This window comes from Nocardia sp. (genome assembly GCF_025465275.1).
Classification (GTDB): Bacteria; Actinomycetota; Actinomycetes; order Mycobacteriales; family Mycobacteriaceae; genus Nocardia.
Window position 1 is genome coordinate 1 of sequence record NZ_JAODNK010000057.1, and the last position, 54121, is coordinate 54121.

The window sequence follows — 54121 nt, forward strand, 5'->3', positions numbered from 1 at the left end:
GGCGTGCCGCTCGGCGGGGTTCCGGGCGGATTGTCGAAGAGGGCGTCGTCCTCGAAGGTCACCGTCGAGGTGTGCTCGGTCTGCTGATACTGCTTTCCGGCCGCGACGAAGGTGTGGCCCATATCGGCGAGGATGTTGCGGTGCCGTTCGATCCGGTCTTTCAACTCGTTTACGAACTTGTTCCTGAACATCGTCCCCAGCCATATCCCCGAGAACACGGGGCTGGCAATGAGCGGGCACGCAACTCCGGTGTTGGCCCCGATCCAGTTCTGCACGCCGACAACGAGATTCAGCATGTCCTCGACGTGGCGGGCGCATTTCTCGGCGATCCCCGATTCGAGCATCAGCTGCCCGTTCCCGGCCGTGGCGGGCAGACTCGCCCAGGCCAGGTCGTCCGAGGTGTTCGGATCAGGTGCCATCTCACACTCCCACGTTCTTATCGATGAAAGTTTGTGCTGGTCAACGCAATTGGTCGAGCAGCTGCTCGATGCCGGCCAGCGCCGCATCCGGTCCCGGATAACGCGGCCGGTCGCCCAGGATCGGCGTGAACAGCGCGGTGACCATCCGCGCCACCTCCGCCACCGCCGCCCGGGCCGCCTCGGTCACCGCGTCGGCGATCTCGTCGTAGTCGAGATCGCCTATGCCGGAAGAGAATTTGAGGTCGATCAGGATGCCGTCCGCGTTCACCGCGACGAGAACGCGGCGGCCTTCGGCGGCGCCGGTGGCGAAGACCTTTGCCCGCTCGTCCTGCAGCCGCAGGATCTCGTCGGCATCGGCTACGCCCGGTGGCGAAAACACCGGCGCGGCGGCGAGTTCATCGTCCGTCCGCTCGCCGGGCGGGGTCAGCAGGGCCGGCGGCGGCGCCACCGGCTCGTCCTGGCGCGGCAGGTCACCGACCAGATCCGCGAGCTTGGGCAACCGCGCCTGCATTGCCCGCAGCGGTGCCAGCATCTCGTCGGCCTGGCGTTTGACCTCGAGCGCCGCCTGCTGGGCAGCCTGCACGGTGCCCCGGGCGATCCGGCCGTAGCCGAGCTCGTCGATGTCCTCGGCGTAGACGACTTCGGTCACCGCCCCGGAGGCATCGGCGACCACGGTGATCAGCCCCCGCTCGGCGGAGGCCGACGCCGTCAACGCCTGGTACCGGCGCCGCGCGTCGGTGAAGCCCGTGATGAGCCGGTGCACATCGTCGAGCACCTGTGCCACTTCGGTTTTCAGCCATTCGTTCGAGGCGCTACCGGCCATCGTCGTACACGCTCTCCCTGGCGATGCCGCGGCGGGACTCGTCCTCCCGCACCAGCAGCACCTCACCGCACTGCCGGTCGATCAGCTTGCACAGTCCCTCGGCATCGGTCGCGACGGCGGCCACCGGTGGTTCGAGGTCGATGACGTACCGCCCGTCACCGGGGTGGTCCTCCCAGAAGATCCCCTTGGTGACCTGTCCCCGCGGCCCGAAGCTGGAGTGGCCCTGGGTGATCAGGATGCTGCCGACGGTTCCCTTCGGCGCCGCCTGCCACTGCAGGCTCCGGGTGTCGACGTTCCGATCGTCGTCGTCATAGAGCGAGCTGCGACCGTGCCAGTGGTCGAACTCCTGCTCGCCGGGGCTCAATAGTTCCACTCGCGGCTGTGCGCCCGCCGCTACCGGCGGCAGCTTGTCCACGATCACGCGGGCCAGTGCGCCCGCATCGCACTCGGTGATCTCGAGCTGGTCGTGACTGTGCACCGACCGGCCGTGGAAGCCCTGGACAAGTACCGCACGGTCGCCGAAACGCTTGCCCGCCATCACTTTCCGTGCGACGAGGTCACCGGGAGCAGTGCGGTCGTCGGCATGGACGACAATCCGGACGTCGGCCCGCAGCGACTTCACCAGCGCGTCCGCCAGTTCCGGATCCCAGGTGGACTGCAGCTCGCCCCAGACCCGGGCCTTCTTGAACTGAAAGTCGTAATGCCCCCGAATATCGGAGAGAAAGGCGAACGGCCAGTTGTTCCTGCGGCCGACGAGCCGTTCCCGCATCACGAGGTATTCCAGGCCGCTGAGCTGCCAGGTGCGTTCCACTACTGCTCTCCCTCCACGGTGAGACCGGGGTTCCCGGTGGACGTTTCACCGACCGGCTCGGTACCGACCCTCGTGTTCGTGAAGTCCTCGAAGGTCTCCGACCGGCGAATTCCGGCCCGTATCTCGGGCAGCGGCTGCTCCGGCGTGCCGCCACCCGGGAAGAGCGCGAAGGACAACTCGACCGGTCCGGTGGCGCCCGGCGGCGCGAATTCGTCCTCGATCTCCTGCAGCTCCTCCGCGATGTGCTCGGCGGCATCGTCCATGGCCTGCTTCACCGTCTTGGAGCCGTCCTCGACGGCCTTCGCCAGCGCCTGCAACCCCGGGCCGAGCTGGGCGATGAGCTGATTGCCCAGCTGCACCAGCGTCGGGATGCCGGACGAAATCAGCTGCAGCACTTCGGAGAACAGGCTGAGCAGGTCCGATCCGGACAGTCCGCCGCTGGCGCCATTGCTGCCGGTACCGTTCGGCCCGGTGGGACCGCTGCCCTGGCCCGGGTGGCCCGTTCCGCCACTGGCGCCACCGTCGCCACTTCCGGAGCCGCCGTGCCCGCCACCGCTGCCGCCACCGCTGCCACCGCTGCCGGATCCGCTACCACTACCGTCGCCACCGCCGCCGCTGCCGCCGCCGGATTCGCCGCCACCGCTGCCCTTGCCACCGCCATCGCTGCTGCCACCGCCACCGGTGCTGCCGTCACCACCGCCGCCGCTGCCATTGCCGTCGTCGCCGTTTCCGCCGGTGCCGCCGCCCCCATTGCCACCGGTTCCGCCGCTACCGCTGCTACCGGTGATGTTGGGGTCGGTGAAGGCGGGAATCATCCCGGCCAGCAGTGCGATCCCGTCGACATAGCCCTTGGCGCCGCCGCTTTCATGACCGTCCCACCAGGTCCGGGCCGCGGCCAGATCCTTGTCCGCCGCAAAGTGATTGACGTCTTTGACGTTGTCGTTGCTGTCGAAGTGCATTTGGTCGTACCGGGGCAGATGCCCCCAGCAGTACAGGTTGAAGTCACCGGTATCGGCCAGGACCGTGGCCACCGCGAGCATCGCCTTCTGCAGGTCGGTTCCCGCGGTGATGTAGTTGTTGAGGAATTTGACCGCGCTCTCCGCGCCCGCGCCCTGCCAGTTCTCGTTCTTGAAAATCGCCTGGTTGTTTGTTCGGAACGTTTCGACGGCCTCACCCCAGGTCTGGCCGATTTGATGCCAGGTGCCGGCCAGATCCCAGATGTGCCCATCGGCCCGATCGAACATCGCGGAGATATTGGCGAAGTCCTTGAGCTGGAAGAAGCTGCCGCTTTCGATGGTCGGGCCGATGGCGTCCTTGGCTCTCGAATCGAACCCGACGCCCGAACCGCCTCCGCCGCTGAACGTTCCCTTCATCCACTCGCCCCCGGAGATCGGTCGGGACTGCGACATCGGACCGGTCGGGCCGCCCAGATCTTTCGCGCCGGGCGTGCTGAAGGTGACCGCGCTCTGGCCTTCGGCAGTGCTGTACTGCTTGTCCGCGTTGATGAACGTGTGGGCCATATCGGTGACGATCGTCTGATGTTTCTGCAAGACGCCCACGAGGTCGAGCGTGGAATTGTCACGAATCTTCTGAAACAGCATCCGCATGCTGCTCAGGTGGGTGGTCACGCCGTGGTTGTTGTACGTCCAGTAGCCGTCGCCGCCCGAGGATATGTACTGCGTCCACTCCAGGCCTTTGATGACGTTGATCAGACCCAGCACGATCGCCACCAGGTCCTCGCATTGTTTGTTGAGGTCCTGCAGGGCCTTGCTGTCGACATTGAGCAGTTTGAGGTTGCCGTGCTGGGCACTGTTCAACAGACCGGGCCACCCGGTTTGATTACTACCGGTCGCTCCCGAGGCCATCGTGCTCCTACCGTCAACTCCATTGCGCCGCCTCGCAGTTTCTAGCACCCCTCGCACCGAACAGGCGCCCGGCAGCGCAATGGCCGAACGGCCCGTACACCATCCGTTCACCGATGCCGGCGGTGAACGGTTAACCGCCGGTGACCAATCGACGGTCCGGACGAATCCGAAGTCGGAAAGCCGAACTCCGGCGTGCTTAGGTATCGGGCAGCGAGCGGAAGAGCGGTGGGTGAACGATGGGAGCGACCGGCAGCGACCGAACCGGCTGGCCTGGTCTACTGAACAGCGCCAAGCAGGGGAAGCTCGAGCTCCTCAATGTGGATAGCGGTGCGCTCCAGGCGCTCACCAGTCAATGCCAGGATCTGGTGGGAGTCGTTCTCGGCCTGATCGATGTCATCAACAAGGTCGACTGGACGCAGTACACATCGCCGGACGGATATTGGAAATACAACTGGCAGCGCGAGAGCCAGAACGTGACGACGACGTTGAGCAGCATGCGAATGCTGTTTCAGAAGATTCGTGACAACTCCACGCTCCAACTCGTCGACGTCCTGCGAAACCATCAGGCGGTCATCACCGATATGGCCAACACGTTCATCAACGCGGACAAGCAATACCGCGCGGCCGATGGTCAGAACGCCATCACCTTCAGCACGCCCGGCGCGAAAGATCTGGGCGGCCCGATGTCGCAGTCCCACTCCATCTCCGGCGGGAACTGGATGAAGGGCACCTTCGACGGCGGCGGCGGTTCGGGAGTCGGGTTCGACTCCCGAGCCAAGGATGCCATCGGCCCCACCATCGAAAGCGGCAGCTACTTCCAACTGCTGGACTTCGCGAATATCTCGGAAATGTTCGACAAGGCCGATGGGCACATCTGGGAGATGGCCGGCAGCTGGCATCAAATCGGCCAGACCTGGGGCGAGGCCGTCGAGACCTTCCGGACGAACAACCAGGCCATCTTCAAGAACGAGAACTGGCGGGGCGCCGGTGCCGGCAACGCGGTCACCTTCCTGAACAACTACATCACCTCGGCGACCGACCTGCAGAAGGCGATACTCGCGGTGTCCACGGTCCTGGCCGACACCGGTGACTTCAACCTGTACTGCTGGGGACACCTGCCCCGGCACAGCCAAATGCACTACAACGACGATGGATCCGTCAAAGACGTCAACAACTTTGCCGCGGACAAGGATCTGGCCGCCGCCCGGACCTGGTGGGACGGTCATGAAGGCGGCGGCGCCAAGGGCTACGTCGACGGAATCGCACTGCTCGCGGGCATGATCCCCGCCTTCACCGACCCGAACACCAGCGGTAGCAGCGGAAGTGGGGGCAGCGGCGGAGGAACTGGGGGCAACGACAGCGGCGGCGGAAACGGTGGGAGCGGCGGCGGAGATAGCGGCAGCGGCGGCGGTGCAACCGGCGGCGGTGGAAAGGGCAGCGGCGGCGGAGAAGGCAGCGGCGGTGGTGGAAAGGGCAGCGGGAAGACCAGCCCGTCCGGGGGCATGCCGAGCGCAAACCGCTCCTCGTGGAATCCCAGCGGCTCGCCCGGCCAAGTCGATCCCGCGGCCCTTTCCACCGGCCCGACCGGGCCCGCCAATCCGCTCAGCGGCGCGTCCGGAGCACTGTCGACACTGGCGAACATGTTGCAGCAGTTGGCTTCCGGAGCCACCGGCCCGCTCGGAGTCTCCGGCCCGTGGAATGCCTCCGGCCCCTGGGGCGCTACCGGTCCGGACGGCACCGGCCCGTTCGGATTCAACGTCGACCCGGCCGGACTGGGCGGCGGCGGTGCGGGCGGCGGCGGCCTCGCCGGGCTGAACCCATTGGAAGACAAGCTGTCTCCCCGCCCCAGCGCGCCCGGCACCAGCGCCCCGCCGCAGACCGACCCCTCCGTCACCCGGGCGGGCCCGGCCACCACATCCGCCATGCCGGCGGGCGGCATGCCCATGGGCGGTATGCCGATGGGCGGCGGCATGGGCGGCGCGCAGGCCGGTCAGCAGAAGGAGCGAAAACGCGCGGCCTACCTCGACGGCAAGGAGCATCTGGACGAAGCCGTCGGCGAGGATCCGCTGTCGGTCCGGCCCATCATCGACCGCTGAGGCAGCGCCGCACCGCCTTCCGATCCCCTTCGAGCCGAATGTGAGCCCTCCCATGCGTTTTCACATCGTCAACCTGCCGAATACGCAGACCACCAAGCACTATCAGCCGTGTGCCTACACCCAGAAGAACCGGCGCTTCGCCGACATGATGATGAACCTGGGCCACGAGGTGTTCCTGTACGGCGGCGAGGAGAACGATGCCGCCTGCACCGAATTCGTCACCATCGTGTCGAAGGCGGAGCAGGCCGAATGGTTCGGCGGCAACGACCTTTACAAGGAACTCAACAATCTCACCTGGAATCCCTACGATCCGCACTGGCTGACCACGAACGAGCGCGCCGTCACCGAGATCGCCAAGCGCAAGCAGGACCGTGACTTCATCGGGGTGCTCGGCGGCAGCTGTCAGAAACCGATCGCCGACACCTTCCCCGAGCTCATGACCGTCGAGTTCGGCATCGGCTACAGCGGGGTGTTCGCCAACTATCGCGTCTTCGAGAGCTACGCGTGGATGCACTCGGTCTACGGGGCGCGCACCACGGTGCCGGGCGTCATGAGTACGCGCGGCCAGTTCTTCGACGCCGTGATACCGAATTACTATGAGGTGGAGGACTTTCCGTTCTCCGCCGAGAAGGACGACTACTTTCTGTTCATCGGCCGCCTCGTCGAGGCGAAGGGCATCCAGGTCGCCATCGACACCTGTACCCGGCTCGGTGTGAAGCTGGTCGTCGCGGGCGCCGGGCAGGTGCCGGACTCCGACGTCGTCGAGTATGTCGGCGTGGTGGACCATGTCCGGCGCGGTGAGCTGATGAGCCGGGCCCGTGGGGTTTTCGTGCCCTCGCTGTATCTGGAGCCGTTCGGCGGTGTGCACGCCGAGGCGATGCTCTGCGGCACCCCGGTGATCACCACCGACTGGGGCGTATTCACCGAAACGGTGCAGCAGGGCGTGCAGGGCTTCCGCTGCCGCAACCTGCGCGAATTCTGTGACGCCGCAGACACCGTCGACAAGCTCGATTATCAGGGCATTCGCGATTACGCGATTTCCAAGTTCTCCACCGATGTCGTCGCCCCCCAATACGAGGCGTACTTCGAGCGCCTCCAAACCCTCTGGGGCGAAGGCTGGTACGCCGCGTAGGAAGGTTTGCCATGACGAAACGGAACCTGGTCGTCCTGCGCGCGGGCGACTCCTCGCTGCACGAGCAGTGGCTCGCCGGACCGCACCCGCGAAACTGGGATCTGGTCGTCAGCTACTTCGGTGACGATCCGCTGCGCTTTCGCGGCGACGATGTACCGCGGCTGGACCGGAAGGGCCCGAAATGGCCTGCGCTGCACCACGTCCTCACCGTCGACCTGGCCGAGGTGATCGACCGCTACGACTACGTCTGGCTCCCCGACGACGATCTGGCGACCGATACCGCGAGCATCAACGACCTGTTCGAATACAGTGCGCGCTACCGGCTTTCGCTCGCACAGCCCGCGCTCACCGAGGACAGCTATTTCTCCCATGAGATCACGCTGGTGGATCGCCGCTTCGAGTTGCGGTACACCGATTTCGTCGAGATCATGGCGCCCTGCTTCAGCCGGGAGTTCCTGACCCGCTACCTGCCGACCTTCGACAAGACCCAGACCGGTTGGGGCCTGGACCGGCACTGGCCGCGGTTCGCGCCCAACACCTCCGCGATCGCCATCGTCGACGCGGTCACGGTCCGGCACACCAGGCCGGTGGGCGGGCCGAATATGGCGGCGGCCCGGGCCACCGGGGTGAACCCCGACCTGGAGTATCGGAATTATCTTCTGACACACCAGATCTACGACCTCACAGCGCGGGTGCATCGGGGCATCGGCGCCACCGGTCACGTGCCGTCGAACGAACCGACGGCAGTCTGCGTCACCCTCGACGAACTGCGCCCGGACCTGTTCTCGTGGTTCCAATACCATTCGGCCCGAGCCGATCTGATCATCGCCTTCGCCGAGGATCCGGCCGTCCGAGCGGCGGTCGAGAAGCTCGCCACCGAGCACGCCATCCTACTGTGCGACAACGCCCCGATCGATACCGACGACACCGTCGATCAGGAGATCGCCAACATCGCCGCCGCCGTCGCGCACGCCCGCGCGGCCGAGATGGAATGGCTACTCCCCCTGGGTCCCGCCGAACTGTTCTACGACGACGGCAGGCGCCGCTGGCAGATCCCCGGAGCCGGTCAGGTGAGTTTCGTCGGCCACGAAGCCATCCCCGCGCCGCACCCGGTAACCGATCCGTTCGACACCTGCACCGTATTCCGAGTCAGCGGCCGTTCCCCGTTCCTGGACGCGCCGGCCACCCGCAGTGCCGTCCGCCTCACCCCCGCCGTCACCCCGCTGGACCGCCACACCTTCACCGGCTTCTCCGGTGCGTCCGGAATGGTCACCGCCCCCATGGTCCTGCACTACCCCTACCCGAGCTTCGAAAGTTGGCTGGCCCGAGCAGCACACGCCGCCGCATCCGGCGGCACCCTGGCCCGCCAATTCGCCCACTACTCCCGAGAACTCTTGCAGGTGGCGTTGGCCCACAGCCGCCTCGACGGCGCCCGCCACTGCTTCGACGCCGCAATCCCCTCGGACGGCATGGTCGACCGCATGGTCCGAGCGGGCGAACTGATGCGCGCGGATCCGATGCGAGCCCTGCCTGGCCCCGGACCCGCCCGAAGGTCTGTGCTGACAACACAATTCGCCTGATCGAAATGCATTTCAGCCGGTCGGCTGGGTCAGGAACGCGGCGATATACGAACTCGCGGACTCCGGGAGGCCACTGTTCTGCTTCTCGGCGGCGGTGACGACGTCGTAATGCCGGTATCCCGGAAGGTATTTCGCGTTGTACGGGAGCAGGCCGGCGAGCCCGGCGTTCTGGACCGGCGAGTCCCCGGACAACAGCGTCAGGTTCCGGCGCCCGGCGGGAGTGCTCTGCCAGCGGTCGCCGTGCAGCAGGAAGTTCAGGATGCCGCCCGAACGGTACTGCAACTTGGCGAGATCGCCGTCTCGGCCCAGCCCGAGAGCGAAGACCATATCGGTGATCAGCCGCAGCGAGGTGTACTCCTCGAAGTAGCTCACCGGCTGCCAGCCGGGGTTCATCGCGTGCGCGAATTGCCGGACGTCGGTGACCTCGTGATCACTATCGGTCGGCGGGCCCTGACCTACACCGGGTGCATCGATGCCAGAAGGCCAGACCTGGTCGTAGTTGCGCCAACCGCACAGCTGGTCGTGCGCGGCGGGCGTGTAGTTCTGCCCGTAGCCGACCCGCATGGGGATGATGAACAGCGTCGGACCCAGAATCGGCACGGAGGCAAGGCCATTGGGGACAGGGTAGGTCTTACCGGCCACCGGGCAGTCATAGAATCCGAGACCGGCCTGCAACACGTACTCGACGGAGTTCTGGTCGAAGTCCATTGCCAGCGCGGCGGTATTGGTCAGCCGGAAATCGTTCGGCAGGTTCGCGCCGGTGAACAGGTCCAGGTAATCCTTGCCGTAGAAGGCGCGCATCCACGGCTCGGTACGCAGATCGCGCGGTATCACGGTCTTCAGATCGCTCTCCGCATCCGGCTGCTGGTCGGCGGCCATCGCTGCCACCTCGTAGGCATGCAGGATCTCCGAGGCGGACAGGACCGGAAACTCTGCGATCGAAAGCCCGTTCTGCAGTACCGCATTGATCGCGTTCTTCACCACTCCCCCGGCGGCGGAGGCGAATTGGTCGAGCAGGCCGGTGCCGGACAGGCCGGCCGGATCGGTCATGGCAAAGCCGTCCTCGGGGACGATGCCGCCGCCACACAGACTGGATCCGGCGTAGTCGGTGGCGGCCGGATCACCCGCGAAGTTCCAGGCCATCATCGGCCCGGTCAGGAACGCCCCCAACGAGTGTCCGCCACAGAACATCTTGGTTCGCTGCCCCGTATCGGGCAGCAGATGTTCGATTACGGCACGCCAATCGTCGAGCACCAGCGACAGCCCGTACTCGCCGAGGAAGGCCAGATCCTGCGGGGTCTGATAGTGATAGGTCTGCCCGTTCACGGGTTTGTCGTGGAAGTAGTAATCGGCGGCGATATGGTAATCGCCCGCTTCCTGCGCGGCCTGCCATCCGGTGCGGTCCTCGGCGCAGCTCGAACGCCGCACCAGCGCAATGTATTCGACGTGTTTGCCCTGGGCGGCTGCCTTGCGAACCACCTGTGGGCCCTGGATATCGAGATTCGCCGCGCTGGAGAAGGTTCCGGGCTGCATGGTGAGCACCGCGTCGGCGTCCGCGGTGGCCGCGGGTCCCGAGGCCGACCGGTATCGCACATAGGAGATCCAGTCACACGCCTCCGGATGCGCCATCGTGGAGTACGGGCTCGGATAGTGCAGCCGGACATAGGTGGCCTGCACATCGTCCCCGAGCCCCGGATCTCCGGTGATCGGAGTGACGATCTCCTGGTCGGGCACGCCGAGGCGGACGGGTTCGGCCGTCGCGACTCCGAACGGCACCACCGCCGCGGCAATGCCGGCGATCGCTGCTACGACCAGACTTACGGCGCGGCGGGCGATCACCCGAGACTCCCGACGAACTGGGCCAGCTGCTGGCCGCTGTAGTCGGGCTGACCGTCGTTCTGGATCGCGGCGGCGCCGATAGTATCGATGTGGTCGTAGCCCGGCAGCGTCACCACGCGGGCGGAAGCCGGTGGCGGGAACAGGGTTCCGGCGCTGGGCTGCACCGGGCTGTCGCCGGCGAACGCCACGAAATTCGGCTTGATCCGGCTCATACCGTGATACTGCAAACCGGCCATTTCACCGCTGCGGGCGCCGCCGAATCCCGCGCCGATATCGACGACGAGCCGCAGCGGAAAGTAGGTCTCCCAGTACGCGTTCGGTGATCCGGTCGCCAGCTGGCGAGCGACGTCGCGAATATCGGCGACCTCGTGGCCGGGACTGGTGAAGGGCACCCCGCGCACATCATCGTAGTTTCTCCAGGTGTAGAGGGCCCCGCGATCGGTCGGTGCGACGCGCGTCTGATTTCCGGCGCTGAGCCGCAGATAACTGCCCAGCAGCGGCAATTCGGTGAGCTCTCCCGGGTTCGGGAAACTCTTGTTCTGCACCGGTCCGCCGTCCAGCGCGCCTACACCTTGCTGGAACAGCGCGAAGTTGCTCGAGTTGTTGTCGATCAGCACGCCGAGCAGCGCGGTATTGGTGAAGCGGTAGTCGCGGATGGTCCCCGCCCCGTGACCGCCATTGGTCGTGAACGCTGTCCAGGTGGGTGCGAAGAGATAGTTCAGCGTCGCATCGATATCGAAATCGCGGGGAACGTGCGCCAGCAACTGACTCTCGCCGCCAGGATCGAGATGCGCCGCCAGCCCGGCCAGCCGCAGCAGCATGAAGGCTTTCGTCCCCAGTACCGGGACCGGGCCGAAGATGCGCGGCATCACCCCAGCGCGAAAACCGGCCTGCACCAATCCTTCCGTCGGGCCGACGATGGCATCGGTCAGCGCGTGCAGGACCGGAGTGTTCTGAATCGCCACCGGATCCGAGGAGATCATCGAGTCCTGGGCCGCGAAGGCTGCGCACTGGTCCGCACCTGGGGCGCCGTCGAAATTCCAGTCCGAGAAGAAGCCGGTGACCAAGCCGCCGAGCGATATCCCGGTGCACACGAACTTCTGCTGGCGACGCGCCTGATCGGGGATCTCGTGCAGCATGATTTCGTACTGGTCGCGCACGACCCGTTCCAGGCCCATGAAGTCCAGCACCGGCAGATCCGCGGAGGCCTTGAAGCCCGGGAAGCTTTGCCCGTCAATCGGTGTGCCATTGAAGTAGTAGTCGACGGCGTCGAGATAATTGCCGGTCTTCAGGGCGTAATCGAAGCCGGTCGTCTCGTCCAGGCAGGCGCTGCGGCGCGCCAGCGCCCAGAACTCGATGTGCTGTCCCATCGTCCGGGCCGAGTGCACCGTATTGAATGCGGCGCTATCGGAATTAGCTGTGCCACCACCCAATCCCTGCTGCTGGATGACTACGTGGTCGGCATCAGCGGAGTTCTCCGGACCGTCCACGGATCGGTAGCGCACAAAACCCACACGGTCGCAGCCTGCCGGATGCGCGGGCGCGTCGGCCGGGAGCGGCAAGGCCAAACTCACGTAGGAGACGGCGATCCCATTGCGGGTCGACAGCTCCTGCTCCTGCCGGTCCGACGCCGCACTCTCCGGGGCCGCGGCCGCCGGGCCTGCGGTGGTGAAGGTCGTCGCGACGAGTGTGGCAAGGGCCAGCGCCCCGATCCAGCGGTGCCCCAGGGCGGCACGGGCCTTCGGGCGAACAACGATGTTCATGCGCAGAACGATTCCAGTGCCGCCCGACCAGCGTCTATCCGCAAAACGACAGGAACCGGCAGCATCGGTTGGCAATGTGCACAGAAGCGACGCGGGCCGCCGCGCCGGAACTACCTGCCGGCGACGGCGAATCCGGGATAGTGGCGGGCGGCGTCCCGGGCGGGTTGGAGGAGTTCGGCCGGGCCGGAGAGGGTCCAGATGATGGTGCGATTGCCTGCGGGGTAGTCGGCGAATTGTTTCCAGATGTCGGATTCGGTGTCGGCGGTGAGGATTTCGCGGATCACCGGCGACGTGTCGATCCGGACCACGGTGGCGGGGCCGACGGGGCGGACTTCCAGGAATCCGCGCGGACCGTATTCGGTTCGCCGGGCCGGGTAGGGATTTCCGGCGTAGGCGACTGCCGGGGCGTGGCTGACGGGAAGACGCCGGTGGACGTGCCCCAGGGCCCAGTAGTCGTATCCGGTGGTAGTCAGCGTGGTGAGTGTGGTGGGTGCGCAGGGGCGGCGGCTGCTGTTGCCGGTCAGGCTGGTGTGCAAGAGACCGATATTGGTCCATTCTGCGACGGGATCCGGGTAGTGCGCGGCGAGGTCACGCAATTCGTCCGGGTCGCCGATGGATTGGGCGTGCAGCGCGATGCCGCTGTCGGGCCAGAAATGCGTGGCCGGCGCCTCGATCGGGGCGACCCAGCAGGTGGGTGGCGGGAGAAGCTGTGCGGGGAGCGGGGATTCGGCGTCGTGATTGCCCCAGATGAGGGCGACCGGAATACCCGCATCGTGCAGGTCGGCCAGCGCCGCGTTGGCCGCGCTCAGGGCGCGTGGGGTGGCTTCATGTCGGTCGAACAGGTCACCTGCGATGAGGACGCCGTCGTAGCGGCCATCGAGGATACGGCGCATCAGTACGTCGAAGGCGTCGTAGGCGGCCTGCACCGGATCGATCGGCGGGCAGCCCGGGTACTCGGGCACCGCTCGCAGTCGCGCACCCAGGTGCACGTCGGCGATGTGTGCGAAGCGAATCATCGGGAGCGCTTCTCGCTCATACGGTTTCGCCACCACTCCAGGAGGACCAGCACCACGGTGGAGCCGAGGACGCCGATCACCGTCATGGCCATGGCCTCGGCGCGGTGGCCCTGGTCGAACTGGCCGAGAATCCACGGGGACAGCAACTGCAGCGAGGCGGGCCGCACCATGGAGGAGGCGACAACCTCGCGTACCCCGAGCAGAAACGCCAGCAGCCAGCCCGCCACGATGCCGGGCATGAGCAGCGGAATCGTAATGCGCCACAGGGTCTGCCACGCGGTGGCGCCGCAGGCGGCGGCCGCCTCGAGAAACTTGTCGTCGACGGCCGCGTACGCGACCTTCACGTTCTGCAGCACCACCGGCAGGGTGATGACGACGTAGGCCAGCACCACCATGGCGCGAGTGTTGTACGGCGTGAACGGCAGCCAGGGCGCATTCCACAGGAAGATGAATCCGATCACCAGCACAATGGTCGGCACCGTGTCGGGGGCGATGCCGAGCAGGTCGATGCCGCGCCGTGCGGTGGACCGGGCGCGTGTTTCGACGCCCCGGCGGCGGGCGATCACCATGGCGCACACGACGGCCAGCACCGTCGCCACCGTGGCGGCGAGCAGCGACAGGATGATGCTGTTCTGCAAGGCATCCAGGCCGCGACCGGGTCGCAGCACCCGGGCGAAATAGTCGAAGGTGAGGTTGTTCATCGACGGCGGCTTGGACCGCAGCACGGTCATCGCACCGAGGATGATCGAAATATAGGGCACCAGCACCGATATCAGCAGCACCAGCCCGATCCAGAGCCATCCGGGCACGGTCCACCAGCCGGTGTCGACGCGGGTGCGGCGTGCCACCCGTCCGCCGAACGGCACTTCCCGCCGGCTCATCCACTGCTGCAGACCCCACACCGTCATGCCCATGGTGAGCAGCACGGTCGAAAACGCCGCGGCCCGAGGGAAATTCAGCGGGTCGATGGTGACATTGCCGTAGATCTCCGAGACCAGAACCGGGAAGCCGATCCGGTTGCCGAGGGTGACGGGAGTGCCGAATTCCCCTGCGGCCCGGATGAATACGATCAGCGCGCCGAGGGCATAGGTGGGACTGAGCAGCGGTGCGAGCACCAGCCGGAACCGCTGCCCGGCCGACGCTCCGGCTACGGCGGCCATCTCGTCGAGGGAGGCGGGCACGGCGTCGAGGCGATTACGCAGCAGCAGGTACAGGAAAGTGAAAATCTCGCAGGCCATGATCGCGGCCATCCCGACCGGCGACTCCACCACCGACCGCACCAGCGCACCACCGGACGGGCCGAGCCACCGCTCGCCCAGACCGTTGATGCGGGTGAAGTCGAGCCATGCCATGGCCGCCACATACGGCGGCGTCAGGAACGGCACCATGACCGCGATATCGATCCAGCGGTGCCGCCGCAGCCGGGTCCACGACATGAGAAATGCCAGCGGCGCGGCCATGGCGGTCGAGATGACGACGACGAGCACACCGAGCAGCACCGTATTGCCGACGATCCGCAGGTTCGCGGGCTCGGCCAATTGCCCCAGCGCGGAAGGATCGCCGTTGTAACCGGTGACGGCGCGGATCAGCATGGCGACCAGCGGCGCCGCCACCGCCACGAGCAGCAGCGCCAGCAGGGCGTAGGTCGCTGCGCCGGAACAAGATCGGGTGCCGGGTCCGGCGGATCCGATGTCGGTTCCGCCGGAGTCGATTTTGGTGGTCACAGTCAGCCGAGGTACCGCTTGGTGAACTCGGCGAGCACGTCCTTACCGCTCGCCTTGGCCTGGTCCCAGGTGAAGGCCAGTTGCTTGACGTCGGCGTAGGAGCGGGTGCCGGAGGCGGCGGGCACATCGGTGCGGGCCGGAATCATCTTGCGGGCAGCGGAGATCGCCTGGCCCTGCGGCGAGAACATGAAGTCCACCAACGCCTTTGCGGCAGCCGGGTTCTTGCTGTCCTTCACGATGAACACCGGGCGCGGGGTGATGGTCGTGCCGGAAGCCGGCGAAACAACCTGCAGCGGTTCACCTTTGTCGATGGCGGCATAGGCGGAGTAGTCGACACCGCCGAGCACCACCGCATGCGAACCGGCGGTGACATCGTCGAGCGCCGGGCCATTGGCGCCGTGCACCACCATGCCGTTGGCGAAGAGCTTGTCGAACAGCTCCCAGGTCTTGTCCTTGCCCCAGGCCAGGGTCATGGCCGTGACCAGGTCGGCGGCGGTACCGGATTCGCGCGGATCCGGCATGATCACCTTGCCCTTGTACTCGGGCGCGGTGAGATCGGACCAGTCCTTCGGCGATCCGGGGGCGGCCTTGGTGTTCACGACGATGGTCAGCGCCGAACCGTCGCGGCCGGCGAAAGCATTGCCCTTGTCGGCCCAGCCGGTTTGGATCTTGTCCGCGCCCTGCGGGCTGTAGACCAGTGCCTTACCGTCGACGGCGTACTTCGCGACCGGCGTCCAGGAGGCCAGGTACACGACATCGGCCTGCGGGTTCTGCCATTCGGCATCCAGTTTCGCGGTGATCTTGCCGGTTTCGCCGCCGAAGGTCTTCACCTTCACCCCGGACGCCTTGGTGAAAGCGGCGACCAGATCGTCGGTGAGCTCCTGCGGGTTGGCCGAGTACAGCGTCAGCTCCCCCGACAGCCCGGCCGGCGCGGTCCACGTCGCCGCGGGCGTGACGGCCGGAGTGGAGTCGTCGGCCGAACCGCACCCGGCGACCACCAGGGTCGAGGCGAGTACGGCCGCGGCAAAGGCGCGGCGAGACAGAGACATCGGAATGATTCCTTTCGAAAAGCGGTACAGCGAAAGCTCAGGAAGCCGGGGTGATGACATCGGCGGCGTCCACCGTCAGGCGCAACTCGGTGCCCGGTGCGTGTGCGCGCGGATGCGGGACGATCCAGCGCCGATCGACTCCGGCGACCTCGCAGTGCAGGTGGTAGTTCCCGCCGGTGAACACGGCCGAACGCACGGTCGCGGGCACTGTCAGCGCCGCCGGCGTGGTGCCGTTGCGGTGCGCGAGAACGCCTTCCGCCGCGCAGATCCCATTGCCGTCCGCGAGCACTCGCACTCGTTCGGCGCGTACGCCTCCCCCGCTCGGCAGCGGATTGAAGGTGCCGACAAATCCGGCGACGAACGTATCGGCCGGACCGTGGTAGAGCTCCTCGGGACGGCCGACCTGCAGAATCCGACCGGATCGCATCACCACGATGCGGTCCGACATACTCATCGCCTCGGCCTGATCATGGGTCACGAAGACCGTCGTCGCGCCCAACTCCGTGGTCAGCGAACGGATTTCGGTGCGCAGTTGCTCGCGCAGCGCGGCATCCAGCGCGGAGAGCGGTTCATCCAGCAGGAGCAGCGCGGGCCGCGCCACCAAGGCGCGGGCGATGGCTACCCGCTGCTGCTGGCCGCCCGAAAGCTGGTGCGGCATCTTGCCCGCCGCACCAGCGAGGTCGACCCGCGCCAGCGCATCGGCGACGCGCGTCTCGATCTCGGTGCGAGCGACACCCGAAACCCGCAAGGGGAAGCCGACATTGGCGGCGGCCGTCAAATGCGGCCACAGCGCCAGATCCTGGAACACCATGCCCAGGCGACGCGCCCGCGGCGGGACGAACACCCCCGACTCGGTATCGCACACCGTCTGTTCACCGAATCGGATTCGGCCCTGCTGCGGCTGATCCAGCCCGGCCAGCAACCGCAACAGCGTGGACTTGCCGCAGCCGGACGGGCCGAGGACGGACAGGAATTCACCGGGCTCGATCACCAGATCGGTCAGCTGCAATCCCGTCCCGTCGCCATAGGTGCGGGACAGTCCCTCCACCACAACCCGAGCTCCGATATGGTCCGCTGCCGACATAGGCGCAGACGGTAAGCAGTGATTCTGTCTCGATGGGGCGGGTCTGGTGAATTGTGAGTGACTTCCGAGGTCACCCGCCCTCGCTTCGAGTCGGCAGTCACCGGACAACCCCTCCGCGTGCCAGGGCTGTCCGGTCCGGGTGTCTCAGCGCTTATCTGACGAAGCAGGTCCTGCGCACCGGCAGACCGCGGTCCTCCAGCGCCGCCAGCATGGCCTGGCCCCGTTGCGCACCCTCCGAGGAGGACGTGCCCGCCAGCACCGGGACATAGGTCGCCGCACCGACAATGGACTCCGCGACCAGCGACCAGAAGCGCCGCACACCCAGCCCGGCGCAACGCGCCATCGCCTCCTGCACCAGCGCCAGCCCCGGCTCACAGCGATGCGCCAGCCACACATACAGCGCCGGCTCACACGGCAGCGCGACCACGCCCGGCTGCCCGATCAGGCGATCGCCGTCCACCACGCGAATAGTGGTGTCCACCAGCCCCGCCCAGTCGATCCCGCCGTCATTGTCGGTGTGGATCCACAGATTCTCCAGGCCCGGATCCCAGGCCCGGCCCTCGGCGACCAGCATGGCCATCACGCGGCCGACCACCGCGTGAATGAGCGCCGTCGCCACCACTTCGGCGGCGATCTCGGCATTGGCCATCTCGGCGACGTGCCGGCGGTACATCAGTTCGATACGGCCCTCACGAATTCCATCGGCCAGTCGCCACCAGCGCCGTTTGCCCTGTTCAGCCATGACGGCGACGGCGTAGACGCGCGGGTGCTCCGGTTGCAACCCGCGCAGGCGGGCGCTGGCCCCGCCGAATGCGATCCGGGAATCGCGAGGCGTGCACACGGTTACGGGTTCGAGCATCGAACCTCCTCATTCATCGAAAATCAGGCCAGTGGGTACGCAACGAGGTAGAAGGTAGGTTAGGCTTACCAAGCTAACGAGAGCAATCAATACAACAGGAGTGGTTCGTCACCGTGCCCGCCGTAGCCACCACCAGACGGCGACGTCTGACCGGACTGGTCCTGCTCGCCGCGCTACTGGTGTGTGCCGTGATCGCGAGCATCGCCCTGGGATCGCGTTCACTGCCACTCGGTGCTGTATTCGATGCACTCACCTGTCCGGCGGGGTTACCGCTGTCATGCCCCGCCGACGGAACGGCCGGACAGATCGTGCGCGAATTGCGGTTACCACGAACCGGACTCGCGCTCATCACCGGTCCGGCACTGGGGATGGCGGGGGCTCTCATCCAGGGCTATACCCGAAATCCCTTGGCTGACGCGGGATTACTCGGAATCAATGCCGGCGCAGCTTTTCTGGCCGTGCTGAGCATCCATCTCTTCGCGCTCACCGCTCCGGCGCAATTCATCTGGTTCGCCTTCGCGGGCGCACTGCTCGCGGGAGCGGTCGTGTTCGGTGTGTCGGCCATCGGCGGCGGCAAGGCCAGCCCGCTGAGCCTGGTCCTGGCCGGCGCGGCGGTTACCGCATTTCTCCAAGCCATGACCAATGTGGTTGTCCTGCTCGATGAAACAGCGCTCAACAGCTACCGGTACTGGGTGGTCGGCGATGTCGCCGGGCACGATGCCTCGGTGTTCCGCCAGGTGCTCCCGTTCCTCGTTGCCGGTGCGGTGCTGGCACTCATCGCCGCTCCGGGCCTGAATCTGCTCGGACTCGGCGACGATGTGGCACGCGGGCTCGGCGTGAATCTCGGGCGCAGCCGTGCGCTCGGCCTGGCCTCGGTGGTCTTGCTCGCGGGCGGAGCCACCGCCGCTGTCGGGCCGATCGCCTTCCTCGGCTTGATCGTTCCGCACCTGGCCCGCAGTATTACCGGTCCGGATTACCGTTGGCTGGTTCCCTATTCGGGGCTGCTCGGAGCCATCGTCCTGCTGCTCGCCGACACCACGGGCCGATTGATCGCCCGCCCCGGCGAACTGCAGGCCGGTTTCACCCTGGCCGCGCTCGGCGCACCCTTCTTCATTCTGCTGGTACGGCGCCGAAAGCTGGTGAGCCTGTGACTGTTCCGACGCCCCCGCAGGCGGTCGCGCCCGAGGCACCGGCACGAACCCTGCGCGCAGTGCGACCGGCATTGCGCGGGAACGGTTTCTCGATGGTGCTGCGCGTCGGCGCGCTGCTCATCATCGCGGTGCTGATCGCCGTGCTGGTGGCCCTGTTCGCACTCGATATCGCGACCGGCGACTACCAGATTCCGCTGGGCCGGGTGCTGGATGTGCTCACCGGCGGGGGTTCGCGCTCCCAGCGATTCGTGATCTTGGATTCCCGGCTCCCCCGGGCTCTCACCGCTGTCGTCGTAGGCGCCGCACTGGGCCTGGCCGGTGCGATCACCCAGTCGATTCTGCACAATCCGCTGGCCAGCCCGGACATTCTCGGTATCACCACCGGCGCCAGCTGCGGTGCGGTCGCGGTCATGGTCGGCACCGGCGGCACGGCGACCGGAGTGGCTGCGGCACTGGGTGTTCCGGCCGCAGCTCTGGCCGGAGGGCTGCTGACGGCGCTCGTCATCTATCTGCTGGCCTGGGGACGCACCGCCACCGGAGACACCGGGGTGATGGGATTTCGCCTGGTACTCATCGGCATCGGCGTGAATGCCGCGCTGTTGTCGCTGGTGAGCTGGCAACTCACCCGGGCCACGCTCAGTGATGCGGCCCACGCACAGTTGTGGCTCACCGGATCGCTGGATCGTTCGGATTGGTCCACTCTGGTGCCCGCCGCCATCGGCCTGGCGATCACGCTGACGGTCGCCGCGGCGTCGGCTCGTACGCTCGCCGCGCTGCGGTTCGGCACCGATACCACCCGGGTACTGGGTGTGCGCATCCAGACGCAGCAGGCAATTCTGCTCGCCGCCGCCGTTGTGGCCGCCGCCCTGGCGACCGCCGCCGCCGGACCGCTCGGGTTCGTCGGCCTGGCCGCGCCGCAGATCGCGCGCCGCCTGCTGCGCACACCGGGTGAACCGATCATCGCCTCCACCATTGTCGGTGCGATCGCCGTGGTGGGCGCGGATCTGATCTCCCGCACCATATTTCCCATCGATGTGCCGGTCGGTGTGATCACCGCGGGCGTCGGCGGACCGTTCCTGCTCTACCTGCTAGTGCGCACCAATCGGAAGGCGACGCTGTGACAACGGACAGCAAGACCGTGACACTCGCTGCGGATCAGCAGGTTCCGGCCCCCGAGCATCGGCTGGAAGCGTCGGACATCACACTCGGCTACGGCGACCGCGTCATTGTCGACGGGCTGTCCCTCGATATCGCGCCGGGCGTGATCACCACCGTCATCGGCCCGAACGGTTGCGGCAAGTCCACCCTGCTGCGCTCGCTCGGACGACTGCTGAAACCGCGCGACGGGCAGATCCTGTTGGACGGCAAGGCCATCTCGTCCATGAAGACCCGCGATATCGCGCGCATTGTCGGCATGCTGCCGCAGACCCCGATCGCTCCCGAGGGTCTCACCGTCGCCGATCTTGTTGCGCGCGGACGGCATCCGCATCAGTCCTGGCTGCGGCAGTGGTCGGCCGATGACGAATCGGAGGTGACCATCGCGCTGGAGCAGACCGGTATCGCCGATCTCGCCGACCGGACGCTGGACGAGCTCTCCGGCGGGCAGCGGCAGCGCGCCTGGATTTCCATGGCGCTCGCCCAGGGCACCGACATTCTGCTACTGGACGAGCCGACCACCTATCTGGATCTGGCGCATTCGCTCGAGGTGCTGGACCTGGTCGACCGCCTGCACGCCGATTTCGGCCGCACGGTCGTCATGGTGCTGCACGATCTGAATCTGGCCATTCGCTACAGCGATGAACTCATCGTCATGTGCGCGGGCCGGATCGTCGCGCAGGGCAAGCCCGGCGACATTATTTCCGCCGAGTTGTTGCAGCAGGTTTTCGGTCTGCGGGCCGAAGTGCTCGAGGATCCGGTTTCCGGGCGACCCATGATTGTGCCGATCGGCACACGGCATGTGCACGGCGCCGACGGCCAGGATGCCGTTTCCCCCGCCTCGCTATGACCAATCCCACACAGCTATCGACCGGTTACGACGACTTGTAGTACGCATTCGTGTCGTTGCCTCCGTAAACTTAGGGGATGGCAGGTCTTGGTGAACTCGAGAAAGCGGTCATGGACCAGTTGTGGTCGGCCGATGAACCCCAAACGGTGCGGCAGGTGCACGAGGCCCTCGCTCAGCGCCGCGAGCTCGCGTACACCACGGTGATGACCGTTCTGCAGCGTCTCGCGAAGAAGAATCTCGTCCTCCAGCAGCGCGATGACCGCGCTCACCGGTACGCCCCCGTGCACACTCGCGACGAACTCGTCGCCAGTCTGATGGTGGACGCACTGCAGCAGGCGGATGAAGTCGGGAGCCGTCGAGCGGCGCTCGTGCACTTCGTGGAACAGGTCGGAGCCGATGAGGCTGCCGCACTGCGCGATGCACTCGCTAAGCTCGAAGCCACCGAGGCGGCACGCAAGGAGCCGAAAGACTCCCTGTAGCTTCAGCCTCGGCCCAGGCCCCACAACGCAGTGAGCTGAGGAATGGACGTAACAGCGCCGGTTTTCGCCGGTCTCGCCTTGTTGCTGGCGGGACCGGTTCCAGCGCTGCTCAGCCGAGCCACCTGGCCGTACCGCAGTCCGCGTGCGGCGCTGGTGCTCTGGCAGGCCATCGCCTTGGCCGCGGTATTGAGCGCCTTCGGCTCCGGACTCGCCATCGCCAGCAGACTGCTGGTGCCCGGAGCCCACGGCCGTCCCACCACCACCCCGAGCAAAGAGATCGCCGCCCTCGGCCTGCCACTGTGGCTGGCCCTGGTGACGGTCTTCGCGCTCACCCTGCTCGTTGGCGCGCGCCTCATTTTCTCGGTGGTGCGCGTCGGGATCCACACCCGTCGCAGGCGGGCCCGTCACCGCATGCTGGTCGATCTGCTCGATCAGAGCGGGGTGGCGCGCAATTCCGCCGATATCCGGGTGCTGGCCGCCTCCGAACCCATCGCGTACTGCCTGCCCGGCATACGCCGTCGCGTCGTGCTCAGTCAGGGCACGGTGACCAATCTTTCCCATGAGGAGTTGACCGCAATCGTCAGCCATGAGCGTTCGCATCTGCGAGCCCGCCACGACCTGGTGCTGGAGGCGTTCACCGCGGCACACGAGGCGTTCCCGCGGGTGGTGCGCTCCAAATCCGCACTCGATTCGGTGAAATTGCTGATCGAACTGCTGGCCGACGACTCCGCCGTGAAGGTCACCGGGCCGACCCCGCTGGCGCGCGCGCTGGTGGCCTGCTCCAATTCGCCCGCGCCGCAGGGTGCGATGGCGGTGGGCGGACCGACCACGCTGATCCGTATCCAGCGGCTGGCCGGGCCGATGGGCGATATGCGCATTGCCGCGGTGGCCTATCTGGCCGCTGCCGCCATCCTCGTGGTTCCCACGATGGCAGTGGCGATTCCGTGGCTGCAGGAGCTCACCCGGTTGCTGAACCGTGCCTGACCCGCGCAGCACCACTCCCGAATCGGCGCCCGAGACGCCGGACATCACTGAATCTTCGGTAGCAGCACCGAACTCCGGCGCATCCGCGGCGGAAGCGCCGATGGTCGCGGCCCCGCGCTTCGCCTCCTCGGCGGCGGGCGCACGGCGCTTTGCCGATCTAGGGTTGCCGCCGCTGCTGGTGCAAGCGTTGCGGCGCAATGGCATCGACACCCCGTTCCCCATTCAGGCTGCCGTTATTCCGGACATTCTGGCCGGTCACGATGTATTGGGCCGAGCCGCAACGGGTTCGGGCAAGACCCTCGCCTTCGGCCTGCCCATGCTGGTCCGGCTCTCGGGTGCGCCCACCGCACCGCGCCGGCCGCGCGGGCTGATCCTGGTGCCCACGCGCGAGCTGGCCCTGCAGATCGAGACCGCGCTCGATGAACCGTCACTGTCGCTCGGGCTGCGACTCGCCTCGGCCGTGGGTGGTCTGGCCATCAAGACGCAGGGCGAGAAGCTGGGCCGCGGCGTCGATCTGCTCATCGCCACGCCCGGGCGCCTGACCGATCTGATCGGCCGTCGCGCCGTGAATCTTTCAGATGTACAGATCGTCACCGTCGATGAGGCCGACCATATGGCGGACCTGGGCTTCCTGCCGCAGTTGACGGCGGTCCTCAATCGCATCCCCCGCGAGGCGCAGAAGCTGCTGTTCTCGGCGACGCTGGACGAGGCCATCGATGCCCTGGTGCAGCGCTACCTCCGCTCCCCCGTCAGTCATGCGGTCGTCGCCCAGCCCAATGCCCCCGCATCCTCGAATTCCGCTGCCGCGGAGACCGATACCGATCTTCCCGATATCGCGCACTACGCCCTGCATGTGCGGCGTATCGAAAAGCGGCCGGTCGTCACGGAAATCGCTGCCCGCAAGGGCCGCACCCTGCTTTTCGTGCGCACCCAGCACGGCGCGGACAAGCTCGCCGGTAAGTTGCGCGAGGTCGGTATTCCGGCCGCCGCGCTACACGGCGGTCAAGGCCAGAACCAGCGCACCCGCACCCTCGCCGCCTTCGCGGACGGCACCTGGCCGGTGCTGGTCGCCACCGATATCGCCGCCCGCGGTATCCACGTGGACGACGTTTCACTGGTCGTGCACGTCGATCCCCCGGCCGATCCGAAGGACTATCTGCACCGCACCGGCCGCACCGCGCGCGCCGGTGCCTCCGGCACGGTGGTCACCATCGTCAGCCCCGACGACCGGCAGGAAGCGGCCGACTTGGCCCGCCGCGCAGGCGTTTCCGTCACCGATGTGGAAGTCCGCCCCGCAGACCGCCGCCTTGCCGAAATCACCGGCGCCCGCCGCCCCTCCGGCCGGCCCCTCGCCGACCCGTCCACCGTCGCCGCCACCGCCAAAGCCGCTGCGGCCGCGTCCGATTCGACCCCCGAGCGGCCTCGTCACCGCATCGACCCCCGCACCGGCGGTCGTCAGCATTCCAAGAAGCGCAAGACCAACACCACCCGTAAGGGCCGCTGACCGCCGAACCCGCACTGTCGCATCGAATTACCGGGACGCAGTAGTTACGGTGCCGGTGCGTTCACTCGCGGGTAAAGTCCGCCGCGTGAAGTTCATGATGGGGTGTGCGCTGGCTGTCGCATGCACAACGGTGGGATTGCCTGTGGCGCACGCGGATACCGCGCCGTCCTGCCTCGAATTCAACAACGGGTACAAGGCGGAATGGCAGGCCAGCTGGGCGGTCTATCAAGCCGAACAGGGGCAGCCCGATTCCCGCTCCTCGGTGGTGGTGGACCTGCCGATCACCATCACCGCCCCACTGCAGAAGGTGTGGGATGTGTATTCGGATTTCCACAACGATCTCGGCCGCCATCCGTTCATGCGGGATCTGATCACCCATCGCACGTGTAATGACGGCGGCGTACAGGTCACGGATTTCACCGCGCTGGACGAGATTCCGATGGGCCCGATCACCTTCCCCGGCCACACCCAGGCCGAGCAGCGCATCCACGCGGCGGAGCACTACTACGCCTCGGACAGCTGGGACATCCCGAATGTCACCACCCACCAGCTGATCACCTTCACCGACAACGGCGACGGCACCACCACGGTCAACGAGCACATCACCTTCCTCGCCGACGCCGCGCTGATCCAATTCACCGCCGACAACGGCGCCTCCTCCCACCGCACCTACCAGACCGCCCTCAAGCGAGACATCGAGAACGGCTCACTCTGAACCGGTTACCCGACGCGCCCGGCACCGCACGAATCGCCATCAACACACCTGATTTCAACACCGACACGCCAATTGCCGGCTGCCGCCGATACAGCGGAGCAATCAGCTGGCAACCCAGTCGGCGCGATTCCACCCACCAGGTCGACGTCACTGCCGGCCCGGTCGACGTCACTGGCGATTCCTTGCAGGGAATCGCACCCGCTGGCCGAATCCCGCACAGTCGTCCTCGTGAATAACGAGCAGACTCTGCGCTACACCCGCATCGACAGCACCGTCGAGGGCGGCTCCCACTTCGTCGAGGCCGAGATCTCGCTGGCTGAAAGGACTCTCGCGGTAGGTGTGCCCGCCATGTCGGTAGGCGGGATGCCGTCGGCTGCCGGAGTGTCATTCCTGCGCAGTGCGGGGTTCGACAGTGCGCCGCATCCGGCGCCGGCCCGGCAGTGGGTGGTGCTGCTACGCGGGGTGCTTCAGGTGACCACCTCGAACGGTGAGGAGCGCAGATTCGGGCCGGGCGATCTGTTGTTCGTCACCGATACCGAGGGCGCGGGTCACACCACCGTGGCGGTCGGCGCGCCGCCGTTCGAGGCCTTGTTCATTCCCGCCGGAGCCTGATCCGCAGCGGCAAGGAACCCACGCTCCGACGGTTCCGGAGCGGGCCGACTACACTGGGTCGCTGCATGCGTGACATCAGGTAAACGCACGAAGGGCGTCCACCTCATCGGATAACCTTCGGGTGATTCGTGCCATATACCTGCCACCGAAGCATGGATTACACGAAAACCCCACGTCAAACCATGAGGCGGCTACGAACGTGCAGTTTCTTCCCGGGCAGAACCCGCCCTACGACCTGACTTACGACGACGTCTTCCTCGTCCCTAACCGGACGGATGTGGCGTCTCGATTCGATGTCGACCTGTCCAGCAGTGACGGGACCGGCACCACCATCCCCCTCGTGGTCGCGAATATGACCGCTGTCGCCGGCCGCCGTATGGCCGAGACGGTGGCGCGCCGCGGTGGCATCGTGGTGCTGCCGCAAGATCTTCCGATCCAGGCCGCCGCCGACACCATCGCCTTCGTGAAGAGTCGTTCGCTCACCGCGGACACTCCGGTCACGCTGGATCCGGAGCATTCGGTCTCCGATGCGCTCGCGCTGATCCACAAGCGTGCGCACGGCGCCGTCGTGATCGTCGAGGGCGGCAAGCCGGTAGGTGTGGTCACCGAGGCCGCGTGCAGCGATGTGGACCGGTTCGCTCGCCTGAGCACCATCGCGGACACCAATTTTGTCAGCGCCCCGGCCGACGCCTCCCCGCGTGAGGTCTTCGGCCTCCTGGAGGGCAGCCGTTCCGGCCTGGCCGTGCTGGTGAATGCCGACGGCACCCTCGCCGGCGTCATGACCCGTACCGGCACCATTCGCGCGGGCATCTACCAGCCGGCCGTCGATGCCGATGGCCGGCTGCGCATTGCCGCCGCGGTCGGCATCAATGGTGATATCCCGTCCAAGGCCAAGGCCCTCGTCGATGCCGGCGCGGATGTGCTGGTCATGGATACCGCGCACGGCCATCAGCAGAAGATGCTGGAGGCGCTGCGTTCGGTGGCCGCGCTCGATCTGGGTGTGCCGCTGGTCGCGGGCAATGTGGTTTCGGCCGCGGGCACCCGCGATCTGATCGAGGCCGGCGCGGACATCGTCAAGGTCGGTGTGGGCCCCGGCGCCATGTGCACCACCCGCATGATGACCGGCGTGGGCCGGCCGCAGTTCTCCGCGGTGGCCGAATGTGCTGCCGCCGCAAAGGAATTCGGTAAGCACGTATGGGCCGACGGCGGCGTCCGCCACCCGCGCGATGTGGCGCTGGCGCTTGCGGCCGGTGCCGCCAATGTGATGATCGGTTCCTGGTTCGCCGGCACCTACGAGTCGCCCGGCGATATGCGTGTCGACCGTGACGGCAACCGCTACAAGGAAAGCTTCGGTATGGCCTCCAAGCGTGCCGTCGCCGCGCGTACCGCCACCGACTCCGCCTTCGACCGGGCCCGCAAGGCACTGTTCGAGGAGGGCATCTCCTCCTCACGCATGCGCCTGGATTCGGAGCGTCCCGGTGTCGAGGACCTGATCGACTACATCACCTCCGGTGTGCGCAGTTCCTGCACCTACGCTGGTGCGCGCAGCATCGGGGAATTCCACGACAAGGCCGTGCTGGGCGTGCAGTCCGCGGCCGGTTTCGCCGAGGGCCGCCCGCTGCCGTCGGGCTGGTAAGCGATCATCGACCAGTAGATCTGCACAGTCGGACCCGGCGGGAACCCTCGTGGAACCCGCCGGGTTTCCTGTGTCCGGCGCGGTCGCGCGGAAACCCGCGCGACCAGCCGGTAGCATTATCGACGCCGGACCGTGACGACCCGTTTCACGGCCCACCCCATGCGAAAGGAACCAGTTGTCACCCGCGTCCGAGGGCGCCACTCAGGAGGGCTCCTCTACCGAGCCGGGTGACAAACCCGGCGCCATCGTTGCCCCAGCCCCAGTGATCTCACCCCAAGATCTTCAGACGGCCGGGTGGTGCTGACCGTGTCGGCCCTGCTCACCGTTCTCAGTCTGCTCGGTTTTGTCGCATTGACCGCAGGCACCGCACTGTTCGTTGCCGCGGAATTCTCGCTCACCGCCCTGGAACGCAGCACCGTGGAGGCGCACGCCCGTGAGGGTGACCGCCGGGCCCGGCAGGTGCGGCAGGCGCACCGCACGCTCTCGTTCCAACTTTCCGGGGCGCAACTGGGCATCACCATCACCACGTTGATCACCGGTTATATCGCCGAACCGGTGCTGGCGCGGCTGCTGGAGCCGATCTTCAACGCGTTCGGCGTGGATATCGGTACCTCGCACGGCATTTCGCTGGCACTGGCACTGATCATCGCCACCTCGTTCTCGATGATCTACGGCGAGCTGGTGCCGAAGAACATTGCCATCGCCTCACCGCTGGCCACCGCGCGCTGGACCGCAGGACCGATGATGTGGTTCTCGACGGCCTTCCGCTGGATGATCAATTTCCTGAACGGCACCGCCAACTGGGCCGTGCGGCGACTTGGCGTCGAACCGGCCGAAGAGCTGCGCTCGGCCCGTTCACCGCAGGAATTGGGTTCGCTGGTGCGCACTTCCGCCCTGCACGGCGTGCTCGATCAGCGCACCGCACAGGTGGTGGATCGCTCGCTGCAGTTCGGTGAGCGCAGCGCGGAAGAGCTCATGACCCCGCGGGTGAAGATCGAATCCCTCGATCAGGACGACACCATCGCCGACCTCATCGAAACCGCGAGCCGCACCGGCTTTTCGCGTTTCCCGGTCATCGACGGCGATCTCGATAACACCCTCGGTGTGGTGCACGTCAAACAGGCGTTCATGCACTTGGCCAAGGACCGGCGTGTCATCAGGCTGAAGGACATCGCCCAGCCGGTGCCCATCGTCCCCGCGAGCCTGGACGGCGACGAGGTGCTGGAGCGGGTGCGCGCCGACGGTATGCAGGTGGCGCTCGTGGTCGACGAATACGGCGGCACCGCGGGCATTGTCACCATGGAGGACATCATCGAGGAGATTCTCGGTGACGTCCGCGATGAGCACGATGAGGAAGAACTCGATGTGCGCCGCGCCGGCAACGACTGGGACTGCTCCGGTCTGCTGCGCGTGGACGAGGTCTCCCGCACCACCGGATACGACGCGCCCGAAGGCGAATACGAAACTCTCGGCGGCCTGGTGCTGACCCGCCTCGGCCGCATCCCCGTCACCGGAGACGAGGTGCTGCTGCCGCAACCCGGCAATCAGCACACGCTGGAACCGCATACGAGCGGCGGCTGGATCGCCAAGGTGGAACGCATGGACGGCCGTCGCATCGACCGGGTGCTGCTGCGCCCCGTCGACGCCGAAGGCCTCGCGGAGTGGGAGCAGAACCATGGGTGATATCACCGCAGTCCTGCTCACCCTGGTGCTGCTGCTGAGCAATGCGTTCTTCGTCGGCGCGGAGTTCGCATTGATCTCCGCCCGCCGCGATCGGCTGGAAGCCCTTGCGGCACAGGGCAAGCGCAGCGCCGATACGGTCATCGAGGCGGCGCAGAACCTGTCCATGATGCTGGCGGCGGCGCAGTTGGGCATCACCATCTGCTCGATCCTGCTGGGCCGGGTCGGTGAGCCCGCCGTGGCGCATCTGCTGCAGGGCCCGTTCGATCTGGTCGGGGTGCCCGATCAACTGCTGCATCCGATTTCGTTCGCGCTGGCGCTGACCATCGTGGTCATCCTGCACATCCTGCTCGGTGAGATGATCCCGAAGAATATCGCGCTGGCCGGGCCGGAACGCTGTGCGCTGCTGCTGGTTCCGATGCATCTGGTGTGGCTGCGCCTGGCCAAACCGCTCATCTCGCTCTACAATCTGGCGGCGAACCTGTCGCTGCGGGCACTGCGCATCGAACCCAAGGATGAGCTGGATTCCACTGTTTCGTCGGTGGAGCTCGCCGAGATGTTCGGCGAATCCCGTTCGGAGGGACTGCTGGACGAGGAGGAGCACCGCCGCCTCACCCAGGCGCTGGGCTCCAGCGACAGCATTGTCGCCGATGTGATGGTGGCGCTGGCGAAGACCCGCTCGGTGCCGCTGCGCGGTGACGGCACCACTCTCGGCGATATCGAGAACGCTGTCGCCGAAACGGGTTTCTCCCGTTATCCGGTGCGGGCCGGGGACGGTTCCCTGGTCGGCTACCTGCACGTCAAGGATGTGCTCGATCTGGTGGCCGATGACGAGGCGGGTCCGTCCACGCCTATCCCCCGCACCGATATCCGCCCGCTGCCCACGGTCAGTACCGGCGCCACCCTCTTCGAGGCCCTGGCCCGGTTGCGCCGCACCAACTCCCATTTGGGACGGGTGGTGGACAGTCGCGGCAATACCGTCGGCATTGTCGCCCTGGAAGATCTGGTGGAGGAGTTCGTCGGCACCGTCCGCGACGGCACCCACCGTGTCGCGGAGTGATCTGAACGTGCTGCTAGATCTCCCAGTGCTCGCGCCCGCCGACTGGCGGGCGCGAGCAGCCGCACACCGTGAGCGAGTGGACGCGCTTGTGGGCCCGTATCTCCAGCAACGGGCCGTCGGGTCGAAACACCCGGTCATCGACTTCCTGTTCACCTATTACGGCAATAAGCCCGCACAGCTCAGACGCTGGCATCCCGGCTTCGGGGTGGCGCTCGCCGACGGTGTCGATTATTCGGAAGCCCGTGGCTACCACCGGGTTCCGGGCAGTTCCCCCGACGCGGTCGTATGGACGGCAGACCCGGAATTCCTCCAGAAGCGCCGCGACACCATCGAATTCGTCGCCCGCCTGCTCTCGGCCACGGCGACCCGCCCAGCCCAGCTCTCCTGCTTCGGGCTGCACGAGTGGGCCATGGTCTACCGCACCGACGACGTCCGCCACCAACAGGTCCCGCTCCGCCTCGGCCACGCCGGCACCGATGCGGTCGTCGAATCAATGCAATTGCGCTGCACCCACTTCGACGCCTACCGCTTCTTCACTCCCGAAGCCGTGCCCCTCAATATCGAGCCCCTCACCCGCGAGAACCAGGAACACCGCGAACAACCCGGCTGCCTGCACGCCAATATGGATCTGTACAAGTGGGGATTCAAACTCACGCCCCTCATCGCATCCGACCTGCTGTTCGACTGCTTCGAACTGGCTTGTGCTGCACGCGAACTCGACATGAAGGCCAGCCCCTACGACCTGTCCGAGTACGGATACGAGCCGATTCGGATCGAAACACCTTCCGGCCGTGCCGAATACGTCCGACGGCAGATTGACATCGCCGCCCGAGGCGAGACACTCCGGCAACGATTGCTGAATACCTGCCGCGCGTTAATCGACGTGGCGTAAATCACCGCGCGGTGGCACCCTGTCCCTGGGAGGAAGTTCACTACAGGGGATCGAAACGTTGAGCATGCCCGACGGCGGTGAAGCGCTCCAGCTCCAGTACAGCCAGCAGTCGATTCTGCGATTCCCCATAGGGTCGCCGGGATAGCGTCCGAGTCTGCGCGGCCAGCTCGCCGCACGTTCGGAGGCCCACAGTGCGCGGAGGCAGTCTGCGACAAGACTCCAGGTCCACTCCCGACCCGGATCCGGGCGCAGCGACTCCCTATTGAGCAGATCCGCGAGATCACCCAGATCACCGGCGAATTCGGCATTTCTCTCGGCCAGCCGCCGCACCGCGACCGGGTCGAACCCCGCATCGTGCGCGGCCTGGAAATCCGCGCACGCGAGCGCCACGTCCACCAGTTCCCGAACCTCCCGTTCCCGTTCCGCGCGAGCCCGCAGTGACGCCTGCTCATCAGCACTACCCGGCCAGGGCGGAACCAGCGGATCTCCCTTGATGCGACGTGGCATGCCTCCGAGCATGCCAGCTCCACTGCCCCCTCCCACCGCCCGTGCAGCAGCACGAGCAGGTGCTGAACACCGCCTCGGCCCGCACACCGTGTCGGGATCACACAGCCCGAAGAGATGCTGTCCGGCGCGGAGGCGCACTGTGTCGTATCCAGTCGAGGGCGTGCGGGCGCGCGGTTACGGGGACCAGTGCCGGTGCCCGGCGTGTCACGGCGGATTTCGCAGGCACACATTTCGTCGCGCAAATCATGGTGTGCCGCGCACGAATTCGCCACACATTCGTGGCGCGGCAAGCCAAATCATGCGCGGCGGGCGAGCGGGAGCGATGCCACAGGACGCTGGCAGCAGTACGCTCTGTGCGATTTCACGCATAAAGCCATGGCACTGGATAGGATTCCCGGATTCCTCGCCGGCGATCGGGTCGACAGTTCACATACCGGCCCGATCGCACACAGCATCGGAGATGAGAGAGACGTCTCCGCGGGGGGATCTGTAGTGAGAGAGAGTATTTCGTGGCACGTCACCCATATCCCACCCGAACAGCACCCAGGGAACAGTACGAGCCGGAGCCGCACGAAGAGGCGGAGGACCATTCACACGACTGGACACACGACAGGTACGTGCTGACGCCCAACCAGCGGATCGTTTTCTTCACCGTGAGACTGTTCGTCTTCATCAACTGGTTGATCGCCCTATCGCTCGGTGGCGTGATCGTCCACAGCGCCGGTTCGAGTATCTGGAAATCTCCCAACGCGAAATACGGTGGTCCCACCTCGATCTGGGTCGAAAGCTTCCTCATATCGTTCGTGGTGACGAGTATCGGCGCCGGCTTCGTCCTCGCCCTGATAGCGGTGATCAAGGGGCGGCTCCGCAAATACGCATTGGAGCAGACCGAATACTGAGCCGGACGCGCACGGATGTGACATTGCGCCACGCCGCCGGCGGCTCTTGTGCGGGTACACGGCCGCGAGTAGGTGTTGATTATGGGGACTTTTCTCGTGACCGGCGGGACCGGGGTGCTGGGCCGGATTGTCGTCGAACGGCTGCGTGAGCAGGGGCACGATGTGCGCGTGCTGTCGCGGCGGGCGGGTGCGGGGACGCATGTGGGCGATTTGGCGACCGGTGCGGGACTGGCCGAGGCCGTTGCCGGAGTGGACGGGATCGTGCATGCCGCCTCGGAATCTCGCAAGATGGGCCGGGCCGATGTGACACAGACCGACACCGTGATTCGGGCTGCCACCCAGGCCCGGATCGGTCATCTGCTGTATGTGTCGATTGTGGGGATCGATCGCCTTCCGTTCCGCTACTACCGCAATAAACTCGCGTGCGAGCAGCGGATCATCGGAAGCGGAGTGCCGCATACCATTCTGCGGGCCACGCAGTTCCACGAATTGCTCGGCTCCATACTGCGTACCGTCGAGCCGTTGCCGATTACACCGCTGCCGTTGAACTTTCAGTTCCAGCCCGTGGCCGCCGCGGAGGTGGCGGGGCGCGCGGCCGAACTCATCGCCGGGCCGCCGACAGGACTCGCACCCGATTTCGGCGGGCCGGAGGTGCTGACGCTCCGGCAGCTGGTCGACACGTGGCACACGCTCAGCCCGCGCCCCCGCCGGGTTTTCCAGCTGCCGCTACCGGGCCGGATCGCGCGTGGCTTCCGGGCGGGGTACAACACCTGCCCTGATCAGGCCGTGGGCGTGCGGACCTGGGCCGACTATGTCGGGTCGGCGCCGGCGGACGCCTATTCGCCGGGCGTTTAACAGAATCCGCCAATTCGAGTAGGTGACCTTGATTTCCCCGGACGAACCCTACCGAGCGGTCAGTTCATGAGCTACGGTTCCGAGATGTAACCGAGACCACACCGGGCAACCCGACGGTGCCGCTGGTCATCGGCGTAACTGCTCTGAGGGAACGGGGGGCACCGCAATGTGGCGGTTCTCGGAAGTACGGCGGTTCAAACCGGCGATCCTGCTGACGGCCGTGTTCATGTGCGGAGCCATGCTCCCGGTGACCGGCGCGCAGGCGGATCTGCAATCGGATATCCAGAATGCGGTGCAGCAGTTCTTCGATGTGGGGCGGACATCGGTATCACGGGCGGACTGCGGCCCGGACTCCCTGCCGGAGACCGGCATGCAGGGCGATGTACCGGCCGACGACCGCAACAGCGGGCGCAGCACGCTGGGATACCGCTGCAATATGTCGCTGGTGGGCGGGTACGTCGGTCGCGGCGCGGGAATCACCTCGGCCACCTATGACCACTGCTCATACACCGGATCGCTGTTCCCGGGCAATATCCTCGGGCCCGCACAGGGCGTGCAGGTGCTCGATGTCTCCGATCCGGCGAATCCGGTGCTCACCCAGAATCTCGCGGAACCGGCCATGCTGGCGGGCACCTGGGAGTCGCTCAAGGTCAATCCGGTACGAAAGCTCTTGGTGGGCACCGGTGTTCCCGTCGGTGAGGGCGCGGGCTATCTGTCGGTCTACGACATCTCCGATTGCGCGCACCCCCGGTTGCTGAACTCCGGCACGGGCACGAATCTGCTGATGCCCCTGCCGATTACGACGCACGAGGGCGGCTTTTCGCCGGACGGCAACACCTACTGGGCCTCCGGTATCGCCCCCGGCTTCGTGAGCGCGGTCGATCTCACCGATCCCGTCAATCCGCACGTGATCTGGCAGGGCCTCACCGGAATCGAAGCGCACGGCTTCGGCATCAGCCCCGACGGCAATCGCATGTACCTCTCGGCGCTGGGCGGTTTCACCACCCTCGATATCAGCGCGGTACAGCGGCGTGATCCGAATCCGCAGGTCAATCACCTCGGCCGGGTGTTCTGGACGGATGGCTGGGCGACTCAGCACAGCATTCCGGTCACCTACGACGGCCAGCCGTACCTGTTCACCGTGGACGAGGGCGGCGCCGGCGGCGTGAAGCTCATCGATATCTCCGATGACACCAATCCCAAGGTGGCAGCGAAGATCAAGCTGCAGATCAACCTTCCCGAGAACCAGGATTCGGCCATGGCCTCGGCCATGGGCGGCTCGGTCTTCTCCTACGATGCGCACTACTGCGCGGCGGACCGTCCGGACAATCCGACGGCCCTGGCCTGTGGCTGGGAAGAGTCGGGCATTCGCGTCTTCGATGTACGAGATCCGTTCCACGTCAAGGAGATCGCGTACTACAACCCGCCCGCTCGCAAGGGCCGCAATCTCGAATTGTGGAACTCCCCGCACGCGCTGGCCTCGATCATCGGTGTCCCGGTCATGGAGTTCCCGTCCGCGGCGCGCGCCATGCTGGAGGGCAAATTCGATCCCACCCAGGCACTTTCGTCCCGCACCGGCCAGATCGCCTTCGGTGACCTGTCCACCGACTGGTGCTTCGCCCCGCCGGAGTGGCACGGCAGCCAGCTCTGGACCAGCTGCAATGACAACGGTTTCATGGTGCTGCAGCTCGGCAACGACGTGTACACCCCGCCCGATGACCAACGCTCCGTGGTGGGTTCGTGACAGGCAATCGCTGGGTGCGCGCGGCCGGTCTGGCCGCGCTCGCCGTCCTGCTGTGCCTCAGCGGAATGCTGCTGCGGCCGTTCATCATTCCCGATAGCCAGTCCGCGCCACCGGTGTTGAACCCGACCGAGATCGGTTTCACCCAGGACATGATGGCGCACCATGAACAGGCGCTGATCATCGTGCAGCGCCTGGACCCCGCCGCCGATCCGACCATTCGTCAACTGGCACAGCAGATCTCCGATACCCAGCGCATCGAGATCGGCACCATGCTCGGCTGGCTGCGCCTGGCCAACGCCTCCCCCACCGATCCGCACCCGATGTCCTGGATGCGCAGCACCGGAATGTCCGGCGGCACCGACCATTCGGCCATGAGTATGCCCACGACAACCGCACCGGCGGCGGGCGCCGCCATGCCCGGAATGGCAACCCTGGCCGAACTCGACGCCCTCTCCGCCGCTCGTGGGAGTGCCGCCGAAACCCTTTTCCTGCAACTGATGCTGCGTCACCACCGCGGCGGCGTTGCTATGGCCCGGGCCGCCGATAAGCAGGTGACTTCCGGTCCGGTCAAGGAGACCGCCCGCTCCATGATCACCGCGCAGTCCCAGGAAGCAGGCATCATGACCCTCCTGCTGGCCCAGCGCGGCGCCCAGCCGCTCGCGTGAACGGCTGAGTGGCCGGACGTCTCCTCGAAAGAAAGTGTGCGCCATGGGTATCGTCGGCGGAATGAGTTCAGAGGGACGCGTCGCGCTGGTCACCGGTAGCGGTCGTGGGATCGGGCGCGCAATCGCGCTGGCACTGGCGGAGGACGGCGCGGATGTCGCGGTGAACTACCGCTCCGATGCGGAGGCCGCCGCCGAAACCGTGGCGGCGATCGAGAAACTGGGCCGCCGCGCGATCGCGGTACAGGCCAGCGTGGATTCGGTCGAGGACGACGAGCGCATGGTGGACCACATCATCGACGAGTTCGGCCATATCGACATCCTCGTCAACAATGCCGGCATTGCCAGCCGCGGTCGCTTTGTCGCCGACACCAATCCCGATGAACTGCTGCGCGTCATGGCCACCCACGCGCTGGGCGCACACCACGTCTCCCGGCTGGTCCTGCCCTCCATGCGTTCCCGCCCGCGCGGCGACATCATCATGATCTCCAGTGTCGCATCCATGGGCTTCGCACCGGGTGGAGCGCCGTACACCATGGCCAAGGCCGCCCTGGAGGCCCTCGCGTTCACCCTCGCGAAAGAGGAGCGCGACAATGGCATTCGCGTCAATGTCGTGGCACCCGGCCTGGTCGACACCGATATGGGCAGGCGTCTGGTGAAGGCTGTCACCGGCATCACCGATATCCGCAAACTCGACCAGAACTCGCCCTTCGGCCGAGTCTGCCGCCCCCAAGACATCGCGAACATGGTCCGCTTCCTGGTCTCCCCGCAAGCCGAATACATCACCGGCCAAAAGATGAACATCCACGGTGGCAGCGCCAACGTCGGCTGATCGCAACCGTGCGCCGGGGCCGCATCGGCCGGCGCTGTGGAACTTCTCACTCGGGGGAAACTCGCGTGCTCGGCGGGCATGAGCGGCGTTATCGTCGAGAGGGTTGATCAAGGTCGCGATGCGGGAGGCTGCTGCAGTATGACGATTTCTCTCGATACGCTGACCATCCCTGGACACATTCACGGGTATCCGGACCTGGCATTCGGTGGGTATGTGGCCGGGATGCTGGCCGCGCGGGCGACCGCGGACACGCTTCGGGTCGACTTTCGGCGGGCCGTTTCGGTGTCGACGCCGGTGGTGCTGACCGCCGAGGACGAACGGGCCAGCCTTCTTGCTCCCGATGGGACGCTACTGGTCGAAGCCTCGCCGTCGGTGTTGAGTATCGATGCTGTTCCGGCGCCTTCACTGTCCGAGGCGAGAGCCGCTACGGCCCGGGCGCTTTCCGCTCCGGATCGGTGGGTCACCGACTGTTATGGGTGCGGTGTGGCTTGCCCGCCCGGGCGCGGCTTGCGCCTGTTCGCGTGGGGCGTCCCGGAGCGGCGCGTCATGGCTGCGGCGTGGACCCCTGATGCGGGGTTGGCGGATGAGAACGGTGAGCTTCTGCCCGAGACGGTGTGGTCCGCACTCGACTGTCCCGGCGGTATTGCCGCCTGGATCTACTCCGATATGGACCGCGGCGCACTCACCGCGGCCCTCACCGCCACCCAGCTCCGCCCGATCTACGCCGGCTCCGAATACATCTCCCACGCTTGGCCGATCGATCGCGACGGCCGCAAACACACTGTCGGCGTGGCCCTTTCGACCGTTGATGGCGACCTGTGCGCACTTGCCGAGGCCCTGTGGATCGAGCCCCGGCAGTCCTGATCGGTTGCGCTGCCTATAGCTTCACCGGCTCCTCGATGGATCGCGCGGGCCGTGCCGCACGCGACCGACCGGGCCACCAGATGCAGTCGCCTAGATCGACTGTCAAGGCAGTGACCAATACCGTGCGGACCACGAAGGTATCCAGCAGCACTCCGCAGGCGACCGCGAAACCTATCTCCGTCACCATTACCAGTGGGAGCGTGAGAAGTGCGGCGAAGGTTCCGGCCAGCACGAGCCCGGCGGCCGTAATGGTGCCGCCCGTGGTTCTCGCCGCGATCAGCGCACCGGCCGCGGTGCCGTGCGCGCGGGCTTCTTCCCGAATACGAGCCATCAGGAAGATGCTGTAGTCGATCCCGAGGCTGACGAGGAAGACGAAGGTCCACAGTGGGAATGCCGTGTCCGTGCCCGCGAACCCGAAGGCGTGGTCGAATACCAGCGCGCTCACCCCGAACGCCGCGCCCAGCGACAATACCGTCGTGGCGAGCACCAGCAGCGGCGCTACCACGGCTCGCAGCAGTTGGCACATCACCAGTGCCACTATGGCGAGAACCAGTGGCACCACCACGGATTGGTCGCGGTGCGACGCCCGGAGGGTATCCAGAGCGACCGCGCTGCCGCCACCGACCCGCGCTCCAGGCACGGAATGCACCGCCGTCCGCAATCGATCGACCGTGTCGAAGGCCGCGGTGCTGGCGGTCGGCGCTGTCGGTGTGGCCTCGAGGTAGGCAATATCCTCATGCGTCGCCGGTACCGAAACATTCACGACACCTGATACTTTCGCGAGTGCGAACAGGCGGTCTGCTGCGGTTGCGGGTCCTACGATCTGCAGCGGGTCACCCGTTCCGCCCGGGAAATGCGCGAGCAGCGTCTTCTCGCCCGCGACGGCCTCGGGGTGATTGCGGAACATATCCTGGTTCTGTAATCCATTGGAGTGCAGTCCGAATGCGCCGAGCGCGAGCACGGCCAGCGCCGTCGCGGTGAACATCCACACCAGCCGGGGCCTGGCGGCAATGAGCCGTCCGGTCCAGCGCCGTCCGCGACCGGAGGTGGCGTCAGGAGTGCCGTAGTGCGGGCGGACGGGCCAGAAGATCCACCGCCCGCAGGACACCAGCAGCGCCGGGAACAGGGTCGACATCACCGCGAAGGCAACCACCACGCCGATGGCCATGACCGGCCCCAGACTCTTGGTCGAATTCATCACCGCGACCATCAGGCACAGCAGACTCAGCGCCACTGTCGCGGCGCTGGCCGCGATGGTGGCTTGCCCGCGAACCCGCCTGCGACAGCGACGGCCAGTATCCACAACACCATTGCGCCCCAGACGATTCGGCGTGGGGTCAGCCGGTGTGGTCTCATGCGTTCGGCTCGGTCCGGAGCACGCGGGTGAGCTGGTCGATTTCACTGATTCGGCCGTCATCGGCCAGCCGCCCGATCATGACGATCTCGGTGGCGAGTTGCGCACCGGTGCGCATGGTGGCAGTCAGGGTGTAATGCGCCGCGATGCGCTGCCCGGACACCAGCGCCTCGTGCACGTCGACCTGCACGTCGACCGCATTCTTGCGGGCCGGTCGAACGTGGTCGATGAGACGCTGCCGATCCAGTGCCAGCCCATCATTGCGATACACGATGCCGGGCACGAACCAGCGATCCATGACCTCCCCGGGATCTTTGCCGCTGAAGGCCATTTCGGACGGGTAGTCGATCAGGAAGCTGGTCAGTTCTGTTTCGGTGTGCATGCTGCCCACCGTGCGACCCGTGGCTCACAGATCGCGCGCAGATCGCTCTCGAGCGTGGGCAAGCCATTGTTCGACGGCCACGAAGGCCTTGTCGCGGTCGAGGATGCGGCCGCGCTCATAATGGTCGCTTCGCTGCGGTGCACCCAGAAGTGCATCCAATTCTGCTGTCAGCACGACGATTTCGGGATTTCGCGCATCGGCCGCGCCCCGAAGCGCATGTCCCGCGCCGAGCACTTCCGCCGCGACCGCGGGTTCCGCCACCGCGAGGCACAGCCGCGCGATGCTCAGGCTGACCTCGGCGGCCATCGGCGGGTCGTGCAGTGCGACCGCGTCGTGCCAGGCCTCGGCACAGTATCTGCCCGCCTCGGCGAGATCCGCCTGGGCAATGTGCAGCATTGCCAGCCGAAACCCGAGCATGGCCTGCTGCGATAGTTTCCAGCATGCGATAGCGCGGACGCGGATTATCGGCCAGCTGCAATAGCGATTTGTCCAGCAGCGTGTCGAGCGTCCCGGTCGATGCGCCGAGCCGCTGCGCCGCGTCGGGGCCGAAGGACGAGGGGAATACGGCCAATCGCGCCAGCGCCCTCCGCTCCTCGTCGCAGAGCAGTTCCCAATCCCAATCCAGCACCGCGCGCAGTGTCCGATGCCGGGGCAGCGCGGTGCGCCGGCCATTGGTCAGTACGGCGAATCTGTCGCCCAGCCCGGCATGCAGGGCGGCCAGCGGCATGGTCCGCAGCTTGGCTGCGGCCAGTTCGAGCGCGAGCGGCAAACCGTCCAGCGCGCGGCAGATGTCAGCGACGGCGTCGATATTCTCCGCGTTCACCGCGAACCCGGTCCGCACCGCGACGGCCCGGTCGGCGAACAATCGCACGGCCGGCGCGGCTAAGGCGGTGGCCGGCGGCGCCCCTGGCGCGGGCACCGGCAATGGCGCTATGTCACAGAGCATTTCACCGGAGATATCGAGCGGCTCGCGGCTGGTTGCCAGAATGTGCAGAGCGGGGCAGCGGCCCAGTAGCTCCTCGGCGAACCGCGCCACCGCGTCGACGAGATGCTCACAGTTGTCAAGCACGAGCAGGGTGGGCGCGGTGGACATCGCACCGGCGAGCAGCCCGATCCGGGCGCCGGTGGTGAGCCCGTGCTGCCGTGGCTCGACAATCCCCAGGCTCGCACCCACTTCGGGCACCAGATCGCCGGGATCGGTAACTGCCGCCAACTCGGCCACCCCGACACCACCCGGATACCCGGTCACCGACTGGGCGATCGTCATTGCGAGCCTGGTTTTGCCGGTGCCGCCCGGGCCGACGAGCGTCACCAACCGGGCCACCCCGAGCCGGTCTGCGATCTGCGCCAGCTCCTGTTCGCGACCGATCAAGCCGGCCAGGGAAACCCGCGGTGCGGACAGCGCATTGCGCTGCGGTGGAATCGATTCCGGCTGCCCATACCGTGACGCCCGCGCCTCGACGCCACCGGTGTGCAAAGGTGCTGCCACCTGCTCAGCGGCAGTGTCCGAATCGGTGATCCCGTCCCGCAGCACCCGCAAATGCGCCGCTTGCGTGGCGGTTCCGGGATCGCCGCCCCATCCCTCGGCCAGCAGCACCCGGTAGCGCTCGTACGCGGCCAGCGCCTCACCACGGCGCCCGTCACGGTGCAATGCGCGAATCAGCATCTCCCGCGGCCGTTCCCGCAGCGGCTGCGCCGCCGTCAGCTCCGCCAATCCGGCCACCACTGCCGAAAGGTCGCCGCCGCTTTCCAATTCGATCGCGGCGGCGTCCTCCAGCGCGGTGAGGCGCAATTCTTCCCACCGAGCCGCGGCGGCCGCCGCGAAGGGCAGGTCCGCGACATCGGCGAGCGCGGGTCCACGCCACAGTGCCGACGCCTCCCGCAGCAGCCGCAGCGCACGCGCCGGATCGGATTCCCGCCGCGCCGTGCTGAGCAGTCGCTCGAACCGATGCGCGTCGACCGCATCGGGAGGCAATTCCAGCCGGTACCCGCCCGGATCGAATCGCACCGCGACCGGCAGCACCCGGCGCAATCGCGACACCAGCGTCTGCACCGCATGCCCCGGCCGGCGCGGCGGGTCATCCGGCCACAGCGCCGCCACCAGCGTCACGAGACTCACCGGCCGTCCAGCATCCAGCGCGAGCCGGATCAGCAGCCCCCGTAGGCGCACGCCGCCGATCTCCACACCCTCGCCCTCGACCAGCACCTCCAGTGGGCCCAGGATTCCGACACGCACATCACCACTGTGCCATTCGGCCGAGCATCCGGGGCCCCGGCGGGCTCAGTGCGCTGCCACCACCGATCCGATCACCCCCTGGGCTTCGTAGATCTTCGCCGCCACCTCGTCACGCATGGCAACGAATTCCGGGGTGGAGCGGATGCGGGAATCCGGCTGCGCGCCGTTGTCGCCCTTGCAGGACACCTGCCGGTCGTAGATGACACGGCCCGGTTGCGCGCCCATAACGAGAACCCGGGTGCCCAGGAAGATGGCCTCCTCCACACTGTGCGTGACGAAGACGATCGTCTTGCGGCGCTGGTGCCACAGGTCGAGCAGTTCGAGCTGTAGCTTCTCCCGGGTCATGGCGTCGAGTGCGCCGAACGGTTCGTCCATGAGGATGATGCGCGGGTCGGTGGCCAGCACCCGCGCGATCTGGCAGCGCTGCTGCTGACCGCCGGAGAGTTCGTAGGGCCGGCGACGGCCGTACTCACGCAGGCCCACCAGATCCAGCATGCGGTCGGCGGTGGCGGCGCGTTCGGTGCGCGGCATATGTCGCATGCGCAGGCCGAATTCCACATTGCCGCGCACCGTCAGCCACGGGTACAGATTCGGCTGCTGGAACACCACCCCCCGGTCGGGGTCCGGCCCGCGCACATGCTGGCCGCCCACCAGGATGGTCCCGGAGGTCGGCTCCAGGAATCCGGCGAGCACCTGCAGCAGCGTGGTCTTACCGCATCCGGAAGGTCCGACGACACAGACGAATTCGCCGGGGTCGATGGTCAGGCTGGTCGGTGCCAGCGCACGTACCGTCTCGCCGCCGCTGTGGTAGTCCACGCCGATATCGGTGAGCACCAACCGATTCCGCGCATCGAGTTCACTCATTGCGCTGCCACCGCCCGCACCGCGGTGCTGTCGATTCCGCCGCTGTAGGACGGGCTCACCGCGTCGATGCCGCCCTGTTGCAGCAGGAATTTCGCGGTTCCCGCGAGGTTGTCGGCGAAGCCGCCACCCAGGTACGCGGGCCCGGCCTGGTCGGCCGCGGTGGGATAGGTGTATCCGCGCAATTGCGGTCGCACCACCTCGGGCGTGGTTCCGAATTGCGCCGCGATCGACGTCGCGGCGGCGGCCGGGTCGGCGGCGATCTGGGCGGCGGCGAAGTTCTGCAATCGCGTCCACATCAGCATGAATTTCGGGTTCGCGGTGAGGAACTCGGTGCGCCCGGCGCTCAGATCGAAGGTGGGTGCACCGGCCGCCGCCACCTCGGCGCTACTGGTGACAACATGCCCATCTGCCAGCAAGGTCGACAGCGACGGATCCCACACCCAGGCGGCATCGATCTCCTTGCGCTGCCAGGCGGCGAGAATCGCGTCGGGTTTCAGATTGATGAGCGTGACATCGGAGGTCAAGCCGGCCGCCGAGAGCGCGGACAGCAAGCTGTAGTGCGAGGTGCTGCCGAACGGGGTGGCGATCCGCTTGCCGCGCAGGCCCGCCAGCGAGGTGATGGCCGGATCCCGGACCGCCAGCGATTCGGCCTTGCCGATCACATCCTGGATCCATACCACCCGCACCGGCAGGTTCAACGGGGCCGACAGCGCCTTCGTCGCTGGAGAGGACCCCAGCGTCCCCAGATCGAGACTGCCGGAAGCGAAGGCCTGCACCACATCCTGACCGGAGGCGAAATTGCTCCAGTTGATGGTGGCGTTGGGCAGACATGCCGCCAGCCAGCCGCGGTCCTTGACGATCATGTCTCCGTTGGGAATCTGCTGAAAGCCGATCCGCGCCGTGCCCTTGACCGAAGCATCCACCGGCACCGGGCAATTCGCGGCCCCGACGGTGCGGCTGGTATCGCCGCGGCCGGATTCCACACAGCCGGTCAAGGCCAGGAGCACGGTCGCCGCGGTGAAGATGCCGAGCGCCGTGCGCAGTCGTGGTGAGGTCATGCCTTGCCCTTCCAGGGTGTGACGATCGCGCCGAGCGCTTTGATCGTCGAATCGAGAACCAGTGCCGCCACGCCGATCACGATGATGCAGGCGATGGTCAGCGGGGTATTGAGTTGTGTCCCAGCCAGATACGCGAGTCCGCCGATACCGGGAATACCGTTGTTGAGTTCGGCTGCCACCACGGTGGTCCACGCGAAGCCCGTGGCGATGCGGATGCCGTTGATCACCTCGGGCAGCGTCGAGGGCAGGACCACGTTCACGAGCACCTGCACCCGGTTCGCGCCCAATGCCCGGGCGGCGTTGATCTGATCGGCCTTGATCGAGGTGACCCCGCCGAGGGTGGCGATCGCGATGGGCGGGAAGGCGGCCAGGAACAGCAGCCAGATCTTCGAGCTGTCGCCGATGCCGAACCACACGATCAGCAGGCCGATATAGCCCAGTGGCGGCAGTGCGCGCAGGAAGTTCAGATACGGCTCGAGGGCGGTGCGCACCGGCGCGAACATCCCCATCGCGAATCCGATGAGCGGACCCACCACGACCGCCGCACCCACCCCGGCGCCCAGGCGTTGACAGCTGGCGAGCAGATGCTCCCACAGGAAGTAGTTCTGCTCCCCGAGCACTTCACGCGGTACGCCGGGAGCCACCTGATGCCAGCTGTTGGCGCGCACGAACGCGTCCCACACCGCCCGCGGCGACGGCAGGAACAGCGGATCGATCAGCCCGGCCCCGGTGACGGCCGCCCACACCAGTAGGAAGAAGGCCAGCGCCGCCAGCCGGAATACCAGGGCGCGCAACACTTTCCGCGTGGTCCGGCGGCTCGGACCGCGCCGTGACGCCGAGGCGGCGGTGCGGGGGCGAACGCTCTGCGCAGCACCGTCGGCCGTCAGCTCCGTGGACGGACCGGCGGCGGAGTCGGCGACAGTGGCGGCGGCGGAGTCGGCCGCGTCGTCAGTGGCGGTGTCAGCAGTGACGGCGGTGTCAGCAGTGGCGGTCATGCCGTCCTCCGATGTACGCGCTGCGCCGAGGTCTGATCCCGCGCGAGCACCAGCAGCGAGTCCACATTGACCCGGCTCGGCCGGGTCACCACCCAGGCCACGCAGTCGGCGATATCGTCGGCGGTCAGTGGATCGGCGCCCGCGTACACCGTGGCAGCGCGGTCGGCGTCGCCGCCGAATCGCATGAGGCTGAACTCGGTGTCGACCATGCCGGGATCGATCTGGCACACCCGGACCGGCTCGCCGAGCAATTCCAGGCGCAGCACCCGGGTGAGCGCGGTGACCGCGTGCTTGGCGGCGTTGTATCCGCCGCCGCCGAGGTAGGGCTCCCGCCCCGCAATGGAACCGATGGTGACCACCGTGGCATTGCCACTGGCTCGCAGCAGCGGGAGCAATCTCTGGGTGACGCGCAGAACGCCGAGCACATTGACGTCGAACATGGCCGTCCAGTCGGCTTCGTCGGTCTCGGCGATGGAGTCGGCGCCGATCGCGCCGCCCGCATTGTTGACCAGCACATCGCAGCGGTCGATCTGCTCACAGAACGCAGCCACCGAGGCGACCTCGGTCACATCCAACGGCATTGCCCGAGCACCGGTCTCGTCGGCGAGAGCACGCAGCCGATCCATCCGGCGGGCACCCATCACCACCTCGAAACCCTCTTTCACCAGGTGCCGGACCGTGGCCGCGCCGATGCCACTGCTGGCACCGGTCACCACGGCGACGGGATTGCGCTGCACGGACATAGAACTCCTCGAAGTCGATCGGACCGCCGGGCGATTCCGGTTTCCCGGCGGTGCGAATCCGAGTCTGGTCACCATCTGGTTCCGTCCCCAGAGCCACTTACCGGGCCACTTGACAGGGCCAGCCGTAACGTACGGGCGCCGTGTTACCCGGACGGTTCCGCGAGGTAACTGGCCCGGTCGATTGGCGGTGGATCTGGCCCTGGCGGCAGGCCAGCCGAATTCACCAGCATCAATCGGGACCCATCAGTTTCTCGACAAGGAGGTCACCGCCATGGCGGCTCCCAGCACAACGGTCAGCGCGGCACACACCTATGAGCTCGACCGTGCGCACGTGTTCCACTCCTGGTCCGCGCAACAGACGTTGGATCCGATGGTGATCGAGGACGCGGCGGGCTGCGAGGTATGGGACGGTGCCGGCCGCCGGTATCTCGACTTCTCCTCGCAACTGGTCTATACCAATGTGGGACACCAGCATCCGCGCGTGGTCGAGGCCATTCAGCAGCAAGCGGCGAAGCTGTGCACGATCGCGCCCGCACACGCCAATGCGGCGCGCTCGCAAGCGGCGCACCTCATCGCACAGATCGCGCCCGAGGGCATGGACCGGGTGTTCTTCACCAGCGGCGGAGCAGACGCCAATGAGCACGCCGTGCGAATGGCGAGGCTGCACACCGGCCGCTACAAGGTTTTGTCGGCCTTCCGCTCCTATCACGGGGCGACGGCGCAGACGATCAATCTGTCCGGCGACCACCGCCGCTGGCCCAATGACCACGGCAATTCCGGGGTGGTGCACTTCCACGGGCCGTTCCTGTACCGGTCGGAATTCCATGCCGCCACCGAGGAGCAGGAGTGTGAAAGAGCCCTGGCGCATTTGGACTCGCTGATCCGGTTCGAGGGTCCGGATGCCTTCGCCGCCTTGATCATCGAGCCGGTCCCCGGCACCTCCGGCATCATGCCGCCGCCGCCCGGCTACCTCCCCGGGGTGCGCGCGATCTGCGACCGCTACGGCATCGTGATGATCTGCGATGAGGTGATGGCCGGATTCGGCCGCACCGGAGGATGGCTGGCTCTGGACCACTATGGCGCGGTGCCCGATCTCATCACCTTCGCCAAGGGCGTCAACTCCGGATATGTGCCGCTCGGCGGAGTGATCGTCGGCGAGCGCATCTACCGGACCTTCGCCCAGCGGGCGTATCCGGGCGGGCTGACCTACTCCGGGCATCCGCTGGCCTGCGCGGCCGCGGTCGCGACCATCGAGACCATGCACGCCGAATCCATTGTGGAGAACGCCGAATTCATCGGCCGCACCGCGCTCGGCCCGGGCCTGCGGGAGTTGGCGCGCCGCCATCCCAGCGTCGGCGAGGTACGCGGTCTCGGCGTCTTCTGGGCACTGGATCTGGTCACCGATCGCGAGACGCGTGAACCGCTCTCGCCCTACGGCGGCACGAATGCGGCTATCGCACAGACGATGTCGGCGGCACGAGAGCAGGGATTGCTGCTGTTCAACAACTATCACCGCATCCATGTGGTGCCGCCGTGCATCGTCACCCCGGCCGAGATCTCAGCGGGCCTGGCCATGCTGGATCGGGCGCTCGACGTCGCCGACTCGTTCTACACCGGCGCGCGCTGACCCACCGCTCCCCCGCGGCCGGATTCGGCCTGCACCTCCCGCATGATCGACCCGAGCAGCGCGATGCCCGGGTCGATCGCGGGTGCGGCGATCGAGGCGAAGCCCAGGCGCAGGCAGTTGCGAGTTCCGGTGCCCGGGAAGAAGTATCGGGATCCGTCGGCCACGAGCACACCGCGCCGCGCGGCCCGCGCGGTCACCAGTGCGGCGTCCAATGTTTCGGGACCGGCGTACCAGATCGATACCCCGCCCGGCGGCAGGGTCTGCGCGTCGGCCTCCGGCAGGTGGCGTGCCATAGCCGCCGTCATGAGCTCCCAGTTGTGCGCGAGCCGACGCCGGTGCGCACGCAATACCTTGTGGAATTCACCGGATTCGATGAACAGCGCCAGCGACCGCTGAATGAGTCCGGGCAGATGCTTGGTTCGGTGATGGCGTTCGGCGCGCAGGGCCGCGATCACCGGGGCATCGGCTACGATGTAGCCGATCCGCAGTCCGGCGGACAGGAATTTCGAGAACGACCCCAGATAGATGACCCGCTGACTGTCGTCGAGAGATTTCAACGAGGGGGTCGGCCGCCCGCGAAAGCGGAATTCGCTGTCGTAGTCGTCCTCGATGACGAAGCCATTGCGTTCGGCGAGCAGTTCCAACAGCAGTTTCCGCCGCGGCAGACTCAAGGTGACATTGGTCGGATGATGGTGGCTGGGTGTGAGATACATGGCATCGAACACCGTGGCCTCGTCGAAGACCGCGCCACGACCGTCCACCGGAACCGGCATCAGCCGAGCGCCGCTGCGGTGCACGATATGCATGGCGTCGAGATATCCGGGATTCTCGAAACCCACGGTGAGACCGGGGCCCATCAGCACGTCGGCGATCAGCGACAGCCCCTGCTGGGTGCCCCCGGTCACCAGGATCTCCTCCGGAGCGGCGTGAATTCCCCGGGACGGCAGGATCTCTCGGCGCAGCACCTCGACAAGCAGCGGATCATCCTGGTCCACCGCGTCGCGAATGCTGTAGCGCAGATGCGGTCCGGTCATGGCCTGATCCACCGCCCGCAGCCATCCCCGCACCGGGAAGGACCGGAGCTCGGGTTGTGAGCTGATGAACGGGTACGGATAGTCGAACGCGTCGGGATGCCCCAGGGTGCGGGTGAATTCGACGTTCTGCCGGGGCTTGAGCAAGCTCGCCCAATCGACGGCGGGCGAGGTCCGCGGTGCGCCCGCCGCACCGCGGGTGAGCGGAGCAGCTGCGTACAGGCCGCTGCGCGGCCGGCTCTCCACCACTCCCAGCGCGATCAGTTCGTCGTACGCGGCGGCCACAGTATTGCGGGACACTCCGAGCTGCTGAGCCAGGAACCGCGACGACGGCATCGGCCGGCCACCCGCGAACACCCCCTGCGCCAGCCGATCCTCGAGCATGGCCCGCACCTGCCGATATTTCGGGGCGTCCCCGTCGATGGGCGCCGCCGGGCCGTGCGCGTGCTTGTCATCGGGCACCGATCCACTCCTTCACTGGCACCATGGAGTATCACATGATCTGGCCCTTCCGGCAGCGCCAGTTGACCGGCAGATTTCACGGGGTGACGGTCCTGCTGGTGTGTGTGGTGTTGCTTGTGTCCGCGGCGGCCCAGGCGGTGACGGGCTCCGGATTCGGCCTGATCACCGCACCGATACTGCTGGTCTTGGCGCCGCAGTTGGTTCCGGGTCCGCTGCTGGTGCTCACCGTGGCGATGACGGCGACGGGTCTGCTGCGCGAATACCGCCATTGCGATGTGCGCACAGTGGTTTTTGTCAGTGCGGCCATGCTGCCCGGCGTCGCGATCGGCACAGCGGTGCTCGGCACCCTGGACACCGGCGCGCTGCGCCTCGTGGTGGCGTCAGCTGCCGCCGTCATCGGCGTGTTCCTGCTCACCGGCCGCACCCTGCCCGGTTCCCGGCGAGCACTGACCGCGGCCGGGGTCGCCGCCGGATTCCTGGCGGCGGTGGCGGCCATGCCCGGTCCGCCACTGTCGCTGGCCTATCGCCCCTCGAACCCCGCGGAACTACGCGCCACACTGTCGGCCATCTTCCTCATCATCTCCGTGGTGAGCGCTGCGGCCTTGGCCGTGCAGGGACAATTCACCGGAGCCGACCTCCGGAACGCGGCGATCATGAGTCCAATGCTGTTGTGCGGCACGGTGATCGGCGGCCGGCTGGCGCGGCAGCTGGCCGTGACACACATCAGCCGCGTCACGGCCTGGGTGATCCTCACCGCCGCGGCGATATTGTTCACCGCCGGATTCAGCGGCTAGACGACACCCGCCGCACCTTCCGGTTCGACCTGTTCAGAGATTGCCGACGGCGTGTTCCAGGCGCTGCGCCACCAGGTCTCGGGCGGCCTCGCGGAGCGCGGGGCGGTAACCGCTGGGGTACACCGGATCTCCGGGCGCGTAGGTCTTGAGGACCTCCTTGGCGAGGGTGATCTTGTGTACCTCGGTGGGGCCGTCCGCAATCGCCATGACCTGGGCGTAGTTCATCATGTCGACAAACGGCAGGTCGGTGCTGACGCCGATGGCGCCGTGCAGGTGCATGGCCCGCTGGGCGATATCGTGCATGACCTTCGGCATGGCGACCTTGATGGCGGCAATGTCGTGGCGCACCTTGCGGTAGTCCTGTTCCTTGTCGATACGCCACGCCGTGCGCAGTACGAGCAGCCGGAACTGCTCCATCTCGATCCACGATTCGGCGATCTTCTCCTGCGTCATCTGCAGGCCGCCGAGCACGCCCTTGCGCATGGGCCGGGAGACGGCGCGCTCGCACATCATGTCGAAAGCCTTGCGTACCAGCGCGACTGTGCGCATGGCGTGGTGCACGCGGCCGCCGCCGAGGCGGGTCTGCGCGACGACGAAGCCGAGCCCCTCCGCACCGAGCAGGCTGTCGGCGGGGATGCGCACATCGGTGAAGCGCAAGTGGCCTTCGGTATCACTGAAGCCGGGGACGGTGAAGTTCCGCACGATCTCCAGGCCGGGGGTATCGGCGGGGACGATGAACATCGAGAGCCGCTGGTGCGGTGCGGCCTCGGGATCGGTCACCGCCATCACGATATGGAAGGTGGCGTAGGCAGCCGCGGAGTTGAACCACTTCTCGCCGTTGATGACCCACGAGTCACCGTCGCGGACGGCAAGGGTCTTGAAGGACGTCGGATCGGAACCACCGGTGGGCTCGGTCATGACGTAGCAGGAGCCGATCTCTCCGGCGAGCAACGGCTCCAGGTACTTCGACTTCTGCTCCGGGGTACCGAAGTGCGCGAGAATCTCCGCATTACCGGAATCCGGTGCCTGACAACCGAAGACGAGTGGCGCCCACTGCGAGGTGCCGAGCACCTCGTTGAGCAGTGCGAGTTTCAGCTGCCCGTAACCGGGTCCGCCGAGCTCGGGCCCGAGGTGGCAGGCCCACAGCTCCTGCGCTTTCACCTGCTCCTGCAACGGTTTCATGAGCGCCCGGATCTCCGGGTTCTGCCGGTCGTACGGGTTCGGGTAGAGCAGATCGAGCGGCTCCACCTCGGTCCGGACGAACTCCGCGACCCAGTCCAGTTTCTTCTGGTATTCCGGGTCGGTCTCGAAATCCCAAGCCATGGTCAGCCTTTCACTTGATTCCAGCCGGTGTGGTGACACCGTCGAGGATGGTGGTGGTGAGAATGTCGGCTATTTCGCCGGGGCTGTGTTCGCCGTCGGGGCGGTACCAGGTGCTCACCATGTTCAGCATGGCCACAATGCTGTTGGTGACCACGTGATCCTTGGAACGCAGTGCGCCCACGGCATATCCGTCGTCGATGACGCGCTGCCAGCGCTGCTGGATGCCGTCGCGCAGCTCCTGGAGATCGGCGGCGCGTTCGCCGGTCAGTGCACCGGCATCCCGCAGGGCGATGGTGACCTCGTGCCGATGCTCGATGATCCCGTGCACATGACTTCGAATGAGGTTGCGCAGCTTGACCATCGGCTCGCCCGCGCCGTCCACGATACGAGCGGCATCATCGAGCATGAGCTGGGTGTAGCCGCGCCGGATCTGGAAGAGCAATTCCTCCTTCGATCCGATGTGGTAGTACAGCGCTCCCCGCTGAATCCCGGCCCGATCGCCGATTTCGCCGACGCTGGTGGCGTGGAATCCCTTCTCCGCGAACAGCTCCAAGGCCGCCTGCACAATCCGCTCCCGGGTCTCCCCCGCGTTCGATTCCGAAGCCGGTGGCCGTCCGCGTCGTCGCGCCGGTACCGCGGTCATCGCCACCCACCGTCCAATGCGAGCGTCGCGCCGGTACAGAACGCCGAGGCGTCGGAGGCAAAGAACAGTGCCGCGCCCACGATGTCGGCCGGTGCGCCGATCCGCCCGAGCGCATTGTGCGCGAGATACTCGCGCACCTCGGCGGGCCACGCCTTGGCGATATCGGTATCGAAGGCCCCGCAGCGAATGGTGTTGACCCGTACCGCCGGCCCGAAGGTCTGCGCGAGCCCGCTCGACAGCGCCTCCAAACCAGCCTTGGCCGCCGCATAGGGAACAGCCAGCGGTTCGGGCTTGGCCGCCTCGATCGAGGAGATATTGATGATCGATCCGGCCCCCGCCGCCGCCATGCGCGCCCCGATGAGCGCCGACAGCCGGAACGGCCCCTTGAGATTGGTGGCGATCACCTTGTCGAACATCGCCTCGGAGACCTGGTCCAGGCTCGGATACAGCAGCGACATACCCGCATTGTTGATCAGCACATCGACCTGCCCGAACTCCGCGTATGCGGCGTCGACCAGGGCCTCGCAGTGTGCCCACTCCCCCACATTGCAGGCCACCGGCAGCGCCCGCCGCCCGTATTTCTCTCGCACCGCAGTGGCGAGTACGTCACATGCGTCGAACTTGCGACTGGCGATAACCACGTCCGCACCGGCGCCCGCGCAGGCCAGCACCATCTCCCGGCCCAGTCCCCGGCTACCGCCGGTGACCGCGACAACCTTGCCGGACAACGTGTTTCCCATGCGCGACACCTTCATGTGCTGAACCTCGGAAATGTTCCGTTCAGTACATTAAATGTACCGGCCGATACAATCAAGACCCGCCGCAGGACCCCGAAACACCGATACCGGGAAATCCGCACCGGTACCCGCGAGTAACATGACAGGCGTACTTTTTCCCGAACATCACAGCCCACCCGGCTTTCTCGAAACGAGGCAGTAGATGACAGAGCGGATTCAGGTCGGCGGACTCCAGGTCGCGCGCGTCCTTCACGATTTCGTGGAGAACGAGGCACTTCCGGGTACCGGCGTAGACTCCGCCGCGTTCTGGTCGGGTGCCGAGGCCGTTATCAACGACCTCGCCCCCCGTAACCGTGCTCTGCTCGCAGAACGCGACGACATCCAGGCCAAGATCGACGAGTGGCACCGCGCCAACCCCGGCGCCGGCTACGACAAGGCTGCCTACAAGCAGTTCCTCACCGAGATCGGCTACCTGCGTCCCGAACCGGCCGATTTCCAGATCGGTACCGAAAACGTGGACGCCGAAATCGCCATCACCGCGGGCCCGCAACTCGTGGTCCCGGTCATGAACGCCCGCTTCGCCATCAATGCGGCGAACGCGCGCTGGGGCTCGCTCTACGACGCCCTGTACGGCACCGATGCCATCTCCGAGGCCAATGGCGCGGAAAAGGGCAAGGGCTACAACAAGGTTCGCGGCGACAAGGTCATCGAGTGGGCCCGTAACTTCCTCGACGACGCGCTGCCGCTGATCACCGGGTCGCACCTGGGCACCAGCAAGTACGCCATTGTCGACGGTGAGCTCGAGGTCACCCTCGAGGACGGCACCGATATCGGCCTGGCCGATGCCGATGCGCTGGTCGGTTACCTCGGCACTCCCGAGGCCCCGACCTCGATCCTGTTCAAGCACAACGGTTTGCACATCGAACTGCAGATCGATCCCTCCTCGCCGGTCGGCTCGACCGACGATGCCGGCGTCAAGGACGTCGTGCTGGAGTCCGCGATCACCACGATCATGGACTTCGAGGATTCGGTCGCGGCCGTGGACGCCGAGGACAAGGTCCTCTGCTACCACAATTGGCTCGGCCTGATGAAGGGCGATCTGTCCGAAGAGGTGTCGAAGGGCGGCAAGTCCTTCACCCGCACCATGAACCCGGATCGCGTGTACACCGCGCTCGACGGTTCCGATCTGGTGCTGCACGGCCGTTCGCTGCTGTTCGTCCGCAATGTCGGTCACCTCATGACCTCCGACGCGATCATCGACGCCGCGGGCAATGAGGTTCCCGAGGGCATTCTGGACGGCCTGCTCACCTCGCTCATCGCCAAGCATGCGCTGAACGGTGAAGCGCGCGTGTCGAATACGCGCACCGGCTCGGTCTACATCGTGAAGCCGAAGATGCACGGCCCGGACGAGGTCGCCTTCACCAACGACCTGTTCGGCCGCATCGAGGGCGTGCTGGGCCTGACCCCCAACACCCTCAAGGTCGGCATCATGGACGAGGAGCGCCGCACCACGGTGAACCTCGCCGCGAGCATCCGTGAGGCCGCCGACCGCGTCGCCTTCATCAACACCGGCTTTCTCGACCGCACCGGAGACGAGATTCACACCTCGATGCTCGCGGGGCCCTTCGTTCGCAAGGGCGAACTCAAGAACCAGGGCTATATCGCCGCGTACGAGACCGCCAACGTCGACACCGGCCTTGCGGCGGGCTTCTCTGGCCGGGCTCAGATCGGCAAGGGTATGTGGGCGATGCCCGACCTGATGCATGCCATGCTCGAGCAGAAGATCGGGCATCCGAAGTCTGGTGCGACGACCGCCTGGGTGCCGTCACCCACCGCGGCCACCCTGCACGCGCTGCACTATCACGCGGTCGACGTGTTCGCGGTGCAGCAGAAGCTGAAAGATCGCGTGCCCGCCGGGGTCGACCCGATTCTCGAGATTCCGCTGGCAGCAGACCCGAACTGGTCGGCCGACGAGAGGCAGAACGAACTCGACAACAACGTGCAGTCGATCCTCGGCTACGTCGTGCGCTGGGTCGACCAGGGCGTGGGCTGCTCGAAGGTGCCCGACATCAACGACGTCGCCCTGATGGAAGACCGGGCGACGCTTCGCATCTCGAGCCAGCTGCTGGCCAACTGGCTGCGGCACGGCATCATCACCGAGACGGATGTGCGTTCCAGCCTCGCCCGCATCGCACCGGTCGTCGACCGGCAGAACGGCGGCGATCCGGCCTATTTCGCCCTCATCGACGCTGACGGCACCGAGTCGATCGCGTTCGGCGCAGCGCGCGACCTCATTCTGCGGGGCGCCGAGCAGCCGAACGGGTACACCGAGCCGATCCTGCATGCGGCCAGACGCGCCCAGAAGGCCGCCTCGAGCCTGGTCAGCGATCATGTCTGACGCGGTCAGGCTCTCGTCGCCAGTGCCGTCGACACGAGAGAAGCGATTCCTGCGGCTGATGGCCGAGGCACTGAACGTCGACGGGCGAGCTGACGCGCTGATCACCGACCCCGACCAGATGTCGGGCTACCGGTGGGATCACGCGTACGATCCAGAGGCCGGCATGCCGCTGGCCGTGGCGCGGGTCACCTGCACTGCCGACGTGCAGGCGGTGCTGCGGCTCGCGGCAGAGCACGGCATCGCCGTCGTTCCGCGCGGCGCGGGCACCGGCCTCTCGGGCGGGTCCACAGCGCAGAACGGTTGCGTCGTACTGTCGACTGAGCGGATGCGCGA

At 66.7% G+C, this 54121-nt stretch carries 48 protein-coding genes; 25 read left to right on the forward strand and 23 right to left on the reverse strand.

What is annotated here, in order from left to right:
* The 4 genes from JWN03_RS12475 to JWN03_RS12490 form a co-directional block, all read right to left on the reverse strand.
* Positions 1 to 419 (reverse strand): hypothetical protein (locus JWN03_RS12475; protein WP_297613894.1); only part of this gene is annotated, 419 nt, incomplete at its 3' end.
* A gap of 40 nt (positions 420 to 459) precedes the next feature.
* A complete protein-coding gene (locus tag JWN03_RS12480; RefSeq protein ID WP_297613896.1) occupies positions 460 to 1242 on the reverse strand; it encodes a YbaB/EbfC family nucleoid-associated protein in 783 nt (260 codons plus the stop codon).
* Positions 1232 to 2053: an ESX secretion-associated protein EspG gene (locus JWN03_RS12485; RefSeq protein ID WP_297613898.1), complete on the reverse strand. Its 822-nt coding sequence runs from the start codon at positions 2051 to 2053 to the stop codon at positions 1232 to 1234. The genes JWN03_RS12480 and JWN03_RS12485 overlap by 11 nt, the downstream gene beginning before the upstream one ends.
* Positions 2053 to 3918 carry a hypothetical protein gene (locus tag JWN03_RS12490; RefSeq protein WP_297613900.1) on the reverse strand — a complete coding sequence of 622 codons (1866 nt, stop codon included), beginning with the start codon at positions 3916 to 3918 and terminating at the stop codon, positions 2053 to 2055. Before JWN03_RS12490 ends, JWN03_RS12485 begins: the two co-directional genes overlap by 1 nt.
* 236 nt (positions 3919 to 4154) lie before the next feature.
* On the opposite strand from JWN03_RS12490, the gene JWN03_RS12495 reads away from it, so the two are divergent.
* Genes JWN03_RS12495 through JWN03_RS12505 form a run of 3 tightly spaced genes read left to right on the forward strand, consistent with a single transcriptional unit; the run spans position 4155 to position 8726 of the window.
* Positions 4155 to 6014 carry a hypothetical protein gene (locus JWN03_RS12495; RefSeq protein ID WP_297613902.1) on the forward strand — a complete coding sequence of 620 codons (1860 nt, stop codon included), beginning with the start codon at positions 4155 to 4157 and terminating at the stop codon, positions 6012 to 6014.
* 52 nt (positions 6015 to 6066) lie between these two features.
* On the forward strand, positions 6067 to 7146 hold the full coding sequence (locus tag JWN03_RS12500) for a glycosyltransferase (protein ID WP_297613904.1): 1080 nt from the start codon (positions 6067 to 6069) through the stop codon (positions 7144 to 7146).
* 11 nt (positions 7147 to 7157) lie between these two features.
* On the forward strand, positions 7158 to 8726 hold the full coding sequence (locus JWN03_RS12505) for a DUF707 domain-containing protein (protein WP_297613906.1): 1569 nt from the start codon (positions 7158 to 7160) through the stop codon (positions 8724 to 8726).
* 12 nt (positions 8727 to 8738) lie between these two features.
* Here JWN03_RS12505 and JWN03_RS12510 read toward each other — a convergent pair whose 3' ends face one another.
* The 7 genes from JWN03_RS12510 to JWN03_RS12540 all read right to left on the reverse strand — a co-directional run bounded on the left by JWN03_RS12510 (position 8739) and on the right by JWN03_RS12540 (position 18060).
* Entirely contained in the window at positions 8739 to 10565 is a 1827-nt protein-coding gene (locus JWN03_RS12510) for a hypothetical protein (protein ID WP_297613908.1), read from the reverse strand.
* Positions 10562 to 12328, reverse strand: coding sequence for a hypothetical protein (locus tag JWN03_RS12515; RefSeq protein ID WP_297613909.1), 1767 nt, complete (start codon positions 12326 to 12328; stop codon positions 10562 to 10564). The genes JWN03_RS12510 and JWN03_RS12515 overlap by 4 nt, the downstream gene beginning before the upstream one ends.
* Before the next feature lie 110 nt (positions 12329 to 12438).
* Entirely contained in the window at positions 12439 to 13344 is a 906-nt protein-coding gene (locus tag JWN03_RS12520) for a metallophosphoesterase family protein (protein WP_297613911.1), read from the reverse strand.
* Positions 13341 to 15068 (reverse strand): ABC transporter permease, encoded by a 1728-nt coding sequence (locus JWN03_RS12525; RefSeq protein WP_297613913.1) that lies wholly within the window; start codon positions 15066 to 15068, stop codon positions 13341 to 13343. The genes JWN03_RS12520 and JWN03_RS12525 overlap by 4 nt, the downstream gene beginning before the upstream one ends.
* Positions 15069 to 15070: 2 nt before the next feature.
* On the reverse strand, positions 15071 to 16117 hold the full coding sequence (locus JWN03_RS12530; RefSeq protein ID WP_297613915.1) for an extracellular solute-binding protein: 1047 nt from the start codon (positions 16115 to 16117) through the stop codon (positions 15071 to 15073).
* A gap of 37 nt (positions 16118 to 16154) precedes the next feature.
* Positions 16155 to 17201: an ABC transporter ATP-binding protein gene (locus JWN03_RS12535; protein ID WP_297613917.1), complete on the reverse strand. Its 1047-nt coding sequence runs from the start codon at positions 17199 to 17201 to the stop codon at positions 16155 to 16157.
* Positions 17202 to 17352: 151 nt separating this feature from the next.
* The gene (locus tag JWN03_RS12540) at positions 17353 to 18060 is read right to left on the reverse strand and encodes a hypothetical protein (protein ID WP_297613919.1); all 708 of its coding nucleotides are present in this window, start codon (positions 18058 to 18060) and stop codon (positions 17353 to 17355) included.
* A 113-nt stretch (positions 18061 to 18173) separates the two neighbouring features.
* Between JWN03_RS12540 and JWN03_RS12545 the strand changes: the two genes are divergently transcribed.
* From JWN03_RS12545 to JWN03_RS12600, 12 genes are all read left to right on the forward strand, one after another.
* On the forward strand, positions 18174 to 19211 hold the full coding sequence (locus JWN03_RS12545) for a FecCD family ABC transporter permease (protein ID WP_297613921.1): 1038 nt from the start codon (positions 18174 to 18176) through the stop codon (positions 19209 to 19211).
* Between the two features lie 92 nt (positions 19212 to 19303).
* The gene (locus JWN03_RS12550; RefSeq protein ID WP_297613978.1) at positions 19304 to 20332 is read left to right on the forward strand and encodes a FecCD family ABC transporter permease; all 1029 of its coding nucleotides are present in this window, start codon (positions 19304 to 19306) and stop codon (positions 20330 to 20332) included.
* A 17-nt stretch (positions 20333 to 20349) separates the two neighbouring features.
* A complete protein-coding gene (locus JWN03_RS12555) occupies positions 20350 to 21216 on the forward strand; it encodes an ABC transporter ATP-binding protein (RefSeq protein ID WP_297613980.1) in 867 nt (288 codons plus the stop codon).
* 77 nt (positions 21217 to 21293) lie between these two features.
* Positions 21294 to 21695: a BlaI/MecI/CopY family transcriptional regulator gene (locus tag JWN03_RS12560; RefSeq protein WP_297613923.1), complete on the forward strand. Its 402-nt coding sequence runs from the start codon at positions 21294 to 21296 to the stop codon at positions 21693 to 21695.
* A 42-nt stretch (positions 21696 to 21737) separates the two neighbouring features.
* Positions 21738 to 22679 carry a M56 family metallopeptidase gene (locus JWN03_RS12565; protein ID WP_297613925.1) on the forward strand — a complete coding sequence of 314 codons (942 nt, stop codon included), beginning with the start codon at positions 21738 to 21740 and terminating at the stop codon, positions 22677 to 22679.
* Between the two features lie 100 nt (positions 22680 to 22779).
* Positions 22780 to 24183, forward strand: a complete 1404-nt coding sequence (locus tag JWN03_RS12570; protein ID WP_297613982.1) for a DEAD/DEAH box helicase — start codon at positions 22780 to 22782, stop codon at positions 24181 to 24183.
* 94 nt (positions 24184 to 24277) lie between these two features.
* Positions 24278 to 24898, forward strand: coding sequence for a hypothetical protein (locus tag JWN03_RS12575; protein WP_441342975.1), 621 nt, complete (start codon positions 24278 to 24280; stop codon positions 24896 to 24898).
* Between the two features lie 228 nt (positions 24899 to 25126).
* On the forward strand, positions 25127 to 25510 hold the full coding sequence (locus tag JWN03_RS12580) for a hypothetical protein (RefSeq protein WP_297613929.1): 384 nt from the start codon (positions 25127 to 25129) through the stop codon (positions 25508 to 25510).
* A gap of 199 nt (positions 25511 to 25709) precedes the next feature.
* Positions 25710 to 27146 carry a GuaB1 family IMP dehydrogenase-related protein gene (locus JWN03_RS12585; protein WP_297613931.1) on the forward strand — a complete coding sequence of 479 codons (1437 nt, stop codon included), beginning with the start codon at positions 25710 to 25712 and terminating at the stop codon, positions 27144 to 27146.
* Positions 27147 to 27452: 306 nt separating this feature from the next.
* On the forward strand, positions 27453 to 28829 hold the full coding sequence (locus JWN03_RS12590; RefSeq protein ID WP_297613984.1) for a hemolysin family protein: 1377 nt from the start codon (positions 27453 to 27455) through the stop codon (positions 28827 to 28829).
* The gene (locus JWN03_RS12595) at positions 28822 to 29886 is read left to right on the forward strand and encodes a hemolysin family protein (RefSeq protein ID WP_297613933.1); all 1065 of its coding nucleotides are present in this window, start codon (positions 28822 to 28824) and stop codon (positions 29884 to 29886) included. Before JWN03_RS12590 ends, JWN03_RS12595 begins: the two co-directional genes overlap by 8 nt.
* A gap of 10 nt (positions 29887 to 29896) precedes the next feature.
* Positions 29897 to 30778 carry a 3-methyladenine DNA glycosylase gene (locus JWN03_RS12600; protein ID WP_441342976.1) on the forward strand — a complete coding sequence of 294 codons (882 nt, stop codon included), beginning with the start codon at positions 29897 to 29899 and terminating at the stop codon, positions 30776 to 30778.
* Here JWN03_RS12600 and JWN03_RS12605 read toward each other — a convergent pair.
* Entirely contained in the window at positions 30761 to 31285 is a 525-nt protein-coding gene (locus tag JWN03_RS12605) for a hypothetical protein (RefSeq protein WP_297613935.1), read from the reverse strand. The two genes, JWN03_RS12600 and JWN03_RS12605, sit on opposite strands and share 18 nt — an antisense overlap.
* A gap of 509 nt (positions 31286 to 31794) precedes the next feature.
* On the opposite strand from JWN03_RS12605, the gene JWN03_RS12610 reads away from it, so the two are divergent.
* The 6 genes from JWN03_RS12610 (at position 31795) to JWN03_RS12635 (ending at position 37141) form a co-directional block, all read left to right on the forward strand.
* Complete coding sequence (locus JWN03_RS12610) at positions 31795 to 32184, forward strand: hypothetical protein (protein ID WP_297613937.1); 390 nt, start codon at positions 31795 to 31797, stop codon at positions 32182 to 32184.
* Between the two features lie 81 nt (positions 32185 to 32265).
* Positions 32266 to 33039, forward strand: coding sequence for an SDR family oxidoreductase (locus tag JWN03_RS12615; protein ID WP_297613939.1), 774 nt, complete (start codon positions 32266 to 32268; stop codon positions 33037 to 33039).
* A 166-nt stretch (positions 33040 to 33205) separates the two neighbouring features.
* Complete coding sequence (locus JWN03_RS12620; protein WP_297613941.1) at positions 33206 to 34783, forward strand: LVIVD repeat-containing protein; 1578 nt, start codon at positions 33206 to 33208, stop codon at positions 34781 to 34783.
* Entirely contained in the window at positions 34780 to 35448 is a 669-nt protein-coding gene (locus tag JWN03_RS12625; protein WP_297613943.1) for a DUF305 domain-containing protein, read from the forward strand. The genes JWN03_RS12620 and JWN03_RS12625 overlap by 4 nt, the downstream gene beginning before the upstream one ends.
* Positions 35449 to 35509: 61 nt before the next feature.
* Complete coding sequence (locus tag JWN03_RS12630) at positions 35510 to 36277, forward strand: SDR family NAD(P)-dependent oxidoreductase (RefSeq protein ID WP_297613945.1); 768 nt, start codon at positions 35510 to 35512, stop codon at positions 36275 to 36277.
* Positions 36278 to 36415: 138 nt separating this feature from the next.
* The gene (locus tag JWN03_RS12635; protein ID WP_297613947.1) at positions 36416 to 37141 is read left to right on the forward strand and encodes a PaaI family thioesterase; all 726 of its coding nucleotides are present in this window, start codon (positions 36416 to 36418) and stop codon (positions 37139 to 37141) included.
* Positions 37142 to 37154: 13 nt separating this feature from the next.
* Here JWN03_RS12635 and JWN03_RS12640 read toward each other — a convergent pair whose 3' ends face one another.
* The 7 genes from JWN03_RS12640 to JWN03_RS12670 all read right to left on the reverse strand — a co-directional run bounded on the left by JWN03_RS12640 (position 37155) and on the right by JWN03_RS12670 (position 44773).
* The gene (locus JWN03_RS12640; protein ID WP_297613949.1) at positions 37155 to 38558 is read right to left on the reverse strand and encodes an MMPL family transporter; all 1404 of its coding nucleotides are present in this window, start codon (positions 38556 to 38558) and stop codon (positions 37155 to 37157) included.
* Entirely contained in the window at positions 38494 to 38877 is a 384-nt protein-coding gene (locus JWN03_RS12645) for a nuclear transport factor 2 family protein (protein ID WP_297613951.1), read from the reverse strand. The genes JWN03_RS12640 and JWN03_RS12645 overlap by 65 nt, the downstream gene beginning before the upstream one ends.
* 115 nt (positions 38878 to 38992) lie before the next feature.
* The gene (locus JWN03_RS12650) at positions 38993 to 41113 is read right to left on the reverse strand and encodes an AfsR/SARP family transcriptional regulator (protein ID WP_297613953.1); all 2121 of its coding nucleotides are present in this window, start codon (positions 41111 to 41113) and stop codon (positions 38993 to 38995) included.
* 45 nt (positions 41114 to 41158) lie between these two features.
* On the reverse strand, positions 41159 to 41977 hold the full coding sequence (locus JWN03_RS12655) for an ABC transporter ATP-binding protein (protein WP_297613954.1): 819 nt from the start codon (positions 41975 to 41977) through the stop codon (positions 41159 to 41161).
* Complete coding sequence (locus tag JWN03_RS12660) at positions 41974 to 43035, reverse strand: taurine ABC transporter substrate-binding protein (protein WP_297613956.1); 1062 nt, start codon at positions 43033 to 43035, stop codon at positions 41974 to 41976. The genes JWN03_RS12655 and JWN03_RS12660 overlap by 4 nt, the downstream gene beginning before the upstream one ends.
* Positions 43032 to 43820, reverse strand: coding sequence for an ABC transporter permease (locus tag JWN03_RS12665; protein ID WP_441342977.1), 789 nt, complete (start codon positions 43818 to 43820; stop codon positions 43032 to 43034). The genes JWN03_RS12660 and JWN03_RS12665 overlap by 4 nt, the downstream gene beginning before the upstream one ends.
* Before the next feature lie 206 nt (positions 43821 to 44026).
* Positions 44027 to 44773 carry an SDR family NAD(P)-dependent oxidoreductase gene (locus JWN03_RS12670; protein ID WP_297613960.1) on the reverse strand — a complete coding sequence of 249 codons (747 nt, stop codon included), beginning with the start codon at positions 44771 to 44773 and terminating at the stop codon, positions 44027 to 44029.
* 271 nt (positions 44774 to 45044) lie between these two features.
* On the opposite strand from JWN03_RS12670, the gene JWN03_RS12675 reads away from it, so the two are divergent.
* The gene (locus tag JWN03_RS12675) at positions 45045 to 46400 is read left to right on the forward strand and encodes an aspartate aminotransferase family protein (RefSeq protein ID WP_297613962.1); all 1356 of its coding nucleotides are present in this window, start codon (positions 45045 to 45047) and stop codon (positions 46398 to 46400) included.
* On the opposite strand, the gene pdxR is transcribed toward JWN03_RS12675, so the two are convergent.
* On the reverse strand, positions 46382 to 47893 hold the full coding sequence (gene pdxR, locus JWN03_RS12680; protein WP_297613964.1) for a MocR-like pyridoxine biosynthesis transcription factor PdxR: 1512 nt from the start codon (positions 47891 to 47893) through the stop codon (positions 46382 to 46384). The genes JWN03_RS12675 and pdxR overlap by 19 nt on opposite strands.
* 23 nt (positions 47894 to 47916) lie before the next feature.
* Here pdxR and JWN03_RS12685 point away from each other — a divergent pair, with 23 nt between their 5' ends.
* Positions 47917 to 48687, forward strand: a complete 771-nt coding sequence (locus JWN03_RS12685; protein WP_297613966.1) for a sulfite exporter TauE/SafE family protein — start codon at positions 47917 to 47919, stop codon at positions 48685 to 48687.
* 33 nt (positions 48688 to 48720) lie between these two features.
* On the opposite strand, the gene JWN03_RS12690 is transcribed toward JWN03_RS12685, so the two are convergent.
* The 3 genes from JWN03_RS12690 to JWN03_RS12700 are packed head-to-tail and all read right to left on the reverse strand — an operon-like array spanning position 48721 to position 51393.
* Positions 48721 to 50010: an acyl-CoA dehydrogenase family protein gene (locus JWN03_RS12690; protein ID WP_297613968.1), complete on the reverse strand. Its 1290-nt coding sequence runs from the start codon at positions 50008 to 50010 to the stop codon at positions 48721 to 48723.
* 10 nt (positions 50011 to 50020) lie between these two features.
* Positions 50021 to 50653, reverse strand: coding sequence for a TetR/AcrR family transcriptional regulator (locus JWN03_RS12695; protein WP_297613970.1), 633 nt, complete (start codon positions 50651 to 50653; stop codon positions 50021 to 50023).
* Positions 50650 to 51393: an SDR family NAD(P)-dependent oxidoreductase gene (locus JWN03_RS12700; RefSeq protein ID WP_297613972.1), complete on the reverse strand. Its 744-nt coding sequence runs from the start codon at positions 51391 to 51393 to the stop codon at positions 50650 to 50652. The genes JWN03_RS12695 and JWN03_RS12700 overlap by 4 nt, the downstream gene beginning before the upstream one ends.
* Positions 51394 to 51592: 199 nt before the next feature.
* On the opposite strand from JWN03_RS12700, the gene JWN03_RS12705 reads away from it, so the two are divergent.
* The gene (locus tag JWN03_RS12705) at positions 51593 to 53788 is read left to right on the forward strand and encodes a malate synthase G (protein ID WP_297613974.1); all 2196 of its coding nucleotides are present in this window, start codon (positions 51593 to 51595) and stop codon (positions 53786 to 53788) included.
* A 58-nt stretch (positions 53789 to 53846) separates the two neighbouring features.
* Positions 53847 to 54121 (forward strand): FAD-binding oxidoreductase (locus JWN03_RS12710; protein WP_297613976.1); only part of this gene is annotated, 275 nt, incomplete at its 3' end.

Coding starts and splice junctions, on each gene's coding strand:
- JWN03_RS12480 (WP_297613896.1), bottom strand. CDS start 1,242: ATGGCCGGTAGCGCCTCGAACGAATGGCTGAAAACCGAAGTGGCACAG.
- JWN03_RS12490 (WP_297613900.1), bottom strand. CDS start 3,918: ATGGCCTCGGGAGCGACCGGTAGTAATCAAACCGGGTGGCCCGGTCTG.
- JWN03_RS12495 (WP_297613902.1), top strand. CDS start 4,155: ATGGGAGCGACCGGCAGCGACCGAACCGGCTGGCCTGGTCTACTGAAC.
- JWN03_RS12500 (WP_297613904.1), top strand. CDS start 6,067: ATGCGTTTTCACATCGTCAACCTGCCGAATACGCAGACCACCAAGCAC.
- JWN03_RS12505 (WP_297613906.1), top strand. CDS start 7,158: ATGACGAAACGGAACCTGGTCGTCCTGCGCGCGGGCGACTCCTCGCTG.
- JWN03_RS12515 (WP_297613909.1), bottom strand. CDS start 12,328: ATGAACATCGTTGTTCGCCCGAAGGCCCGTGCCGCCCTGGGGCACCGC.
- JWN03_RS12520 (WP_297613911.1), bottom strand. CDS start 13,344: ATGATTCGCTTCGCACACATCGCCGACGTGCACCTGGGTGCGCGACTG.
- JWN03_RS12530 (WP_297613915.1), bottom strand. CDS start 16,117: ATGTCTCTGTCTCGCCGCGCCTTTGCCGCGGCCGTACTCGCCTCGACC.
- JWN03_RS12535 (WP_297613917.1), bottom strand. CDS start 17,201: ATGTCGGCAGCGGACCATATCGGAGCTCGGGTTGTGGTGGAGGGACTG.
- JWN03_RS12540 (WP_297613919.1), bottom strand. CDS start 18,060: ATGCTCGAACCCGTAACCGTGTGCACGCCTCGCGATTCCCGGATCGCA.
- JWN03_RS12550 (WP_297613978.1), top strand. CDS start 19,304: ATGGTGCTGCGCGTCGGCGCGCTGCTCATCATCGCGGTGCTGATCGCC.
- JWN03_RS12560 (WP_297613923.1), top strand. CDS start 21,294: ATGGCAGGTCTTGGTGAACTCGAGAAAGCGGTCATGGACCAGTTGTGG.
- JWN03_RS12565 (WP_297613925.1), top strand. CDS start 21,738: ATGGACGTAACAGCGCCGGTTTTCGCCGGTCTCGCCTTGTTGCTGGCG.
- JWN03_RS12570 (WP_297613982.1), top strand. CDS start 22,780: ATGGTCGCGGCCCCGCGCTTCGCCTCCTCGGCGGCGGGCGCACGGCGC.
- JWN03_RS12575 (WP_441342975.1), top strand. CDS start 24,278: ATGATGGGGTGTGCGCTGGCTGTCGCATGCACAACGGTGGGATTGCCT.
- JWN03_RS12595 (WP_297613933.1), top strand. CDS start 28,822: ATGGGTGATATCACCGCAGTCCTGCTCACCCTGGTGCTGCTGCTGAGC.
- JWN03_RS12605 (WP_297613935.1), bottom strand. CDS start 31,285: ATGCCACGTCGCATCAAGGGAGATCCGCTGGTTCCGCCCTGGCCGGGT.
- JWN03_RS12615 (WP_297613939.1), top strand. CDS start 32,266: ATGGGGACTTTTCTCGTGACCGGCGGGACCGGGGTGCTGGGCCGGATT.
- JWN03_RS12620 (WP_297613941.1), top strand. CDS start 33,206: ATGTGGCGGTTCTCGGAAGTACGGCGGTTCAAACCGGCGATCCTGCTG.
- JWN03_RS12630 (WP_297613945.1), top strand. CDS start 35,510: ATGAGTTCAGAGGGACGCGTCGCGCTGGTCACCGGTAGCGGTCGTGGG.
- JWN03_RS12635 (WP_297613947.1), top strand. CDS start 36,416: ATGACGATTTCTCTCGATACGCTGACCATCCCTGGACACATTCACGGG.
- JWN03_RS12640 (WP_297613949.1), bottom strand. CDS start 38,558: ATGACGGCCGAATCAGTGAAATCGACCAGCTCACCCGCGTGCTCCGGA.
- JWN03_RS12645 (WP_297613951.1), bottom strand. CDS start 38,877: ATGCACACCGAAACAGAACTGACCAGCTTCCTGATCGACTACCCGTCC.
- JWN03_RS12655 (WP_297613954.1), bottom strand. CDS start 41,977: ATGAGTGAACTCGATGCGCGGAATCGGTTGGTGCTCACCGATATCGGC.
- JWN03_RS12660 (WP_297613956.1), bottom strand. CDS start 43,035: ATGACCTCACCACGACTGCGCACGGCGCTCGGCATCTTCACCGCGGCG.
- JWN03_RS12670 (WP_297613960.1), bottom strand. CDS start 44,773: ATGTCCGTGCAGCGCAATCCCGTCGCCGTGGTGACCGGTGCCAGCAGT.
- JWN03_RS12675 (WP_297613962.1), top strand. CDS start 45,045: ATGGCGGCTCCCAGCACAACGGTCAGCGCGGCACACACCTATGAGCTC.
- JWN03_RS12685 (WP_297613966.1), top strand. CDS start 47,917: ATGGAGTATCACATGATCTGGCCCTTCCGGCAGCGCCAGTTGACCGGC.
- JWN03_RS12690 (WP_297613968.1), bottom strand. CDS start 50,010: ATGGCTTGGGATTTCGAGACCGACCCGGAATACCAGAAGAAACTGGAC.
- JWN03_RS12695 (WP_297613970.1), bottom strand. CDS start 50,653: ATGACCGCGGTACCGGCGCGACGACGCGGACGGCCACCGGCTTCGGAA.
- JWN03_RS12700 (WP_297613972.1), bottom strand. CDS start 51,393: ATGGGAAACACGTTGTCCGGCAAGGTTGTCGCGGTCACCGGCGGTAGC.
- JWN03_RS12705 (WP_297613974.1), top strand. CDS start 51,593: ATGACAGAGCGGATTCAGGTCGGCGGACTCCAGGTCGCGCGCGTCCTT.